Raw genomic sequence first — 55405 nt, forward strand, 5'->3', positions numbered from 1 at the left:
CTACCGCCTCCCCGGCGACTGGCCAGGCGGCGAGGTCGGGGGTCACGGCGCGACCACCCTGGCGGAGAAGGGACGTGGCATCGCGATGGTGATGATGTCGCCGACTCGGAACGGGGCCTGCGGTGTCATCTGCAGCAGGTCGGCTTCGAGCGACCGATAGAAGTTCAGCCTCCGCTGAATAGCCGCGACTTCCTCCACGACGAGCCACTCGTGCAAAGCCAGGGCCGGCTTCGCCGGCAGGAAGATGCGCCTCGCCCCGGGCACCCAGAGCAGGCGGTCCACGTCCAGCGTCGACGTCACCGCAGCGCCGAGCGCGCCACCCACGAGCATCTCGAGGAAGCGGCGGCGGTCCATCAGTCGTCCCCCCACGCCTCGCCGGCCAGAAAGTGCTCGTCTTTCACGCGCTCCTCATCCAGCACACGGCACGCCAACTCGGGTTGGAGGACGCTGTAGCCGAAAAGCACGTCGAAGCGCACAACCGAGACGCGCGCCACGTCCCACTGCCGCACGAAACGCATCGACAGGCCCATCGGCGCAGGCGACGGCTTCCACGGCACGAGCGCCGCAGCCGCGAGACCGACGAGCGACGCGAGGAAGCCGCGGCGGTTCACACCCGCCTCCCGACCGCCGCGAACCCCTCGATGATTACGTCGTGGATGGCCTTCACGACAGCTCGCTCGACGAGTTCGGGTGTGATGACGGCCTCGACCTCGGCCTTGTGGTCGGAGACCACGCGCTCGACGATGCCGGCGATCGTGCGCTCTGCCGCTTCGCGCGCCGTGCCGTACATCAGGTCCACGTCATGCCTGGAAACGGAAACGGCGTAGTCGCGGCAGCCGGTAGCCGTGTTGTCGCCCAAGTCCTTGATGTTCACGCCTCGCCCCTCGCCTTCCGCGCCAGCGCGACGATCGCCTCGAGGTCCTTGGTGTCGAGTCGCGCGGCCTGCTCCGGCGTGAGCGGCACGAGGCCGATCGCGCCCTCGAGCTTCGTGCGGTCGGGGAACATGCCTTCCTGCTTCCCGAGCAGCTCAAGCGCCTTCACGATCACCGCCGCGGGCTTCGGGTCCTCGACGACGTCCACGGGCCGGAAGGCGATGGTGCGCAGCTTCTCGGAGATCCGTTCGGTCTCGTGCTCCGTGCGCTTCGCGAGCCGCGCCTTGCCCTCTTCGATCGCCTGGAGGACGCCTGGGTTCTGCAGGAGTTTGTACCCGTGCTGCTTCGCGCCGCGCGGCGAGTAGCCCGCCCGGATCGAGGCGGCGGCGGCGTTGAAGTCCTTGAGGTACTCCCGCGAGAAGGCCAACATGCGAGCGTCGTCGCCGGCGCCGCCTCGGCGAGACAGGCCGAGTCGCTTTGCGCGTGCCGGCTTCTTCGGTTTCCGCCCGGGTCGTTTCTTCGCCATCGTGTCACCCTCGGGGGATAAGCCCCTCCGCATCGCAGCGCGTCACAATCTGGCGCGCGATGCTGTCGACGACGCTCGCCAGTTGCTCCTCGTGCGGCTTGCCGTCGTCCGTCAGAGGGAGCATCTTTACGCCCCGCCTGAGCATCCACGCGAGCCCGGCATGAACCGACTCGTGCGTGATGATGCCCATGCGCAGACCCGGGCGCGCGAGGTAGATCAGGGCGAACTCGCCGGATAGGATGCGGCCGTCGGCGTCCGCGTGCGTGACGCGCGTCACCTGGCCGCCGAGTCGTCGACGGTCAACCGTGCGCCACCGCCGGCCGGCCGGTAGCGCCTGGTCGATGTGCCGGATGGCGTCGCGCATCGCTCGAAACGTGTCGAACACGTAGACCTTCGCGAACAGCCCCGATGCGGAAGACGGGTACACCCGGAACTTGAAGCGGTAGTCGGGGATGGTGAACCTCGGCATCCTCACCCTCGGTTCGGCCGGCCGTCGTGCGGGCAGAACGGCCAGGAGCCCACCGTCACCGGGACGCCACAGTCCGGGCACGGCGTCGGCGCCGGCGGCGGCTCGTGCGAGCGCCCCGCGAGCCGCGGCAGCATGTAGACCGTCCGCGGCGGCGTGCCGGTGTTGACCACGTGCTCGACGGTGCACGAGTGCCCGTCGGCATTGCGAACCCGTTTCTGTTCAGTGATGAGCGCCATCGACACGCACGGCGGGACGGTCGTGGGGAGAGGGACCTGCCGAAGGACAATAGAGGAACTCAGCGGGAAAGTCTAGTGGCCATCAGCTCCCGGCCGCGCCGTAAGCGCGGTCAATGGCGCACGCTGCCGTCTGGGGTGAACAGCATCACCGCCAGAATCCGGCGCAGGACAGCTTCGTTGGTCTTGATCGTCTCGTCGAGGCCATCTACGACCAGCTTCGCGGTCCGAGCCACGAGTTCCGGATCGGTACTGCGGTCCACTCGGACCGCAGCCCATGACTTGCCACGTTTCACGTACACGTTGGCGACCACTTCACCAGCGACCACCAGGATGAGGTCGACGGCAGGGTCTGCCGCCTGCGCCATTCGGACCGCTCCGGTCATGTCTGTGCAGTGGTCCCAAGGCAGGTAGTAACACGCGACGTGCCCTTCACAATCGACGAAGGACCTCACAAGCTCACATTGCAGCGTCTCGTTGAATGGCATGGTCGGTTGCCTCTCCGCCCCTCTTGCGGCCTCGGCGTGGGCTTCAACGCCGTCCCGGGCGCGTGCCCTCGCTCCTCTCCCCGAGGCGCCGAGGCCGCTCGATGGGGGTCTCCTACGCTGGCGCTGGCGACCCGAGATAGCGGTCGCTGAGTTCTCGCTCTGCCGCAACAGTGAGGTCCCTGTTCCGCCCACCGTTCCCATTCAGCGCCGGATTGAGATGCTTGATGAAGAACGCCTCCACGGTGTCCAGTTCGGATTCTGGGATGGGGATGAAGTAGGCTCGGTCGAATCTCTTACCACCAGCGCGATGGGTGACAACGCGCGACACCACCGACACCGACTGACCGACGTAGACAACTTCTTGGCCAGAGCACAGGAAATAGACACCCGGCGGCAGATACACAGCGGGGACCTCGATCAGGTTGAGCAGCGCGGCGATCGCGACTGGAGGGTCGGTCGTAATCCGCGCGTCAAGCGCGATCACGTGACACTCGACCGGCAGCGTCTTTCCCTCTACCTGTTGGAGAAGATTCCGGGCCGCCCACTGCTTCGATTCCTTCATCCGAAAGCGCGGAGCACCACCTTCGCACCGAAAGTGGGGCCAGTACCCCGCGTCGGCCAACTCGGTGATTCGGCTCGCCGAGATACCGAGCGCGCCTGCCAACTGCTCGGCGTCAACCAGCCCGCTTGGCCAGTCCTGGCAGAAGTGCGTCACCTTCAACTTCTGGAGTGGTCCATCGACCTGTGACATCTGGGTCTCCTACGCCTGGCTGTGATGCGAACAGGGTTTCAGCTTTCCCTTGACCGTGCTTTTCCACTCGCAGGGCTGGCAGCGGTAGTGCACGCCGATCGCCGTGTTGCGCCCGATGCGCTTCTTGTGGCCGCACGCCAGAATCGCGTAGGGCGGCTCGAGGCGCACGACGGGACGGGAGACCAGGTCGATCATCGGGGCTACCTCGCCGACAGGGCCGGGCGCACGGCTCCCACCTCGGAACACCCGAGGCTCCTTGCGGGGTCAGCCAGACCGCGCGAGCCATGCGCCCGGCCAACTCGTTACGTCCCGGCCTCCCCGCGCTGCTTCAGGACCGCTTTCACGTCCGCGATGGCCTCGCGGTAGCCGGCCATCGAAAGCCCGCACAGGAACCGAGTGGGCTTCAGGCCCGCCACGATGTCGAGGGTTTCCCTCGCCCCCTCTAGGCGGGCGGCGTCCAGCGCGGAGCGGATGAGGGCGATCTGTTCGTCCCATGACAGCGAGAAATCGCCAGTCATCCGCTGCGCGGTCACATCGGCCAGCAGCCGTGCCGCCGCGTCGTGCCCCGGTTGGTCAGGCATGGATGCCCCCTTTCCGCGTGGGGCTGAGCGGCTTCGCGCCGCGCACCTCGCGCGTCTTAACGAGCCGGTACTCGACGCCATCGACGCGCGGCTCTTGCCAGAGACGCTCCGCGACGAGCTCCATGAGCCGTGACGGGCGCGGCTCTACGTCCGAGGCGTGCTGGACCTCGACCGTGAAGGTGGTGATCGTCATTTTGCTTCCTCCCCGCCCGGTTCCAGGGCGGCGTCCCCGAGGAATATCGACCCTTCATCCGGGTAGTCGCTGTCGAAGACGTAGAGCCCGGCCCCGCTGTGGTGCTCCAGGCCGCCCTTCACAACAGTCACGGTGTCATCAGGCTCCATGTCGTGGGTGTCGATGAAGACCTTGGCCGCTTCGTGAAGCCGCTCGACCTCGGCCAGCGTGAACTCGATCTCCGTGCGGCCCGGCGGCTTCGTCTCCCGCTCCCCCTCGGGCGCGGGCGATAGGGCGGCTTTGGCGATGGCCTGTAGCGTGTAAACCGGATCGTTGTCCGGCGTGCGTCCCCCGTATGCGATGGCCCTCAGCGCCTCCCGCAGCGCCCGGCTCTCCTCCCGCGCCGCGTCACGCTCGGATTCGGCCTTCTCCATGCGCTTGACCAGGGCGCGTGCCGACGTGATCATCGCCGTGCCGCTGGCGGTACACCGCAGCACGTCAGCCAACTCGTGCGACTCGCAGTCCATCTCGGCCAGATCCTCGCGCAAGCGGGCAAGGTCGGCCCTCAGCCCTTCGTTCTCGGCGTAGAGCGTGGCGACCGCGCCCAACCCGGCATCGGCTACCTTCATCGCACTACTGCCGACCTTCGCGTTCTCAGCCAACTGCCGCTCCAACGCCTCGGCGCGGGCCAGCGCGGCGTCACGCTCTGCCGCTGTCTTGGCGTGCTCGCCGTATTCCACCGAGAGGGTGTCCTTCGCGGTTTGGAGCGAGGCCAGCGCGGCGGCGAGCGCGGCTTCCAACCGCTCGACTTCGCGGTATTGACACCCGCTGATGGCGCAGGGCGCGGCCACGCACTCGCCGTCTGGGGTCGTCACCATCGTCATCTTGCAGCCACGCAAGGCCAAGTCCCGCTCCCGCTGAAGCGATGACAGGGCCGAGGCGGCGTGCTCGCAGTCGAGGATGACGGCGGCAACCGCCTTCGCTAATGAGTTGTCATACGCTGGGTCTAGCGGCGCGTAGGCCCACAGCCCAAGCGTCTGCCGCACGCGCTGAAGCTTGGCGACGACAGCCGCGATCTCCCCCGTCTCGCCCGGCGGGGCGGCCGACAGCGCGGAGGCGGCGAGGCGGAGGTCGGCGGCTTGCGCCTCGGTGATGGCCGCGCGCTCACGGTCCAGCAGATAGCCACGCTGCCAGTCGGCCATCTGCTGACGGTCATCGGCTATCGCGTTGAGCCTCTGGCACAGCGCGGCCCGGTCAGCGGGGGACAGCGGGTTGTCGACTGCTTTGGTCATTGTTCGTCACCAGCCCGGCTAGGCCGTGCGGTCCAGGTCCGCGTCCGTCACGTCGTCATTTGCGGACTCAATCGGTTTGAATCCCCGGTGCTTGCGCTTCACCCGCTCCGAGTCGATGGCCTTGTTCACGCTCTCGCGGTCGTAGGGCACCTGGTAGTTGGCGCACCAGCTCTTGACCTCCTCGACGATGTCGCCCTCGTCGTGGCCGTCGAAGACGTCGACCCGGATGCCCTCACGCCGGATGACGGCGGCGATGGTGCGGACCTTCGGCCGCTCTCGCGTCCGCCGCCTGGTCGGAGCCTCCGGAATCTCCGGAATCTCCGGACCGGAGGCTCCGGGTTCCTCCGGTTCGCCCGGGGACTTTTCCACAGGCTGTGGAAATCGTGGCGCGCCAGCGCCACCGTTCTTGTCTCTTACGTGGTCGGGCCGGGCCGGGCCGGGTACGGTACTCGCGCCCGCGGGCGCGCGGAACTCAGGACTCCGCTCGGACTCCGCAATGTGTCCTTGTGGACTCCGCTCGGACTCTGTGCGGACTCTGCGCGGAACACCGACCCGAGGTTTCAGCCCAAGTCGTTCTCTCCGTTCGGTTTCCTTGCGCGCACGGTCCTTCTCGCGACGGGCCTGAACCTCGTCTGAGGCCGGGTTGTAGTCGTGGAAGTCGTGAATCTGAAATCCGCCGTCAGCCCGGTCCCAGAGGCCGACCGAGACCAGCGCGGAGGCCAGCGTGCCGGCTCGCTTCGACCATGTCTCGACGACGTCGAGGGGCAAGTAGCCGTCCGTGAGGTGCCGATTGGAGAAGCACACGCCGGACACGAAGAAGCCAAACGCGAGGAGCCGGCCGTCCGGACCGAGCCGCTTGCCGGCCTGGATGAACTTGAAGTGGTCGGGTGCCGAGTCGTCAATCTTCGCCCACATGATGAGGAGTCCCTGGTGGCCCTGGACTACTTTCAGCCGAGGCCGCGAAAATTAGTCCACCTGCTGCTGCCGCCTGAACCGCCGCCACGCTCGACGGGTGCGCTGCTCGCGCCACACCATCCAGCCGACCACCACGACGAGGTAGACCACGGCCGTCACGACGTAGCCGACGGTGACCGTGACCATCGCGTCGGGGGTCACCATCGGAACGCCTCCGCGGGGCCCCGCGCGGCCGCGGCCTTCCCGCCGCGGCGCCCGCCCCAGAACGCCGCCTTCCGCTTCCGCTTGTCGTCCTGGCCGAAGGAGACGTTGGTGAGCTGCCGGTCGCCCGAGAAGACCGCCCACAGGTCGTGCTTCTTGCCGGTGCGCTCGAGGCTCAGGCGCTCGATCGGCCCGAATTGCGTCGAGAGCCCGACCAGGTCCAGGACGACCGCAGAGACCTTGTCCGGCGCCGGCCGGATGGCGCGCCCGACCTGCTGGTAGTAGACCGCCAGGGACAGCGACGGCCGCGCCAGGACGACCGTGTCGAGCGCCGGGAAGTCGAACCCGGTCGAGAGCACGTTGACGTTCGCGACGACCTGGAACCCCCCGTGACGGAACGCCTCGACGAGCCCGGCCCGCTCACGGTCAGGGGTGTCGGCTGTCACAACCGCCGACGAGACGCCGGCGGCGAAGAGTCGCCGCGTGATCTCCTCGGCCTCGGCCTGGAATCGCGTGAACACCAGAATGTGCCGCCGGCCTTCCTGGGCGAGCGACAGCACCTCGGCCTCGAGCTTCCCCGCAAAGCCGCTGCGCTCGAACTCGTCTCGGATGGACTCGTCCGTGAAATCGCCGCCCGTGGTGTTGTACTTGAGTCGCGTCCGCTCGATCGCGGGCTTGACCCGGTAATCGACGGGCGCGAGGTAGCCGTCCCGCGAGAGGTCGCCGATCTGGGTGACGTGCACGACGTCGGTGAACAGGCGCGGCCGCGTGCGCGTCTGGAACCGCAGACAGGCGCCGAAGGAGTTGCTGGCGAGCCGGTAGGGCGTGGCCGTGAGCCCGAGGCAGCGCGCGTGCGCCATCAGCCGGATGAAGTCGTGGTACATCCCGCCCTTGGCGTTGACCAGGTGGCACTCGTCGACGAGGATGAACTCGACGTCGTGGAAGGCCTCGATATGCCGCACGACGCTGCCGATGGTGGCGAGCGTGACGCGCCCGCGCTCCCGGCAGCCCATCGAGTCGGACCAGACCGCCGGCTCGTAGCCGTAGGCGCGGAGCTTGCCGGCGTTCTGCTCGATCAGTTCCTTGGACGGCTGGAACACGACGCACGGCCCGGGCAGGGCAAGGGCGATGTTGGCCGCCAGGAGGCTCTTGCCCGAGCCCGTGGGCGCCACGATGAGGCCGTGGCGCCCCTTCAGCGCCGGGTCGGTCAGGTACGAGACGCCGGCGGCAATCGCCGACGCTTGGTAGGGACGAGGGTGGTAGATCATCGTGCCGCACTCCTCTTCGCTCGCAGCCTCCGGATGATGCCCGCGAGGCGCCGGTTCTTCAGCTTCACGTCGGCCACCTGGGCGGCCCAGAGCTGCGCCTTGCCCTTCCAGAACGCCACGTCGGCCCGAAGCCGCTCGAGCTCGGCGTGGCTGATGTTCGATGTTGGTGCGGCGGTAGTCATGGTTCCAGTTTGTCGGTCGGGGGCCGCCCGACGTCGATGAAGGCACGCAGGCCTCGGCTCCTCGAAGGGTGACGGAGTCGCCGCAAGGCGCGGTGTTCCACTTGCCGTATGTACTCGGGCGTCACTTTGAGCAACAGGCCGACCTCCCGAAGCGTTTTGGGGCTCTCTCCATTCAGTCCGTACCGCCACTCAACGACTTGGCGCTCGCGTGGCGGGATGGAGTCAAGGGCTCCCGCCAGCGCGGCCAACAACTCCTCCTCGGCAAGCGACGCCTCAGCCGTCGGCGCAACCAGCAATCTCTGGCGCGGTGCGGCAGCTAGAGGCAGGAAACGGTCAGAAGGGAATTCCAGCGCCACATGCACCGGCATCGCGTGCCGGTACAATTCTGGTGGGAACAGGTCTTCGGGGGAGTAAGCGCCAAGTTCGCAGAGCCGAACCGCCGTCCTTCGCAACAGGGGCCCGCGCCTCTTTTTCTTAGAATCCCGCCGTTCGTAGTAGGGGCTCTTCTTGAACGCAAGCAGAGCGCCAATTTGCGTGCACGAGAATCCCCGCGCCCGGCAGAAGGCTGCCACGCTGACGAACTCATCGAAGATGAGGTGATAGAGCCGAGCGTTCTTCAACTTCAGCTCTATCCGAATGTCGTTGTCGTCCATTGGTGTCCGGGCCGCTCCTACGCCGCCTTGCCGTCCTTCTTCTCGTCGAGCGGCAGCGCCTGCTGCGGCGACTGCCGCAGCGCGACCGCGAAGGTCTCGAGGTCCCGCTTCCAACACCCGTGCCGGCGCGCGATCTCGGCGAACTCCTCGAGGTCGTGCCGCCGGAGGCGGTACATCTGCCGGCCGCGCTCGTCCACCTCGGGCTCGCCGGTCGTCTTGTCGTACTTCATCGCGCCGTGGCAGAGCTCGTGGTCGATGAGCGCCTTGCGCTGCGCGTCGCTGACGCCGGCGTCCTCGATGAACTGGCGGTTGAGCAGGAGCACGAAGTCGTAGGCGGCGAACTCGCGGTCGAGGTCACTCGCCCTCTTCAGGCGGCCGAGCGTGACGCGGCCGTCGACGTCGGGCTTCCAGCCGGTCGCCCACGCGAGCGCGACGCGCGCCTTCGCGAGGTCCTCGTGGAAGGCGTCGCGCAGCTCCTTGAGGAAGCCGTAGAGGCGGACGCCCGCGTCACTCTTCGGGTCGATGATCCGGTAGTTGACCTTCTTCGGGCCCTTCGGCTTGCGCGTTCTCATCGTCGTTGTCCTCCTTGCCAGGGTTGCGTTTCAGGATGCCGTCGACATCTTCGGGGCAGGCGACGCTGTCGGCGACGGCCACGGCCAGCGCCAGGGCGGACCAGGCGTGCCCGTGCACACCGTAGAACGCGCCCGGTTTCTTCTTCGTGCCCGGCGCGCCAAAGCGGTCGAGCAGGGTCTGCCGGATGTAGGACTCTTTCGCGTGGCGGGAGTGGCAGAAGTAGCGGGAGACGTCCCCGAACTCGACGAGGAACGGGTCCCGCCCGCCGGCCAGGCGCCAGTACTCCGCGACCTGGCCCGAGAAGAACACGGTGTCGAGCAGCGCCCGGCCGGCCGGCCGGCCGAGGGCTTGGGCCCGCTCGATCGCGAGGATGACCAGCGCGTGCTGCTGCTGCAGGCGCAGCGACCGCGGCAGGATGGCGCGGAGCAGGACGTCGTTCTTGATGGCCGTGCCGGACTCGAGGACCTTCGGCTCGGCGTGGTCCCACACGACGTAGCCGCTGGTCTCGGGGCCCGGGTCGACCCCCACAATCACCATGACGCCACCTCCCGTAGCGCGAGCTGTAGATTGCTTGTGCGCTCGCGTGCCAGTTCGTCCAAGTACTTCGGGTTGATGTCCGCGCCGAGAAACCGGCGCCCGTGTCTCAGCGCCACGCGCCCGACTGTCGCCGTGCCGCAGAACGGGTCCAGCACGGTGTCACCGGGCCGGCTGCCGGCGAGGATGCACGGCTCGACCAGCGCCTCGGGCATCACCGCGAAGTGTGAGCCGCGGTAGGAGCAGGTCGGGATCGTCCAGACGGTGCGAGCGTTCCGGCCACGCTTCACGCTCTCGGCGTCCAACGGTTCGCCGTTGAACCGATACGTCTTATGGCCGTCCGCTGCGACTTGTCGGATGCTGCGCCCGCGCTTCAGCGTGGCCGCGTGGTAGGGCTCGCAGATCGCGGCTTTGTCGTAGTAGTACCGTTCCGACTTCGCCAGGAGGAACAGGTGTTCGTGCGCCTTCGTCGGCCGGTCTGTTACCGACTCAGGCATCGGGTTGGGCTTCGACCAGATCACATCCGAGCGCAGATACCAGCCGTCCGCTTGCAGCGCGAAGGCCACGCGCCACGGGATGCCGATGAGGTCCTTTGGCTTGAGACCTGGCAGGGGCATCCGGTTCGGCGGCGTCATCAACCCACGCAACCGCCAAGACTCGCCTTGCTTGCCGCCGCCCGGGCGCTCGCCTACCGAACCGCCGCCTGTCGCGTAACTGTCCCCCAGATTCAGCCACAGCGTCCCGTCATCCTTCAGCACGCGCCGCACTTCGCGGAAGCACTCCACCAGCGTGGCAACGTATTCCTCGGGCGTGCGCTCAAGGCCGATCTGGCGATCGATGCGAACAGCCCCGCACTTGGCGCACAATTCGCGGTACGGTAGGCCAAGCGCCGGCTCAACGGCTGGAGAGTCGTGGAACGTCCCGCCGCTCGCGGCCCTGTCGCGTCCTCTGCCCCTGGTTCTGATTTGCTCCTGCCGGTGATCGCACTTGGGATCGCCGCCTTCCCATGTCGCCGTGCCGTAGTCCCGCAGTCCGTAGTACGGCGGCGATGTAATGCATGTCTGCGCTGAAGCGTCAGGGAATGGCAAGCGCCGAGCGTCCGCGACGACGAGCTGAATCACGCGGCCTCTCCGTCTGCCACGCTCGAGCGGGTTTCGAAGAATCCGGCCAACTCCGGGTAGTCCCGCATGAGCAGGCGCGCGTAGAACGCGCGGTAGTTGTTGTTCAACTTGAAGGGGTCGGTGCCGTCGGTCTCAAACCGACTCCACCAACGGAGGCGCTCGAAGAGCGCGCCGATGCCGAAGTGGCCGCGGCCTGTCGCCTTGGCGGCCACCGCGAGCTCGGCGAGCTTGCGGTACACGTGCGGGTTCGCCTCGTGGAACGCCAGGAACTCACGCTCGAGGCGTTCTTCGAAGAGCGGCAGGTGGCTCACGCGGACATCTCCCATCGCAGTTTTCCCTGCAGCGGGTGCTTGTCTACGCGGGGCCGCGACTCGCACGACCATGAGCGCCCGCGCACCTGGCCGACCAACTTCCAACCGGCCGCCCTGAGACTTGTACCCGGCTCGGTGTCGAGGATGTAGGTGACGACCTTCCGGTATCCCATCGCCCTTGCCGCTCGCCAAGCTGCCGCGTAGAGGCAACTGCAAGCGTGCGGCGTGCCGTCCGTCGCTACCCGCGTCACTTCCAATGTCCAGCCGTCATCGAGCATCCGCGCGACGGGCCGCCCCACCATCGCCACTCCGACCACGGTCTCGCCGGCCGCGCACGCGATAGAGAACTTCACGCGCACGGGCGGCTGGTGGTGCCGGTGGTGTTGACGGACGAACGCGCACGCCTCGTCGAACGACACCGGAACCACGGATAGCCTCACGCCGTCACCGCCACGCGCCGCGTCTGCGCCTCGGCGATGGACGCCCGCTGGACGGCCCGGGCGTAGGCGTCGGCCTGCGCGCGGGTGCTCTTGACCATCTGAGAGAGCCCGACGTTGCCCGGCGCGTGGAACCGGCCGGCCTCTTCGAGCGGGTGCGGGCGCGACGCTCGCCCGAAGTTGCAGGCGTAGACGTCGTCGCCGATGAGCGTGCGCGGGTCGGACTTGTCGCCACGCCAGATCGGGGCGCGGAGCACGTAGCCGTCAGCCTGGACGAGTGCTTCGGTCGTCATTGGAGCCTCCACCGGAATCGCCCCGCGGCGTCCTCCAACCACTTCGACCCAATCAGAAGCGCGACGAAGACCGGCACGCCGACGAGCAGCCAGAGCGAGCGGAGGCGCGTCACCGCCCCGCCCTCCGCCGCAGCACCTTGGGCCAGTCGATGATGATCACCGCCAGCGCGCAGGCGGCCAGCACGCCCCAAACGCCGACCGTGAAGAGGTCGGCGAGGTTCACAGCAGCCTCGCGTCCGGCGCGGCGCTGGTGTCCGGAGGGGGCGGGGGCAGCACGCTATTCGGACAGGCCGGGTCCGGTCCGGCGACGGCCGCTGTCAACGTGGGCGCCGACTCGCGGCACACGTGCCGCGCGTAGGGCCGGCCGTCCTTCGTGACGGCGACGGGACGCCCGCACTTCGAGCAGGGCATCATCCGGCGGCCGCCTTGCGTCGTCATCAGCGCCTCGAGGTCCTTGTGCGCGGCGGCCAGGTCGTACTTGGTCTGAGCCAGTTCAAGCTTGGCCTGGTCCAGGAGCCGACCGAACGCCACGCTGGCCCGCTGATGCGCGTCCACCATCTCGAAGTAGGCCGTGGTCTGCGCCTTCACCCACCCGCGCAGTCGCTTGATGTCCGTGTGTTGCGCACGCACGCACAGCAGCAGAAGCGTTGCCCCGATGGCTGCCAGCCAAAATAGGAAGGTCATCGTCATTCTCCTGAGCCGAGCCGGGCGGTTACACACCGCCGCGCCTGTCAGGCCCCGGCGCCGCTCTCCCGGTCGGCGCTGGATCTACGCCCCGCTGTGGCAGCGGGCGGGTCGGCCGCTAGTCCTCGTAGAGTCGTCGCTCCGGAGGCGGCTCCGGGGCGGGTTTCGGCCGCTTGAAGTCGTCGCGTTTCTCGCAGGTCCGCCAATGCACGAGGTCCGCCGAGACCACCTCGACATCGCCGTCGTGCTCGAGCACTTCCGGCGCCTCGTCGAACGGGATCGGCCGTCCCGCCTCGGTGGCGCACCACCAGATCGCGCGCTGGCAGCCACGGCACTCGCTCGCGCCGCGGCGTCTCGAGCCGCGTGCGCCGTTCACGAGGATGCGGACAGTTTTCGAGGGCATGGGGGCCTCAGTCCGCGTAGGGCGGCAGCGCGACCGTCACGCGGCCGTCCTCGAACCGCAGTTGCGCGTCGGCCATCGCCGCCGCGTCGGCGTTGTGGCTGATGAAGTAGATCCGCTCGAACCCGCCCACCTCGAGCACGCGGCGGAGCATCGGCACGTAGCGCGAAGCGTTCTCCGGGTCGAGCGGGCCCGTCGTCTCGTCGCGCCAGCAGGTCCGGATCGGGTTGCCGTTCCGCGTGTTGATGTAGAGGCTGATGGCGTTCTTGAGGGCTTCGTCCACGACGATCTGTTCGCCGCCGGAGAGGTCGCCGAGGTCCCGCGCGTCGCCGCCCCGCTCGTTGTCGAGCACCTTGACTTCGAAACTCTCCTTGACGCCCTTGCCTGACGCCTTGGCCTCCTGGGTGACGAGCTCCACCGAGAACCTCGGCCCGTAGCAGGACGTGAGCAGGTCGTTGGCAAAGGCCGTGACCGTCGGGCCGGCCGCGTCGATTTCGAGGACCGGCAGGCCGTCCCGCCCGAGCGCCTTGGCGAGCGTCTGCCACTCCAGTAGTTCGGTGTCGATGGCCGTGAGGCGCGTGGAGACGTCGGCGAGGTCCGCCCGGCGTGCGGTCAGGTCGGCTCGGTGCTGCGCCAGCGCCCGCTCGGCGGCGTCGACGTCGGCCAGGGCGCGGGTGGTCTCGTCCCACCGGGCGCGGAGGCCGGTCAGGGTCGCTTGGAGCGTCGCCGCCTGCTGGTTCCCGGCGGCCGTGGCGGCGAGCGCATCCTTGGCCGCGACGTACTGGCCGGCCGCGACAACGAGTGCCGCCTCGGCCGCCGCGACCTCGGCGTCCAGCTTGGCCCGTGCGCTGGCGGCTCGATCATTGACGTTGCCGAGTTCCTCTTCGTAGCGGTCCTGGGCACCGATCCGATCGGCGCCGATGTCCTCGGCGCGGTCGGCGGCGCGCATCTCGGCGGCCTTGATATCAGCCTCGGCCGTCGCCGTCGTCTCGATGCGCTGCTGCTGCAGCTCGTGGATGCGCGCTTCGGCCGCGGCGAGTTTCGGCTCGAGCTTCACGGTCTCGAGCAGGTCGTTGCGCTCGAGCGCGAGCTTCGCCTGCGCCGCGATGGAGATGTCGAGCTTGCCCCTGAGGTCGGCCCGCTCTGCCGCCACGCGCCGCCGCTCGGCCTCTGCCGTCGGGACGGCGGCCGCCGCGGTCTTGAGGTCTGGGATCTTGGCCTCGGCCGCCTTGGCGTTGACCAAGAACTGACACGCGGCGAACTCGCCCGCTCCGCCGCACGGCACCTTTCCGAGCAGCGCGCAGTCGGCCTCGGCCCGCTGGCAGTCCTGCTGTGCCCGCTGGCCCTTGGCGAGGTTGGGCACGAGCACGTCCCGGTCTCTGGTGTCGATCGCCGTGATGGCGTCTCGTAAGTTCTGCTGGACCCGGGCCTCATCGGCGAGGATGACCGCAAGGTCGGCCGCCCGCTTTACGGCGGCGCGGATCGTGTCGGCCATCGCGACGAGGTCCCGGTTGTTCTTGAGGCGCCCGTCGAGCTCCTGCAGCGCGGCCGTGAGCTTCGCGTCGATGGCCGCGCGCTCGTCCTCGAGCGTCCGGCCGCTCTTGGCCTGGCGCGCGTCGAGGTCGACGATGGCGCGGTTGCGGGTGACTTCGATCCGTCGCCGCTCGAGCGTGAGCGCGCCGTCGAGCGCCGAACGGGAGGTGGACAGCCGATCGACCGTGGCCAGGGCGCCCAAGTGCTCGCGTTCGACGACCTGCACCCGCTGGTTGGCGAGGGCGTAGGCGGCGGCCTGGTCGGCGACCGTGGCGAGCTGCGCCTCGGCGTCGGCGATGGCCGCCCTCAGCTCGGTCTGTCGACCGACCGCCGCGACGCCGCAGGCGGTGATTCTCGTCATCTCATCGGCGAGAGCCTGGCCCTGTTCCGGCCCCGTCTGCCCCTGCAGGAAGTCCCGCAGCACGACCAGCTTGTTCCGGCTCGTCTCGGCGAGGCTGGCCGCCTTGCGCGCGATGTCGGCCATCGCCTCGTAGTGGTCGAGGCCGAGCAGCGTGGCGAAAAGCTGCTTCCGGCCCTTGCGGTCCAGCGTGACGAACGAGCCGGCCCGGTTCTGGCTGGCGAAGGCCGAGGCGAGAAGGACGTCGAGCCGCGGGAAGGCTTCGGCAACCGCGATGTCGTAGGTGCTCACTTTCCCGTCATTGACCGGGTCCATTGCGCCGTCGACCGTCTCGCGCGACAGGACGGCTTCGGACAGCCGCCGGACTCCGTCCACGTTGAGGCGGGCGTGATAGCGGGCGCCGTCATCGAACGAGAAGACAGCCTCAACGAACGAGTCGCGGTCGTGCGCGTAGTCCACAATCTCGCCGTCGCGCGACGCGAACCGGCGGTAGAGCGCGGCCAGGGGCGCCTCGAGTAGCGTGCTCTTGCCGGCGCCGTTCGGCCCGACGAGCGCCACGAGGCCGGTCGGGAGTGCGCGGAAGTCGATCACAACCTCGTCGGCGAAGCGGAGGATGCCCTTGACGGTGAGAGCTTCAAGCCGCATGGGACACCTCCTGCCGGGCCAGCGTCTCGAGCGCGGACAGCCGGCTCGTCACGTCGGCGATGATCTGCGCCGGGTCCTGGTGCTCGAGCGCGCCGAGCTTGGCCAGGACGCCGTCGGTGATGGCCGCGTTGGAGACGTTGCCCCACGCCTTGAGCTTGTCCGGCAGGGTGTGCGCCGCGGCGACTTCCGGCGCGCGCAGCGCGCGGTCGGGCACGGCGACCGGCTCGACCTCGAGGCGGAGCGCGTCGGCGAAGCGGGCGCGCACGCTGGCGTGGTCGAGAACTTCGCGCTCGGAGGCCGCGAACGTGTACGTCACCTTGACTTCACAGCCGGCCCACGACTCTGGATAGTCGGCGCTCGGTTCGAGTGTGAAGCCTTCGCGGCTCAGGACGCCGCGCGCCCGGAAGAGGCGCGGTGTGTCGACCGGACGAGACTCGAGTTCATGTTCCCAGGCTCCCCGATCATCGGTGTATCGAATTACTACGGTCCTCTTTGCCTCGTGCTCGCCGAAGTCCATCGGGCAGATCGACCCCGCGTACCACGCGCCGCCGATCTCTTGAGGAGCGTGGATGTGCCCCAGAACCTTCGGCACGTCGCCGAGCAGATCGAGCGCCGCGACGTCGAGTTCTAACTCGCGCCCGATATTCGGTTGGCCGGACGAGACGACGGCCCCGCCGATGTTGATGTGTCCGGCGAACAGAGGCAGGGCCGCGCCCGCGAGGCCAACCCCGAAGCTCCGCAGGATGTCGCGGAGGTACTCGTCGCCGACTTGTAGCGTCTGATCCGCGGTTGTGCCGGCGGCAATCAATCCCCCGCGCGACGGGTACGGCAGGCAGGCGACGGTCAGGATTGCGCTGGTCGGAGTTGGAAGTTGGATGACGATGGGCTGGTCGGCGACGGCAATCGGCCACGCGGCCGAGAGCTTCGAGAAGATCGTGGTGTCCCCGGTCTGTTCGTGATTCCCGACCAGCGCGCAGACGGGTGCTGCGGTAGCCATCCGCTGCAACCGTTCAGCAAGGGCGGCGCGGTCGGCCGGCGAAGAGCGTCCGTGGAACAGGTCGCCAAGGAGCACCCACGCCGCGAGGGCTGGCAGCGCAAGCCCATCATTGATGACCGCGTCGAGCGCGTCGAGCCGCGCCTGATTGCGCGGATGCGTGCTCTGGAGGTGTAAGTCTCCGATCGCGACTATTTCGTGCGTCATGCGCTCCTCCTCGCCGATGGACGCCGACCACCGCGCGACCGCCCGCGCTCGACGCGGTCACGAGTGTTATCCGCCTGGGTCCCGAGATAGAGATGGTCCGGGCGCACACAGGGCGGATTGTCGCAGTGGTGGTTGATTTGCAGACCGGGCGGTATTGGCCCGTTGGCGAGTTCCCATGAGAAGCGATGCGCCAGGACGCGGCGACCGGATACGTTCAGGTGCCCATGACCGAAGTGCCGAGTTGAGCCGGTCCATTCCCAGCAAGCGTCCGTCTTCCTGACCCTGGCCCAGAACCGCTTGACGATGTTCTCGCGGACGAGAACCGCCGAAGGATTGTGCCCGTGAACGTAAATCGCCTGATGTGAGCGGTACTTGGCGAGCGGCAAGACCTGTCCACAGCCGCAGGCGCACAGCGGGGCCTCGGTCAGAGCCGGCCTCGTCTGAGGTCCGTGACCGAGAACGTAGGGCTTCGGCTCGCCCTTGATGTAGCCGAGGCGAGTGCTGCTCTGTGCGGCGATCGTGGTCTTCTGTCCGCACCCGCACTGGCAGAGGCCGCGAGGGATGGTCGTTTCCATCGTCGGCTCCTAGTACTGGCCCGCGATGTCGGCGTCCGTCGGCCCGTCTTCGTCGAGCGGGAGCGACGGCTGTGCGCGGCGCAGTTCGACGATGTCGACCCCCCACTTGCTGTCTGTCGTCGTCACGTCGACCGGCGCCTTCGCCTCCATCAGTTCTTTGGCGAGCTTGCCGACGTTGGTGTCAAAGGTGTGCACCTCGCGGCCGTCCGAGAGGGTGATGAAGTGGCGCGTGTAGGGCTTGCCGCCCTTGCTCGTGATGTTGCCCTGCGCGTCCTTCTTTTCGGCCGTGACGTCCGACTTCAACCTGATGTTGGTGATCGTCGGCCCGGTCGGCTCCGCCGGCTTCGGTGCATCAGCCGGGGCCGCCGACGCCGCCGCGTGGCCGTTGCCGTTCGAGGGCTGCGCCTGGCCCACGAGTTCGCCCGTCGCTGTATCGACCTTCCCGGATGGCGTGTTGACCGTCTCGACGCGCTTCGCCTCCACGACGATGTCGTCCGCCCGACCCGCGCCGACCTGGCGCGCGTTCGGGTAGAGGGCGCTGGACCCGGCGAGGCCGCGCTCGGCGACCATGCGCCGCTGCTCGGGGTCGTTCGGGTCGGCCTGGAACGCCACCCGGATGACGACAAAGGGCTTCTGCAGGTCCTTGATGGTGTACTTCTGTCGGATCCCCAACTCGCGGATCGCGGCGTTCTTGGCCTTGCTCTCGCAGACCCGAGCGCCGTTCTTGCGCGCCTGGATGATCTGTCGTTCGTCGAATCCCTTGAGCGCCGGGCTCCCGTCGCGGAGGTCCAACTCGAAACTCGCGTCGACGTTCTGCCTGGACCCGTCGGATGCGACATACCACCCGACCGCCCTGAAGGACCAGAGGTAGCGTTCCTTTCTGTCGTCGGTTTGCCCGACGCTCGTGTCCCATGTGATTCCGGCCGCCTGGGAAATTCGGCGCAGCCCCACCTTGCCGATCGCGGCCTCGCCAGCCGACAGCCAGGGCACCCCGCGGCCATCCCGAGGGTCCGGGGGGGCGCTGTAGATTTCGCCGCCGATGCCCTTCTTGTCGACGGTCGTGTCGAGCACGACGAGCGTCGCCCGTGCGGCGTACTGCGGCGGGAGTGCCGACAAATCGACCGGGCTCAGAACGTGCGCGTACTGCTGCCACTCGCGGATCTTTGCCGACAGGACGGCCATGTCGGTGATGACTCCGCGCGTCGACTCTTCGAGCCGCGCCAACGCCGTCGTGTTGTCGCCGGCGCGGGGATCTTTCGGTTGGTCTGCCATGACTACTTCTCCTGAATTTCGATTTCACGAACGCGGGCGGGCACGACGTCTTCGAACTCGGCGTCGAGGACGTGTCCGTAGTAGGCATCGACGATCTCGCGCTCTGGTTGTGGGCGGTCCGGGTCGTTCTGCAGCTTGAGGACGGCCAGGATCAACCGCTTGGCTGTCAGCCGGTCGAGTCCCGGGTAGTGGTGGGCTACGACCTTGCGCGCCCGCAGCATCTCCGGGGGCTCCGGTGGCGGGTCGAACGCCCGCATGAACGACTCGATCGCCACGAGTGGACCCATGTAGGGTGCGTGCGGTAACCTGTTGTTGTCGGGCACGGGCACCTCCTTTGCTCTGCCTGATGGGCCGCGCTGTCACGCGGCCTTTGCTGTCTCCAAGGCGGGGCGGGCGGAACCGCGCCGGACCATCCGGCGCTTCATTCGGGGACTTGTCGGGGCCGACGCAGCCGCCCAGTGTCCCGCCCACCCCTGTCAGCCGTTCCCAGTCGGCTGCATCTCGTCTACCCGACGCGGCGGCGGCTCGTCGCGGCGCCGCCCAACTCTGCCTTCACCATCGCGCGCTGGCCGACCGCCTCGAAGATGAGGCGGAGCCACTGAATCGCGCTTTCTGGCACCACCGGCACGCCGAACCGCGCCACGAAGCGCGCGGCGAACGCGCGCCCGACGGGCGGATCCAGCAGGAGCAAGCGATCGGCGAAGACGTGCGCGTCGCCGTGGACCATGCGGCTGATTGCCGCTTCGTCGCACTTCAGGGCGGCAGCCACTTCCTGCGGCGTGGTCCCGACGTCGCGCATCGCGCCCTGGAACATCTCGCCGATTTCGCGTGATTGCTCGTTCAACATGGCTGCCCTCGCTCACTCGCAATTTCCTTGCGAGCATTCCGCCCGGTCGCAAGACGTTTGTGAGCACACGTGTTCCGAATGTCCTACCGTGGAACCGTGCGACGCACGACCAGCCCGACGACGACGCGGCGATCCGAGCGCGGTGCGGTGCATCGCCTCGCGGACGCGCGCGGGTTCGAACCGATTGGTGGTGCCGGCGATGGGCGGGACCATCGGGGTCCCCGCGTCGGCTCGACGCTTGAACGTGCGTTTCGATACGCCAAGGACCGCACAGACCTGCGCGAGGTCCATCGCCGGCTCGATGGGATGCAGGGGGGCCATCATGCCGCCTCCGTCGAGCGCAACAGGTAGCGGCGGACGGAGTAGCCGAGTGCGTCAGCCAGGACCTTCGCCGTCTGGGCCGTCTGGCGCTCTCCCGAAAGGAATCGAATGACGGTCATGTCGGCAACTCCGGCCCGCTGCGCGAAGGTCGATTTATTCCAGCCCTTCAGCGCCATGTCCTCGGCCATCAGTTGCGCGTTGAATCTCACAAGCGGGGTGCGTGTTCGCATTGCAAACAGGAGATTACGCTCTGGCGCTCGCAATGTCAACAACTATTTCCAACCGCTGTCAACAATGCAAACAGGGGAAGTGGTACCATCGCCGCACATGCCAGAGCGCCCTGTCTTCCATGCTGCCTTTGGCCAATTCCTCAAGGAATTGCGCGAGAAGCACGGGCTGACGCAGAGCAAGGCGGCGGGGATTGCCAAGCGGCGGGGGACCCCTGCGATCACTAGACAGGTCCTAATCCAGCTTGAGGATGGGCGGGTCAAGAGCCTAAAGCCCGAAGTGCTGAAGGGGCTCGCGGCGCTCTATGAAGAGGAATACGAGCACCTGGTCCGCCGATGGGTCACCGCTCAGTACGGCGTGGACATCGCAACCGAGGCCCCGCTGCCGGCCGGAGCCAGGGTGCTCTCAGTGAACGAGGCTGAGTGGTTGAAGCGCCTCGAGGCGTTGTCCGAGCCGGACAGGGAAATGGTGAGGGGCTTCATCGACAGGATGCTCGGCCGAGGCGTATCGAACGGCGCCGAGTTTCCCGTCGGCCAGAACATCGAGCGTCGCTCCGGCAAGGATCGTCGTGCTAGCTGAGTGGCGGACGAGGCGGAGCCTTTAGGGGCAACGCGGGGGTACTTATGATGTGGATAGCCTGGTGCGCGCTGGTTGGCCAGTTGTCTGTTCCACAGACCCCGGTTCGGGTGGTGTGGAGCGGAACCGATGTAGTTGGAGGCCAGGTGGCTTCTGCCGTCCGCGACGCGATCGCCGTGTCGCCTCGATACCGATCGGTCGACACCTTCCCGCCGGGAACCATAACGATCATGGTGGCTACGCTGGACACCAACGAACGAGGCGTCTCCGGCGTCAAGTCAGCGGTGTCAGTCGCCTTTGTCGGCATCACGGAGCCGCGCAACTACTTCGGCGGGCATCTCTACGTGAGCGGCATTGACCGTGTTGGCGACCTGGGGCGCGGCATCCTCTCCGATCTCGACAATGACGTCTCAAACAGGCGGCGCGAGATCGCCACAAAGTGAGCCCGCGTACCGGCCCGCGCGTCCGCATTGGCAAGTGCCTCTACCGTGACGCCACGGGCCTATCCGCCGTCGTCAACGTCGGCGACCTGACCCGCGAGCGACGGTTTCCGCTCGAGACGCCGCGCGACCGGGTCAAGCTGTGGCAGGACGAGACCCGCGTCGCGCTGAGAAAGACGGTGTCGTCGCCGACGCGCGGGACCTTCGCGGCCGACGCCGCGCGCTACCTCCGGGCCGTGAAAGCGATGGCCGGCATCGACGAGCGGACGAAACAGATCGAGGCCTGGGTCGGCGAGATCGGCCATCGTTACCGTGACCGAATCGCGTCGAGCGAGATTCGCGCGGTCCTCGAGCGGTGGAAGGAAGAGAAGGGTTGGTCGAGCTCGACGCTGAATCACTACCGGACGGCCGTTCAGCACTTGTGGAACGTGCTCGACGGCAAGGGCGAGAAGAACCCGGTCCGCGGCGTGCCGCGCTACCGTGAACCGGACGCGGCGCCGCGGGGTCTGCCGTGGCCCGCCGTTCTGTCGATCCTCCGCGCCATGCCGCCGAGCGTCACGCGCCTGCGCCTGGCGATCATGGCAACGACCGGGCTTCCTCATAGCACGCTCGGCCGGCTGGCGCACGCCGACGTTGACCTCGAGGCGCGGGTCTACCGTCGGCCTGGCCGTCAGAAGGGAGCGGGCGCGGTCGGCGCGCTGATGCCGCTCTCGAGGAGGGCTGCCGCCTACTTCCGATTGCTCGATCGCGCGGGTGGGTGGGGACCGTTCTCACGGGGCTCGCTGCGGCTGTCGTTCCTCCGGGCGTGCCGGGCGGCCGAGGCCGCCGCGGCGAAGGCTGGCGACAGGCTCGACCTGGCGGGCGTTCGCCCCTACGACCTCCGGCACTCGTTCGGCACGGCGGTCCTTCAGGCGACGGGGGATCTCCAGGCGACCAAGGAGCTGTTGGGGCACGCCGCGTTGAGCACGACCCTACGATACACGCGGGCGTCGGTCGCGCCGTCCGTCCTCGAGGCGCAGGCGAAAGTCGACCGCATTACGGCACCGAATCGTGGCACCGGAAAGCGTAAGAGAGAGCGCGTCCAGCAAGTCGTTTAGCACTAACACGTTACGTCACGTGCGCCCGTAGCTCAGATGGATAGAGCACCGGCCTTCTAAGCGAAATCTGGCCGTCCAGCCTTCGGCCACTTCCACGATTATCACGACAACGTGCGGCGTCGGCTGGCCCTGGCTGGCCACTACTGGCCACGCTCGGACGGCTAATTGTGGCACCGCATCGTGGCACGACGCGAGATCGTGGCACCGACGAGGATGAACAGGGGGACGGCTGCGCTGGCGGCCCTGCCACGAGCCGGACGCTGGACGGTGTCTAGGGGGTCCGGCGGTCCGCGTCGATTCTAGGGCCGCCTGCGCGGTCGGGTGGCCCGCTAGTCGACGAGGGTAGCCACTGGCAGTTCGAACGCCGACCGGTACGGTTCGGGATATTTCACCGTGACCCGATCGCCGGCTTGAACGCTGAGCGGGCCGTGAACGTTGAACAAGGAGCACGCGCCGTTGGCGGCCGGCCGAAAGCTGACGGTGATCGGCCTGGGCTCCTCCCGCGTACCGTCATCGTGGATGCACGTCACGGTCGCCGCTGGCGGGTCGCAGCTGGTGATGGTGATCTGGTACGTCACAAGTTCTCCCCGTTAGCCGAGATGCCGCCGAGCCGCGCAAGAAGCGTCTGCGCCATGGCCGGCTCACACCCGCGCTGAACGAGCCAGCCCTGCGCCTTCTCCTTTGAGACGACGGCAGATTCTTCCCCCGCCCACAGTTGAACCGAAAGAACGCGCACGCATCCAAAGGCGCGGTAGCCTGAGCGCACGCAAAAACGGGCGTCAGGCGTTTCGGCCGTGAGCGGGCCAGGGACGAACGTGCCGGCGGGAAGGTTTTGCCTCATTGGCATAAGTATGCGCCTGTCCATAATGAGTGGCGAATCCTGGCCAGCCGCAGGGCCACTTCTGGGCTGCCCGCTAATCGACAAGGGTGATGACCGGCAGTTCGAACGCCGACCGGTACGGTTCGGGATATTTCACCGTGAACCGATCGCCGGCCTGAATCGGGTAGCCGCGGAAGTCCAGCAGCGGCAACCATGCGTCCTCGGGATAGTCCGAACATGCCGAGAAGTCGGCCTTGAACGCCAGCGGCTCCGCCGGCTCCCGCGTGCCGTCGTCGTGGATGCGCGTCACGGTCGCCACGGGCGGGTCGTAGCTGGTGATGGTGATCTCGTGCAGCACGGCAGGAGTATACACCCGGCCGCCGAGGGGGCCGGCGGCGGCCGGGTGGTCGGCTAGGCTCCGGCCGGCGGTTCGGTCGGCGGCGGCAAGAGCGCGAGCAACGTCGCGTTGGCCATCCGTTCGTAGGCCCCGGTTTCGGCGAGCCGGGCGTCCATCATGTCGCGCGTGATGAGCGTCGGCTCGTTCGCCTTCGCAATCTCCTGTTCGATGATGGGCAGCAGGATGTTCTTCACGCCGGCCGCGAGAATCTTGGCGAGTTCCCCCATGTCACCCTCCCAACTTGTCGAGCGCCCCATCAACCGCGCCCGCGAGTACGGACCAACCGCCCGCCCGAGTCAGCGCGGGCACCTTCAGTTTGGCCACGCGCCACGCCGAGCGGGCGCCTTCCTGCCACGTCGACGGCATCGGCCCGAGTTCGGGGACGATCTTCACCGCCGCTTCCCACGCGGCGGTTGAGGCCACGTCGCGCCAGCCCCCGCCGGCCTTCTCGAGCGCGGCATCGGCCACGTCGATCATCTGGATCGTGACGCGGACCTCGGACACGCTGAGGATGCGCTGCCCGTAGAGGTCCCACGCGAAGTCTCGGATCTTCCCCAAGTCCTTCATCGCGTCGTTCGCCCGGTACATCGTCTCCGTGGTCGGCGCATCAAAGACGACACCCTTCGGCGCGCATGAGGCAAGCGGCAGGACGACGGCGAGCAGGATGATCGGCGCCGTCGGGATTCGCCCGGGCGTCGGGATCGTCTCAGGGGGCGGCGACCCCTTCGGCAGACGCATCCAGGCCGCGAGGGTCGTGAAGAGGAAGAGACCGGCCTGTATCCAGTCCTTGTACTTCCAAGCGTTCGGCGGATCGCTCACGCCGAGGTAGGTCAGAATCAGCAGCACGACCGCCAGCGTCCAGCCCCAATGCGTTCGATCCCATTTCATACTCAGTCCTCCGGTTGTCGAGTTACTTCTTGATCTGCGCGAGCACCCACTCGAGCAGCGCGATGAGCCGCTGCCGGTCCCCTACTTCGCTGTCGCTGGTTTCCCACCAGCCTGGGGCGGACCTTGTACGCCGAAAGGGTCGCTGGCGACGCTGACGCCCTCCTTGAGCGTCGGCGTGTTGATGGCCGCGACCTTGATCACCAGCTTCACGTTCGGGGTCAGTCCGAGGAACCACGCCGCGTTCACGACCGTGATCGTGTTCCCGACCGGCGTCGGCTTCCCGAGGTCCAGCGCGACGAGCAGCAGGCCCAGGTCGCCCTGCGAGTACACCCGCGCTTCGTAGCGAGACACCAGCGGCGTGCCGTCGAGGCCCGTCGCGTTGTGGTCAGGGCTTGGCGTAAACGACAGCATCGTCGGATTGAGCATCACCGCCTGCGCATGGGCGACGGGCGCCGCGCCGATCAGGAGGCCCGTGAGGACGAGGACGACCCAGAGGCTTTTCCGCATAACACCGCACTCCCTTCCTGTGAACGAAACCGTTTCAGAACCAGCAGCTCTTGCCGCTGCCGCACGAGGCGCTCGAGGCGGGTCCGCACGAACACCAAGCGCCCTTCGATCGACCGTCGATGGAGCCACGAATCCGCCTCCGCATCCGTGGTCAGTTGCTCTAGGGCACCGACGAGATGGTCGAGCTCGAGCCAGGCGTCTCGTAGGGCCGTCGAATCCTCGCGCCGCACGCCGCTACACCTTCACCAGGTTCCGCACCACGAACTCGACTTCAGCCTTGCCGTACTTCGTCTCTCCGCCTTCGGTCCAGGTGTACTCGATGAGCGCCACGTGGCTCTCGCTCTCGCCACCGGTCAGCACCACCATGTCCGCGACGCCAAGCGTGATCTGGACGTTGTAGACGTTGCCGGCGCCATCCGTCTGCGCCGCCGCGTAGAGCACGCCGCCGTTCGCGTTCTTGACGCTGCGGCGCAAGCACCCGTTGATGACGCGCTCGGTGGTCTCCTCGTAGTGCGTAATCGTGATGGTATCGAGCGCCGTCGCGTCGAGCCCCGTCGCACCATCGAGGCCCGTCAGGAGCAGCTTGAGCGGCGTCGTGACTCGCTCATCGAGGATCTCGTCAAGGGTGACGCGGCTCATATCAGACCTGCCTCTCGAGCGTCGAGGGTGTCATCGCCGCGGCGCTGGCCGACGGCTGAGTAGCCACGACGGCCGCCACCACGATCACATCGGGCAGCGCCGTGTAGCGCGTAAGCGGGGCGAGTGTCACGGCGAGCGATCCCGTCACGGCGACGGTCCCGCTTCCGGTCACGGTCAGGGGCTGGAGCGTCTCATCGAGCGCGCCGTGCGGGTTGTTCGTCACGAGGGCAGACGCGACGAGCGTCGCCGCGCCTAGCGTGTCCCCACAGACGGCGTGCACAGCGACGGCTCCGCTCGCCGCCACGGTCGCCTCGCCGAGCGTGATAGCGGCGGATGCGGACGCCTGCACGGCCCCTGCGCCGGCGAGCGTCAGCGCCTCAAGCGTGGCGGTTAGTGAAGCCGAGACCTCGCTGACGACGGCCTTCTTGAACGAGACGCCGATGATCGACCACTTCCCCGACCCGGCCGCGGCCATGTCGCCCGCGTGCGTCGAGCCGGAGGGCACCTGGTAGGTCTCGGTGCCCGCCTCAAACGTGCCCTCCACGCTCTGCCGGAGCGTGAAGTCCGAGCCGGCCGCGAGTGGACCGGCGCCGCTGTCGTTGATGGTCGCCGCACAGCAGAGCAAGTCGCCCGCCGCGACCGTCACGGCGCTTGAGGTCGCCGGGGACGCGCTCGTGCCCTGCCCGGTCTGGACGTTGCGAACCGGGTTGCCGAACGTGCAGATCCCCGTGAACACGTGGATCGCGAACACGCAGGCGCCAGCGCCCGAGGTCGTGCCCGTGACGGTCAACGAACCGTCAGCCGAGGCTCGGCCCCAGAAGGCCGACGTCCGGCCCGCCCCGGCTGGATTCGTCACGGTGGCGATGGAGGTGTAGGCGTTCTCTTGCGAGTCGGTCGGAGCGTTGTGCGTGAACGATCCGGTCGTGACCTGGTGGTAGGAGACCAGGATCAAGTCGCCGGCCTTGACGGTGACGGTGCGGCTCCACGCGGACGACGACGAGACGTGACTGCTCGAGAGGTAGGTGCCCCATCCGGCGACGACGGCGAGATCGGCGCCGTAGCTCGTGCCGACGGCGTTGGTCGCGTAGGCGCGGACGTGGTAGCCCGTGCCTCCCGACAAGCCGGTGGCGGTCGCCTCGAACGCGCCGGTCGTGCCGTCGGCCGTCGCCTTGCTGTCGGCGACGGTCGGATTCAGCGACGTGGACCAGCAGATCCCGCGTTCGATGATCGCGCCGCCGCCGTCGTCCACCACGTCACCGTTGACGCTGAGGACGGTCGGCGAGGGGATGTTGGCAAGACCGACCGTCTGGACCGACGGCGCGACGGCATCGCTGACGGTGCCTGTTCCCGCCAGGGTGAGGGCGCCGAAGGTGACGTCGGCCGAGCCGGCGACAGCCACGGCCGCCGCCAGCGTCATCGCGTCCAGGGTGGCGGAGAGTGATCCCTGGACCTCCGTGGCTTCCTGCGGCCCCATGAAGGTGAGGAAGGACACTCAGTACCTCCACACCGGAGCGGCGAACCGCTGCACGTCGATGGCCCCAGACGCCGCGATCCGTCGATTCCCCGCCTGATTCGGGTGCCAGCCGTCCGTCGAGAACGGGGCGCCGGTCCCCACGTACCAATGGCCGCTGTCGCGGGCGGTCTGAATCGTGTCCGCGATTTCGTGATACCCCGCGAGTCCCGTGCCGGTCAGGTCGCCGCGGAGGCGATTGTTGAGCGCGGCGACATAGGTCTGATACCCGGATTGCGCCCCGTCCCCCGTCGAGGCGTTCGTCTGATCGTCGGGCGCCACGAAGCCGTTGGCGCTGTTCGAGATGGACGGCACCGTGTCGGCATAGACCCGCTTCCCCATCGCGGCGAAGTAGCCCCAGATCGTGATCATGTTGGCCCACGCTTGCGTGTCATTGCTGGTGCCGTAGATCACGTCGCCGCCGCCGAAGGTGCTGATCACGTGTGAGCAGTAGGCCGCAACCGCGAGGTCGATCGCGTGATTCTGGGCGACGAACTGAGCGGCCTGACGCCCACTACAGCCCGCGTTGCAGTAGGCAAACGCCGGCCCGATAATCCGCGACCCGTACCCCGCATCACCCGCGTTGGCATCCACGATGTCTTGCACGCCCTGTTGGCGGGAGTCTCCGGCCAGATAGAACGAGGGGCGCGTCGTCGGGCCGACCAGCGCCACGGGGCCGATGTGGATGCCGTAGGTGTTGTCGGTGACGCTCCCGCTCACGGTCAGGTCGCCCACGTCGAACTGGCAGGCGTCCCCGTTGGCCGTGTCCATCGGCGTGAAGGCCTGCACGTTCGAGTCGGTGTAGACGTAGCCGGTCGCCGAAGCGTAGTACATCCGCCAGTAGGCTTTCGCTCCTCGTGGGATCGGGACGGAGAGGTAGTCCGAAGTCAACAGCGTGCCACTGGCCACGTTGGTGGGCTTCTGCACGCCGCCGAAAAAGAACGGGTAGAACGTCCCGGCCGGGTATTCAATCGAGGCCGCAATGGTCGCCGTGGCCCCGCTGGCGGTGTTCCCGGTCGCGGGGGTCGAATAGCCGTTGTACCAGATAAAGCGGAGGCGTCGGATGTCATCTCTCGCGTAGAAATACCCACGCGACATCAGGTTGCCGGGGAGGTCCGCCGTGATGAGATTCGTGGCGAACCGTCCCCGGGTGCCCACATACCCGACGTAGGACGGCATGACCAGCGGGCGGCGCGCAAGAATGACGCCCATGATCTCAGTCCTGCGCGACGTGCAACACCAGCGTGTAGGTCTGCGACGCAATCGGCGTGTGCGCCGTCAGCGCCTTCAGGGTCCAGTAGATCACGCTCACGCCGGCCGCCAGCGCGGCGGCGATGTACGGTTGCCCCTGCACTTGCAGCGGCGTCGAGAGGCCATCGGTCCCGATGATGTTGGTGCCGGAGATCAGCGTGCCGAGGTGGTTCGCCATGCCCGAGGAGATCGCCCACGCCGCGTTGTCCACGGCGACCCCTGGCGCGGCGGACCACAAGTCCACCTGGAACTGCGCGGTCGCTCGGCTGGCGTCGGTGCCGTTGCTGCGGAGCAACCCACCGAGAATCACCGCCGACGCTGCCGCCGCCCTCGTGATCGTGATCGATGGCACCGTCGGGCTCGTGGTACTCGACGCGACCATGTCGTTGATCGAGTAGGCCGTCGTTGGAGTCGACGGCCGCGTGAGCGTGGAGGTCGGGACAGCCGTGTGACCGACCGGCAGCCCATCGACGACCGACACCACGCGCTGGGGATCGCCATCGACCCCCGTGCCGCCGTAGTCGACCCCAACTGCCTGGATCTTGATCGGCGTGCCGGTGTCGTCGCCACGGCCGGCCAGCGGCAGCGACGCCGGGGGCTTGCCGTCCGCACCGAAGGTGATAGGTGTTCTCGCCATGAGCGTTCTCCTTGGCTCCAGAGCCCGCTTTAGGCGTTGCCGTCGGTCAGGGTGAACCCGGTGATCGTGACCGTCTGCCCGTCCGCCACGACGGTGTTGTCGAGCTGCATGTCGCCGGTCCCGATGCCGCACGTCCCCTGTATCTTGCAGGTCGTGCCATCGCTGGCGTAGATCCGGAAGTGGCCGATCGTGCCGCCTCCGCCCGAGGCCGTCCCCGACCAGGTGCCGGACTTGGCCTTCGCCCCGCTCGACGCGGCGGCCAGATAGTCCGCCGGCAGCGACATGGAGCAGAGTACGGTGCCGGAGTCGGCGGCGGCGCAGTTGGCCGGCGCGGCGCCGCTCCGAAGTTTCAGAACGGCCGACGCGCCGATCTCGGTCTCGATCGCGTCGAGCCGAGCGTTGCGGGTGAGAACTGCGAGCTGGATGCCCATGACGTGCTCCTGTGAATGCCAGGGCGGCATCAGGAGCACGCGCGGCCTACGAAAGGCGGGGCGTGCTGGCGGGCCTGGAAGTAGTGACGCCGGTTCGGTCTACCTACACCGTCGCGTGATCGCGACGGGCAACGTCCGTCGGTCGGTCTCCAATCTGCGCGCGGTCACAGCGCGGCGCCAGGCGGGGGTCACTGGCCTCCTGCGCGAGCCAGCGTTCCCACGCCACGATCGCCATCTTCGCGGCTCGGATCAACATGCGGTGCAATTCTACGCTCGCCGTGGTCACGACGCACGCTCCGGTGTGGCCGACGAGTCCCATCCGGTTTCGTAGGCCCGGACGATCTTGGCCACGTAATCGAGCGGTACGCAGGTATCGCGCCACGAGCCGCTGTTGTAGGCGTCGGCGGCGTTCTCGAGCGTGCCGCCCTGGCTACGCACCAGAAAGCGGCAGACCAGCGGCGCGAGCACGGCATCATCCTTGAGCGCCTCGGGCGGCCCGTTGAACCCGAGCTCGCGTGCGGTCGGGAACATCATCTGCCACGTGCCGTAGCTGCACGCCGCGCCGGGCCCAAAGCGCGCGTAGAGGTCGCGCACTGCAGCCGACTGCCGGTACATCACGCCGCCCGGCGCGTAGGCCCGCTCGTGGCGCGGGACGCCGCGGTCACGGCCGTAACTGGACTCGACGGCCGCGAAGGCCCACAGCACCAGCGCGCCGTCGCAGGGGACGCCGTTGTGCGAGAGCGGCGGCACCTGGGCACCAAACTGGCAGCACGTCTCTCGGAGGGTCATCGCTTATCACTCCTCGGCCGGGCCAATGCGCATCGCCCGCTCGATGTTGGCGAGGCGCGTGTCGATCCCCTGCAGGGTCGCTTCGATGGTGTCCTTGCGCGCGAAGCTCGCCAGGTCCGCGTTCAGCCGGGAGAGTTCACGGTCGCACTGCGCCCGGCACGAGTCCATCCGTTGACTGAGTGCCGCCGGCGTCGAGTCGGTGCGCTGCCTCCACATCCCGATCGCGATGATGAGGCCCAGGATGAGCATGGCCGCCTGCACCACCTGAATGACGTCTGCCACCGCCGCCCAATTCATCGCCGCCGCCTTTCGTGGTGGGTCGGCCGACGGCCGGACCCGCGTTGCCGGCCTACACCACCCCGTGACTCGCCAGAATCGACCACGCCGAGACCCCATCTGACACCAAGAGAATCGAGGGGCACACGCCGTCCGCCGCCACGGGAATCGTGTAGGCCCCTTCCACGCCGTCGATCGTGTCCGACCCGACCGGGTAGAGCGCGATCGGTTGCGTGCCGACGTTCTTCACGATGAGCGGCTTGCCGCGGCCGGCCGCCGGCGGCATCGTCACGTGGCACGGGTTCGGCCCGCCGCTCGAGGCCACGGTTACGAGCACGTCGGTCGAGACGATCGCGTAGAAGTCCGTGACCGACTTCGTGCCGGCCGCGAGTTCGAGCCCGAACCGCTCCAGCCATGTGAGACCGACATCCTCCGCGCCGTCGTGCGGAGGCCCGACCTGGTCGCCGTTCGCGTCCTTGAGGACGAATTGGTAGCCGCCCGCGCCGAGGAACACCGAGGCCGACGGGCGGCCGTCCGACCCAAGGACCAGCGGGTTGTCGTGTTCGACGGTCCGGCCCGCGTCGGTGTAGACCGCCTTGTGCACGGTCGTCGAGCCGGCCTCGAAGCACTCGAGCGTCCCGCCCGCGAGCGGCGCGCCGATCGCGTCGTGGAACTGCAGGTCGATCCAGGACAGCAGCGAACCAGGCAGAGACATCGTCGGTCCCTCAGTGAATCGTCGGTTTCCCAAGCCCCTGGCGCACGACATTCAACATTCGTGCGTAGAGCGCGTTCAGCTTCGCGCGCCGGTCGTCCGGCGAGAGCCGCGGGTCCTCGAACGCCTTGTTGACCTGCTGGCTCAGGGTCCTCAGTCGGGTCTCGGCGAACGCGATCCGGGCGGCCGTCAACCGCGCGTCGCCGCCGTACTCGGCGTCCAGTTCCCGCGTCCGCGCCTTCGCCTTGGCGGTGTCCCCGCTCGCGCGATACTCGTCCACGCTCCGCAGCGCGCCCCGCAGCGCGTCCCGCGTCTCGTAGAACTCCTGGAACGACTGCGCGTCGGCCCGCGGGGTCTCCCGGTAGAAGGCACTCACGAACGGGGCTCGGGCCAGGCCGCCAGACGGCCGCTTGTCCTTCGCGATCCCGGTCGCGGAGAGCCCGGCATCGGTCGCGCCTTCGATCCCGCGCCCGAGGCCGGCGGTGTAGCCGTAGACCAGGTGGTCGAACTTCGCGGGCGCCATCCTAAGCTTCGGCGCGATGAGCTTCGCGGCCTCGCTCGTCCAGCGCCCCGCCTGCAGCTCCGGGTCGAGGGTTGTATCGTAGGGGTTGACGATGCTCCGGCCGCGGAACGTGTCGTAGTTCACCGCCGCTTCTAACGCCGGGACGATGGCGGTCGGCGTGATCGACAGGATCACGTTCCACGCGCTCGACGCGCCGCCCGGGAAGAGGCGGTCGGCCACCTTCTTGTCCTTCCCGCTCATGTAGTCCATCGCGGCTTCGAAGAACGAGCCGAAGATCATCCCGATCTCGAACGGCTTGGGGATGCGGGCCCAATCGTGCCCGTGCGCACGGCCAAGCGGCACGTGCCAATACGTGTTCCGCTCCCACGCCGGCAGCTCGTGGTAGTCCGGATCGGTGTGGTTGAGATACCAGAGCGCCAGCGACTGGAGCGTGATCCCGATGGTCGCCCGCCAGACGGCCCCGAGTGCTCGACGCCGGCGCGGAGACCAATGACCCTTTGGCCCTTCCTTCATCGGAATGGGCGGTTGGCCGTCCCCGCCAAGTGCCTTCCCGCCCGGTCCTGGCGTGCCGCCTCCGGCCGCGGCATCCATCCCGCCGAACACCTCAGCGAGCCGTGCCCACCCCTGCACCCGCGCGTTGAAGAACGCCGTGTAGCGGTTGGCTTCCTTGCTATACCGGCCGCCCCGGGCGAAGTCGAGCGTGACGTCACGGGCCGCGAGCGCCGCGCGGGCGTAACCCTCGGCCGTCCGGCCCTCCTTCTCAACGGCCCCCATGAACTCGCCGAGCCGCGTGGCGACCTCCGTCGCTTCCGAGATCGCCCGCAGCAGTTCGATCGGGTTCCGGACGATGCTCGCGAGGAAGGCCCGGCGCTGGCTCTTCCCCATCCGCCGGAGTTCCTCCCGGATGCGGTTGCGGTCGGCCGAGACGAGCGCGGCGTTGCCGGCGCCGCTGTTCATGAACTGCTGGTAGAGTTCCCCGTTGCCCACGAACTCGAACAGCCCGCGCATTGAGTCGTAGCCGAGACGGAAGCCGTACCGCGAGTTGATGTAGGCCGTCCAGGTGTCGCGGATGGGGTTCCGGGCTGCGAACGACACCGTCAGCGTGGCGCCGGCGCGCAGCAACCGGGCCGGGCGCATCAGGAGGTTGATGACGAGGTCGGAGTGCTTCGGCCCGATCGCGGTGATGGCGTCGTAGAGGGCCTGGTCGTTGGCGGCGTACCACTGCCGTTTACCGTCCTGGATGACCGTCACCAGGCCGCCCTTGCCGGTCGGCATGTAGAGCGGGGTGAAGACCACGGCCGATTCGTCCAGCGCCTCATCGAGGTTGTCCGGCAACTCCACGCCCGCATCCTCCAGCGCCTCACGGATCTGCGGCGTCAGGCGGGCAAGGTTGAACTTCGTGGCGGCCACGGGCGCGGGCACCTTCTCGAGGAACCGCCCGCCGCCCTCGGTCGATTCGGCCTGCGCGACCAGGGCCTGCATCGCCCGGTTCGCCTCGACCATGTTCACGAGCGTGTGTGTGTTCCGAATGATGCTCTCGAGCGGGTTGACGATGTCCCGCGTCGAGCCCTTGATCCGCTTGATGGGCACACTCCGGTTCGCGATCTTGCTCCCGGGGCCCCCACCGAACGCGCCCGAGACGGTGTCCTGCACGCGCTGGTAGGGGACGTAGTGCGGATTCAGCGCCCGCATCTGGACCGCCTGCTCCGGGGAGACCGCGCCGGCCTGCACCGCATAGTCGATGACGGCGTCCTGGAAGTCGTAGACCGCCTGGCGCGCCTCGTCGAACTCGGGCGACTGGAATGCGTCGAGGATCGCCTGGGCTTCGTCCGTCGTCATGCCGGCCTTCATCCCGCGCGCCGTCAGGTCGGCCACGCGGGACGCGACGAGGTAGGCGGCGAACTCGCGCGCCTGGTGCGCGACCGGCTTCAGGGCCGGCTCCAGTCCCTCGGAGAGCTTGGACCCGTCCGGCAGGCGCACGCCGTTCCGGAGGAAGCCGTCCGCCTTCATCGCCGCGCCCCGGGCGAGACGCGCGAGCGCGTAGCCGTTGCGGAGGATCTGTTCTGGCGTGCCGAGTTCCTTCACCATCCGACGGATCGGCGCGAGGTCGTCCACCCATGCGGTCTCAAACCGCAGCATCCAGTCGGCCTTCGGGTCAGGCTCCTGGCCGGTGAAGTCGATACGGGCCAGCCCCCTGGCGATCGAGTCCGCGCCGAGGAATCCGGTGATGAGCGTCCGAGCCTGCTCGATCGAGGCTTTCAACTCGGGCTCGACTTGCAGCGCGTCCTCGAAGGCGGCCAGGTAGAGCGGCGCCCGATTCTGGGCGGACGCCGGGTCGGACAAGTAGAGCCGCAGGAACTCGGCCTCGCCTTCCTTGCGCTTCTCGCCGGGGTCGGCGTCCAGTTCCAGGATGTCGGCGCCGAGCGCCTCAAGTTCTTCGGAGTAGGGCCGCCGCCCGCGCCGGAGGTTCAGGATCGTCGCGACGTGGTGCCCGAGCTCGTGGCCGATGACCTCGAGGTCGTTCGCCAGCTTCGTCCGCACCACCCGCGCCTTGTGCTTGTAGACCCCGAGGGCACGCTGGCTGAAATGTCCGGTCTTGATGGGGAGGCCGCCGAACGCCTCCGACAACCGGGCGACGATCTGATGTGGCGACAGGGGCTCCGTCGACGTCGGTGCCCCGGCGGCCGGCGCCGGGCGCTGGCGCATCGTGGAGACGTCATCGTCAGCCTCAACGTCTTCGCCCTGAGCCTTCGCCTTCCGCCGTTCCTCGGCGGCCCTGGTGCGCTCCAGCCGCTTGGATTCGGCCGCCTTGTCCTTTTCTTTCCCCTCCTCGCGGAGCTCGGCCTCGAGCTCGGCGATCCGGGCTTCTGCGGCCTTGGCGCGGCCCACCGTTTCAGGCGGCGAGGCGAGCACCTTGTCTGCCCGCTCGACCTTCCGCTGGACCTCCTGCCGGTCACGCTTGGCGTCCTCGAGCAGGGCCGGCAGCCCTTCGTAGGCGTCTACGAGTGAGGCGACGAGGTTCCGGCCGGCGCCGAACTCCTTACGGTCCTCGGCGCCGGCGAACACCTCGGCGACCTTGCGCCACTGGTCCTCGATCGGCGACTTCATGAACAGGACGACGTTGTCTTCCCGATACCCGCGGACGTGGCTCGCGCTCAGCTCCAGGCCGCGGACGTTGCCGATCGTCGTGTAGGTGACGTGGCGGCCGGCGTAGCCGACGTCCGTCTTGGTCACGGGCCACAAGGCATCGAAGATGGCGGCGTTGGCGTCTTTGCGGTCGGTGTAGGTCTTCCCGCCGACCGTCACCTCGAACGCCTCGCCGCGCAGCGACCGGAACTGTCCGGTCACCCACTCCCGGAGGCGCCCGATCTCGTCCTCGAGTGCCGCGTCTTCCCTCTGCCCGCTCGCCTTGTCGGCCTTCGCCCTGGCGATGGCGCGCTCGGCGGCCTGCGCCTGCGCCGAGAGCCGGGCGAACTTCGACCGCAGGTCGATCAACTCGATGGTGCGCGGGTCGTTCGTGGCGAGGGCCTGCGCTTCCTCGATCGAGAGCGTGGCTGGATCGTCGTCGCGGAACACCGTGGCGTCACCGCGCATGAAGTCGGTGATGTTCTTCTGTTTCCGGCCGAGCAGCCCATACAGCCACTCGTCGGTGGTGCCGTTGGTGACGTATCGGATGATTTCGACTTCCTTGTAGACGCCGTTCCCCTGCCGGATGATGCGGCCGTGCCGCTGCCGGATGTCACCCGGGCGCATCGCCCGTGGGGCGTCGAATTCCACCTCGAGGCCGAGTCGGGCCTGGATGTTCATGCCCGTGCCGCCCTTGTCCGTCGAGGCCATCAGCACGCGCACGTCGCCACGCCGGGCCGCCTCGAAGAGCGCCAGGCGCTCGGCCGCGTTGCGGGCCTGGTGGATGAATGCGATCTCGCGGGCCGGAACGCCCTTCTTCACGAGGGCTGCCTTGATAGCCTCGTAGAGGTTGAACGCGCCGGTCTCCTGAGTCGCCCACTCGTCTTCGTCGCCTTCGATGACTTCGTCCTCGACCCCGAGCGAATCCCCCTCGGTCGAATCCTCCGCCTTGACGTCCCGGAGGAAGTCGAGCGGGCCCGGGTCCTTCGGCGTGCCGACGTCGCAGAAGACGAGGGCGACGCCCTTGTTCTTCTTCTCCGCCCGCCAGAACTTCGCGATCCGGTCGGTGGCGTCCTGGAGCCGTGAGCCCTTGTAGTCGGTCGCACGGTTCCCGAGCACCAGGCGGGGGTCGACCGCCGCCAGGCGCGCGTCGTTCATGATGGTCAGGATGTTGTCGAGCTTCCCGGTCGGCTCGCCCGTGAGCGGGTCCGGCCGCGCCGGCGCGATGTACTCGCGCGTCTGCCGGTCGACGTGCGGAGGCATGGCCTTCACGTTGGCCAGGCGGTCGGAGAACCAGCGTTTCAACTGCGGGTAGAGTGGGTGCGCCGGCGTCTTGGCGACGTCGATCTTCCCGCCCTTCATCGTCGGGAGCTGGAGGTACGGCATGTCCTCCCACCCGACGTAGTCCATGACCTGCGAGACCATCCGATAGAGCAGGTTCAGGTTCCGGTAGTCGCGGAGGCGGAGGACTTCCTGGTAGCTGCCGTCGGGCCGCTGCTCGGTCGTCGGCAGCGCCGAAGCGAACATGGTGTACCAGTTGTCGAAGTTCTCGACCCCGTAGTCCCTGAGCGCCTGCGGCTGGAGATACCGCTGCATCGTGAAGATTTCCGCGATGCTGTTCATGATTGGCGTCGCGGTCGCCAGCACGAGGTTGCGGTGGCTCGACTGCTCGTTGATGTCCTGCACCTTCACGAAGAGGTCGAGCGCCCGGTCGGATTCGGATCGGCTGAGGCCCCGGATGTTGTCCATCTTCGAGAAGTAATAGAGGTTCTTGAAGGCGTGGGCCTCGTCGACGAACAGAGCATCGACGCCCAACTGTTCCCACGTCAGCGCGTCGTCCTTCTTCTTCTCGAGCGATCCCTTCTTCTTGGCGATCTTGTCTTTGATGCGGTCGACGGCCGCGGCGAGTTGCTTTGTGCTCACCGATTTGCCGTCCTCGGCCTTCGCCTTCAGGTAGGCATCGGTGAGCTCCCGCTCCCACTGCTCGAGCGTCTCGACCAGGCGGGCCGTCGACACCCGGAGCAAGCCGAACGACGAGTGCGGCACGAGGACCATGTCCCAATCGCCGAACGCGATCCGGGCCATCGCCTCCTGGCGCTTGTCGGCGCCGAGGTCCTTCTCGTCGAACGCCAGCACCTTGGCCGCGGGGTAGGCCCGCATGATGTCTTCCCGCCACTGGCCGAGCAGGTGCGTGGGGACCGTGATGAGCGGCTTCCGGGCCCGCCCGGTGCGCCGCATCTCCATCGCCGTCGCGATCATCGCGAACGTCTTGCCGGCGCCGACCTCGTGCGCGAAGAGCGTGTTCCCCGTGGCGAGCGTGCGCCAGATCACCGCCCGCTGGTGCGGGTGCAGGGCGAACGGCAGCGCCAGGCCGGGCAGTGTCAGGTGTGACCCGTCGAAGATCCGGGCCACCGTGCGGTTGAAGCGGGTGTTGAACGTCGACAGGAGCCGTTGCTGGACGTCCTCGTGCTCCATCACCCACTGCATCCACTGGGATCGGATCTCGTCGAGGTTGCCGCGGGCCGCCAACGTCGCCTTCTCGTCGCGGACGTAGTGCCGGTTGTCCTTGTCGCCCTCCATCGTGCCGAGGTCCGGCGTCTTCAGGTTCAGCGCGTCGTTGAGCAGGTCGAGGAACCCGTAGGTCTTCTCCTTGGCCGGACCGTAGGTGACGGCGAGCGCGTGCTGAGTGGAGGCGCGCGTCGCGGTGTGGCTGTTGCCGGACCCGACGGTGACCGACCAGGTCACGTAACTCTCGGCGCCCTGGAGCTTCGCGGTGACGGCGTCGTCGCCGAGGCCGAGGGCCTGCGCGACGAAGGCGGCCAGGTCATCCTCGGGCACCCAATGCGAGCCGAGGGTGATCGAGACGGCGCCGCCGTAAAGGTCGTCGGCGGTCTTGTCGGCCGGCTGCACCGCCCGGAGCGCGTCGACGTTCACCTGGAACTTGGGGTCGTCTTTGGCCGCGGCCTCGGCGTCGGCCAGCTTCGTCTTGACGTCCCCGCTCAGGTACTCGTCGGCCAGGACGGTGGACCCGTCGGGCTGCTCGAAGATCCGGCCGAGGTGGGCGAGCTCCGCTTTCAGGGTGTCGATCGGCTGGCCAGAGATCCGCGCCATGTAGGGCCAGTCGATCCGCGTCTTCGTGCCGACCGAAGCCATCAGGGCGTCCACCGCGGAGTCGGCGTGGTCAATCTCGCGCTCAGCCCGGATGGTTCGCTTCGTGAAGATGTCGTGCTTGGCGACGAACTCGTGCGTCACGCGCAGCCGTTGCTCGCCGTTCTTCAGCGTCACGACCGCGGCCGTCGGCTTCAGGATCTCGAGCCCGCGGAGGTTGTGAGACTCGGGATCGATGTCGAACAGGCGCCGGTTGATCTTGTCGTTCAGTCGCCCGTGGGCCTTGACGAAGCCGTCGTAGGCTTTGCCGAGGGCCCGCTGTGCCTTCGCGATCTCGGCGTCGGTCGACTCCGTGTTCTCCATCGCGGCCACGGTCGCGCGCAGCGCGTCGCGGACCCCGATCATGCCGGCCACGCGCTTGACCGCGGCCGAGTCGACGACCTCCGACTTCGTCTTCTGGTTCTTCCGGGTCGGGGTGTGGTCGACGATCTGGCCGTCGCTCGTGACACGGTCGATGCGGCCCTTGGCCGGGCTTACGCGCAGCTCGTTGACCTTGTAGCTGTCCTTGTCGGCCATGCGCGGCGCCGGCGCCGGTGCCGTGGCGCTCGTCGTCGCGGGCACGTAGGACCCGGGGGGCAGGAGTGTGGCGAGGGCCGTGCGCAAGTCTCCGGTGACGTCGTCGCTCTTGGCGGTGACGGTATATTCCCCGGACCCGTACATCGTGCCTTCGGTGCTCTCCTTCCCGAGGACCAGGTCGGGATGCGCCGTGTACCACGCGGAGCGGTAGACGTTGTTCTCGCGAGACTTCCGATTGCGGCCCCACCCGCTCGAGGATGTCGTCGAGAGGTCCTCGGCCTTCGGCGCCTCGATGAAGAGGTCCGCGTTGCGCGCGACCTTCTCATCCGGCATGAACCGCTGGAGCACAACCAGGTCGGTGACGACCTCCGTCTTCGCGCTCTTGTCGAACGCGCTGTTCGGCAGGCGGACGGCGCCGACAAAGTGCGCCCGCTCCATCAGGTAGCGCCGGAAGCCCGTCGCCTCGGCTCCGTCCATGGTGTAGCGGGACGTCAGGAAGACGATGAGCCCGCCCGGGCGCACGTGCTGCATCGCCTTCGCGAAGAAGTAATTGTGCAGGGGCTTCGTGAGGAACTTCTGCGCGCCGGCAAACTCCGGGTCCTCGACGCCCGTGTCCGCGAAGGGCACGTTGGAGATGACGAGGTCCTGTGTGCCCCGTGCGACTCGGGCGTCCTGGTAGCCGACCGCGTGCACGCGAGCCCTTGGGTAGAGCGCCTGTGCGATGGCGGCCGTCATCGGCTCGAGCTCGACGGCGGAGAGCGTGGAGGCGGCGCGCACATCGCCGGGCATGAGGCCGAAGGCGTGACCCGTGCCGACGGCCGGCTCGAGCACGCGCCCGCCCGTGAATCCGGCCGCCGCGAGCACGTCCCACACGGGCCGATATAGGTCGTAGGTGAAATGGGCGTTGCGCGTCGAGTGGAACGCGGAGTCGCGCTCGGCCTCCGACAGCAGCGACCGGAGGTCCTGCCACACGGCGGTCTGGTTCGCGCTCCAGCCGTAGTCGGGCGTGGTCGTCCGCGGGTCGACGTACTCGGCGAGGTCGGACGCGCCCCATCCGACGTAGCGGGCGAGCACGTCCTGCTCGTCGGGCGTCGCGTACCGCTTCTCGGTCTGGAGAGTCTTGACGAGGCGGATCGCCTCGACGTTGCCGCGCGCCCGCTCGAGTGGGCCGCGCTTGATGATGGCCTGAACGCGCTCAGGAGTGAGTTGGTAGTCGGGAGCCTTTACGCCTGGGTCGTGGGTGTCTCCGGCGGGGGATAGAGCCACTCGTTCCGGTAGCGCGTCCACGCTTCCGCGTCGGTCAGCTTCGGATCCCTCGCCTGCGCCAGCAGGCTGCTGTACTCCGTTCGGTGCCACGCGGCCCGAATCGCTCGGTCGAGTGCCAACGGCCCCTGGCTCTCCAGTTGCTTCGACAGGTTCGGCAGGAACCGCTGCCAATACGCCTTCGCGTCTAGCTCCCGCGGGCCGAGGGGTTCCGCCTCCACGCTCGGCGGGTTGTCCGGGTCGTACACGCCCACTATCTCTGACATTGGCGGCCTCCCCTTCTGAGGATACCGTAGGGCCACCTTCCGCCGGAGTCAAGGCCGGCGCGGCGGTCGCAAGAGAATTGCCCTCGAGGAGGTCGTTCGCCCAATCCATTTCGCCGAGGTACCACGGACTCCCCATCTCCGAACCGACCCTGTGTGAGTAGTCGATGACCGATGAGATGTAGGCCCGCAGGGTATCCTCGGTGATCGTCTTCGGACGAGCCGGCCGCACCAGCGCCGTTTTGCCCTCGAGGGCGTCGGCCGCCTTCGTGAGCGCGGCGGCGGCGTCTTTCAAGGCGGAGGCGGCCGGATGAGCAGCCGCCGGCGCCGTCGGCTCGCCGGCTCTCTCTTTTTCCCGGCGTTCCCGTTCCGAGGTGATGTCGGCCTGGATCGCCTCGATGCGGCTCTTCTCTTCCGCCGTGAGGGTCGGGTCCTCAAGACCGTCGGTGACGTTGCGCGCCAACGTGTCGAACGCTTTGTCGTCCAACTGGCCGAGGCCGTTCACGCCCCAATACGGGGCCTTGGTGCGATGCACTCGGTCTGCGATGTTGATCGCGGTGTCGGCCGCTTCCCGCCGCTTGGCCTTTTCCTTGTCCGACAACTCGGGTGCGGGGGCCGGCTTGTCCTCCGCCGCGATCTTGGCGGTCGCCATCTCCAGCCAACCCCGCCAGTTTTCGGCCTCGTGAGCGTTGAGCCTCGGGAGCGCCTCCGACAGGTCATCCCGAAATTGGCGCAGCTCCTTGCCCGACAAGTGCTCCACGCCGTTGCCGGCGTGCTCGTTGATGACGGCCTCCGCGCGTGCGCGGGCCGATAGTTCCGCGGTGCTCTGCGGTCCGGTCGCTTGCGAGTGGGGAACTTCACCGACCGGTCTCTTCTGTCCCCCACCGACATACTCGCCTTCGGGCGTCACCTGGTTGGTCGCGGCCGGCGCCTGCCAACCCTTCGCGGGTTCGGCCGGCTGCGCCCGCCGAGCCTCGATGCGCTTGACGGCCGCCAGCGTCTCGGTCTTGTCAGGCGCGGTCGAGTGGCTGCGCGGACGTGCGCCGGTAAGCGGGTTGCCTTCCTTGTCGCTCTCGACGACCTCGACGCTCCAGTCGTGGTCAGCGGTCGCGGGGTGGTAGGCGAGGACCTTGTCCCACTTGCCCCAATAGTCGCTGTAGACGACCGCCCCTGGCCGATACACCTCGGCGCGGAGATCAGCGGGCGTGACCTTCTTCGGCTTCTTCGGGGCCTTCACAGTGGCTTTCAGGCTCGCCGCCACCGCGGGGGACTTCGCCGAGGCTTCTTCCTCGGCCTCGAGCTTCGCCAGGTGCTGCGGGTAGTCGTCGGCCAGCTTCGCCATCTTCTCCATGAAGGTGTGCGAGCCGACCTGGTCCGGCGTGTATTTCTTCGACTCGTTCCATGCCTGGCGGTACTGCCGGGAGAACTCGTCGTAAGTCAGCGTCGGTGCCGCTGGCGCGCCTGTGACTGCGAGCTCGGGCACGGCCTCTTTCGGCCGCGGTTTCGACACGCCGCGTTCCTTCTTCCGCTTTCCGGCCTCGGCGTCGGCCTCGGCCTCGGTCGCCCCGAATCCGACAGAGGCGCCAATCTCCCGGTCGCCGACCTGGCCGAGGCCGGCCGTCTTGAGTGCCGTGCTCACCGCGGCCTCGACCCGATCGCGCAGGCCCGTCAGGTCGCCACCGGTTCCCGGCTGCAGGGCGACGTTGAGCGCGAACTCATCGCCGCCGACGCGCGCGACGACGTCGCCAGGACGAAGGGTCTGCCGTAGCGCGTCAGCGACGACCTGCAGCGCCCGGTCGCCTTCGGAGTGGCCGAGGGTGTCGTTGACCGCCTTGAAGTTGTCGAGGTCGATGCGGGCCCACGCCCGGCCCGGTTCCTGTTTCTTCGCCCTGCGGTTGAGCCCGTTCATGTTGAACAGGTTGGTCAGCGGGTCACGCTCGGCATCGTCGAAGAAGCCCTTGCCGACGTCGGCCTGTCCCTCGGCGACCGTGGCCTGCAGGCGCGCCAGAGCGTCGATCCCTCTCTGCACCCTGGCAGGGACCGGTGCGGTCTCCTGCGGCATCGTGACCGCGCCCGGAGCCGCAGCCGGCGCGGGTACCGGCGCGGCCGTCGCTTCAGCAGAAGCGGGTGTCGTCACGGTCGGGGCCGGCGGCGCGGGCGCGACCTGTTGGGCCACCGCCGGCGCTGAGCCGACGACCGATACGCGCACATCGGGCGACGGCTGCGCGGGCCGCTTGACGCTGAACTGGTCGGTCGTCGGGTTGTACTCGACCGGCGACGGGCCTTCCGTTGGCAACTCGGGCGCGGGTGTCTTGACCGGCGCCGCCTGAATCTCGACCGCCCGGCGCTGCGCGGCCACCTTCGCGGTGATGTCGGCCTCGCTCAGCCCGCGGGCTTTCAACTCGCCGAGCGCAACTTGGGCCTCCGTCGACGTCGCCAGCTTCCTCGAGGGTGTGTTCGCGATCTCGCGTACGAGCATGTCGATCGTCGGCGGGGCTTGCGGGTTCCCGATGTCGAGCACGGCGCCAGGCGTCGAGGGCTTTGGCACCGGGGCCTGCCACTGAATCGTCTGAGGCGTGCGGGTGGTGTCCAACTCGCCGAACGGAATCGTCTTCGCGCCGGGAATCTCGCCGGGACCGTAGAGCCGCGAGAGAATCGTGCCGACCTGAATCGCCTTCTTGGTTCCCGCCGCCACCTGAGCGACGCGCTTCGCGCCGCCGGCCGCGGCGATCGTGGCCGCGAGGTTGGAGACGAACCGTTGCTCCTCGGGCGACGCACCGGACAACTCGGCGGCCTTGCCCGCGCCCGCGCCCGCGAGATAACTCGTGCCGAGCGCCAGCAGGGTTTCCGGTAGGGCGAGCACGAGGCCCGCAGCCACGGCCGGAGTCGCAGCCTTGCCGGTGCCCTCCATCATGTCGGACCAGGCGTTGAGCGCCTTCTTGTCGACCTCGGGCCGACGGTCCTGGACGTACAACTGCCCCGTCCGGCTCCTGGCCATGACCGTTCCGGGCGTGCCCGGCGCCGGCGTGGGAGCCATCGCGATTTCTCCCGACACCTTCGCGCCTTGCACGAACTGCTGCACGCCTCTCGCGGGGGTCGAAATAATGTCGTCGATGGTCTGAGAGGGCGGCCCCTGCACGTACAGTTGACCCGTGCGGCTTCGCGCCATGACCGTACCGGGCGGGAGCGCAGGCGGCGCCAGCGGAACGCCGCCACTGGACGGCGCGTGCATCACCGCGAGCCTTTCCGGCAGGGGCGTGTCGTTGCTGAAGAGCGTCCGCGCTTCGGCGATGGGGTCCGACTTGCCAAACAGGGTCCGCGCCTCCGCGAGCGGATCGCCGGCAGGCTCGGGCGCCAACCGCCCCTCGATCTTCTCGACGTAGTCCTGTGTCTCCGTGAAGGGCGGAACGCCGCCATGCCGCTCGACGGCCTCGGGGCCGGCGTTGTACGCCGCGAGGGCCAGGCGCCGGTTGCCGCCGAACCGGTCCAGCATCTGCCGCAGGTAGAGCACGCCGCCCTTGATGTTGTCGTCCGGGTCGTTGGGGTCGACTCCCAGGTCACGCGCCGTACCTGGCATCAACTGCATGGACCCGACCGCGCCCTTCGGCGACCGGGCACGGGGGTTCCCACCGGACTCGGTCTGAATCACCGCCCGCACGAGATCCACGGGCACACCGTAGGCCGCCGCGTATCGGTCGGCGGGGTCGGTCGGCGCCCCAAGAGTCGCGCGGGCGTCACGAACGGGATCGGCGGTCTCGGGTTCCATTAGCTACCTCAGCGCGTCGTACTGAGCGAGCAACTGCTGTCCCTGAACCTTGAGCGCCGCCTGTTTCGCGGGGTCCCGCTCACCCTTGACCTGGTCCGCCAGCGCGCGAATCTGTTGCTCGAGGCGCGCCTTCTGCGGGCTGGCCGTCGTGGTCGACGTGTTCGCGGCTGCTGGCATCGATGCCGTCGGCTTGGCGCCAGCGTTCTGCGACGGAGGCTCCCACGCCGGCGTGTTCACGCCCTTGACCTTCCAGCCGGCCTCAGCGAGCGACCCGACGGTCTCCTGGTTGGTCTGTGCCCGATAGCTGTTCTCGATCTCGAGCAGGCGGCCCTGGAACTCGTCGTCGTCGATCTCTTCACCCTTCCCGACCCACTTCCTCGAGTCGCCGTCCCACTTGTAGGCGGCCTTCAGCTTGTCGATGCGCGCGTCGCGGAAGCGGAGCGCCGCGCCCTTCTGGGCCTCGGAGAGTCCAGCCTGACCGCCGAGCCGGTCGTTGCGTTCCTGACTCTGCCGCTCGAGTTCGAGGTTGTGCCGCTTCTGCTCGGCCCTGGACTCCGCCGTGTCAGCCAGGCGGCGCCGCTCTTCCGGCGTCATGGCGAGCGTGGCCATCCGGTCGGGCGCCTTCTCGTCGTACTGCTCGGGCACCAGCGCCAACACCGTCTGTGGCGCCCCCTGCGCTCTCAGGATGCCTCGGTAGGTGCTCCACAACTCCGGCGTCTTCGCGCCGGACATGATCTGACCGGACAACGCCAGCCAGTCCTGTTCGGTCTTCGGCCGCTTTTCGAGATGCGTCAGCATCTCGTTCTGCCAGGTGGTGTACTCCGACGCCTTCATGCCGATGCCACGGAGGAAGTCCACGGCCTGCCGCGCTTTCGACTGACCGCTCGCGTCGGGCTCGTCCCACACGTCAGGAAGCATGGCGGCCAGGCGCGGCTCGTACTTCTGGAGGTAGCCCTTCGCCGCGGTGAGCGTGCCCTGGTCCTTGACGCCCTGAACCACCTGCAGGCCCTGCTCGAGCTGCTGCCGGTAGACGTCGTTCTCGGCCTTGAGCGTGTCGAGGTGCGTCTTGCGCTGCGCGGCGATGGCAGACTCGAAGCGGAGTGCGGCCGCGCCGTGACCCGATTGCTGCAGCGTGTTCGACACGGCTTCCGGGTCGTCCGGGTGCTGCGCCATCGCCTCGCGGAGCGCCGCGTCGTCGCCAGCGGCCTGCACGCGAGCCTGTGTCTCGAGCTGACGGTCCTTCAACGCCATCACGTCCCCGAGTTTCTGGAGGACGTTCGGCGCCTGCGGCGCCCGAGCCGCAAGCGGAATGTTGGGGTCGATGCCCATAACTGGCTCCTGGCGCGATCAGCGGCCGAAGATCCGACTCTCGACGTTGTTGACGTCGTTCCGAACGTAGCTGCTGCCCGTGTTCGGCGCGAGGCCCTGGTTCTGCCAGTACTTCATCAGCGCGGCGTCGGCGATGCTCATGCCCGCGCCAGCGAGGCCGCTCCCCCAGGCGTTCCCGGCCCCGACCACGCCGGCCGCCCCCGCGTTGCCCGCGCCCGTGATGAGGTCCGATCCGTCGTTGCCGAAGTCTCCCGCGGCCGCCGCCTGCCCCGCCGCGGCCGACTGGCCCTGGCCCGATAGCGCCATCAGGCGCTGGAACTGTTTGTTCTGGTTGTTCTCGAATGTGCTGAAGGCGGTCCCGTACTGGTCCTTCGCGCGGCCGTAGACCTCGTTGTACTTCGTGTCGGCGTAGTCCTGCGCCCACTTCGTCAGGTCCTTCATCGCGCCGCCGGTCAGCAGCGTGCCGCCGGCCGCGGCGGACCGCTGCAGCGCCTTGATGCCTTCGTCGAAGCTGAACTGGAATCCCGGGTCCTTCCGGGCCTGTTCAGCCGTCGGCGCCACGAAGGGCGTCGTCCACGGCTGCATCAGGCCGCTGGCCATCACCGACGCGAGCGGGAACTGCCCGCCGCCCGTGAAGGTGCCTGGAACGAAGTCGCCGCCCGTGTCGATGGCCGGCGGCGTCGTCGGCGTCTCGGTCAGGGTCGGGGGCTGGCCGCCCACGGTGTACTGCGGCCCGTTCACTCCGACCGGCGCGTTGTCATCGAACCACGACATAAGGCCCCCTACTGAACGAGCGTCGCGCCCTTGGCGACGTAGTGGCTCGCGACGCGCCGCGGCACGGCCTGCTGGCTGCCGTCAGGCGCCCGCAACAGGACCATCTCGATGTCGGCCGGCTCTCCGCCGTTCTGCCTGGCGACGGTACGCGTCGACCGCATGGTGTCCATGAACGGGCCGGGTCTCGGGGCCCGCGTCGTCGACGTGCCACCGTCCGTGATCTGCTTCGCCGCCGGCGCCGGCCGGAAGCCCATGAGCGCCGAGAGCGTCTGATTCGCCTGGTTCCCAGACGTCACCCACGGCTGGAGGTCGGCCCGGCGCGTGGTGAACATCTCGCGCTGGAGCGCCAGCGCGTCACTCGCGGATTTCTGCTGAATGTCAGCCGCCTCGCCGGCGGAGTGCGCCGCGATGGCCGCTCCGCCGACGGACCCGGCGGGACCGATGATGGCTGGCAGGAAGGGGGCAACCGGCATAGCTACCTCACGATCGGAAGCACGAACGATTCCGCAGCGATGGGAACGCCGCCGCACCGAATCAGCAATTCTCGGATCTTCAAGTTGTCGGCGCCGGTCCACACGCGCTCGTACCCGAACGCCTTGACCGCTCTGCGCATCGCCAACCAGAGGCGAACCGGCACAACCGGGTCCGCCTGGAACTCCGGATCGACCTCGATCCCCTCCGCGTGCAGTTGCAGGACCGCAGCCCACTGCGCCACGATTCGCCCATCGACCTCGACCACCGGCAGACGCACGCGCTCGGGATGCGTCCTGAGCGCGTCGAGCAAGGGACCGATCGAGGACCCCGCGAGGCGGTCCCACTCGTCCACGGGCAATTCGCGGCTGGTCAGCGCCACCTCAGTACCCCGGAATCCCTGGCATCGCGTCGATGAACGCCCCGAGCAGCGTGATCGCCCGCGGCCCTTCGAACGTGAACCGGAACACCCACTCGCGCGCGCGACCGAGCGCGCGCCACATCGGCTGACGTAGGAAGTCGTCGCTGTCGGCCATCGTGACAATCAGCGGCGCGCCCCACGTCTTCCCGTGGTCCTTCGAGACTTCCAGCGTGAACACCGGCGTGGGGTCTTCGCGCCCTGGCGCCGTCGGTCCGAGTTCGAGGTGGACCTGCAGCCAGTTCACGAAGATCCACGTCTGATCGGCCGAGAAGTACGTGGTCTGCCGCACGCACCGGATCGGCCGGGTGAAGTAGCGGTAGTGCACGCCGGTCGGCACAACCCCGGGCGTCGCCGCGATGACGGGCGTCAGCGTGCGGAGCACCACGCGCGTGAGCGCCACGGCCGCCGACTCTCCCGATCCGGTCAGGCTGCGCAGACTGACTCTCGTGACGCCGACGGGCGCAGTGATCCCGTCGCCCGTGAGGGTCCGCACCGCAACGCGCGTGAGGTCAATCGCCTGCGAGGCCATGACTTAGTACGTCTTCACCGCGCCCGCTTCCATCGCGTTGAACTCGGCCTCGGTCCATGCGAGATCCGTCGCCGGGTTCACAGTGAACCGCGGCCGGAATCGCTGGATGCTGGTGCTGAGTCCCTGGGCGGACGAGTCGAAATGATCGTCGGCCACCTGCACCGAGGCGGCGACCGAGCCCCACCCGGCCGCCTCGATACGGGCGTCCAGCACGGCCATGACATCCACGATCGGCGCGCCCGCGTTCTTCAATACGTCGTGGCCGTAGGTTTCCCGGTCGCCAACACCGGACAGGACCACGTAGGTGGTCAGGTCGTCTGGTTCCGGCGACTCGTTGACCCGGGTGTAGTGGTCCGTGCCCGAGCCCCCGACGGGCGTCCCGAAGTTGTTGTCGAGAGAATCCCCGGTCGGGAAGTGGCTATCCACGCGGTAGTCCCCGACGACGTCCGAGGCCAGAATCAGATCATCGAAGTAGACGGCCGTCGCGGCGGGCCCGCAGTACCCGCAGCCGTAGACCAGGTGCGTGATGCTTGCCGTCGCGCCGTTCTGGGTGTTGAGGCCGGTGAGCTGCAGGACGTTCGTGTCGTTCACGTAGACGTCGATCGTCCCGGCTGTCGCATGAATCGTGACCACGGCCTGCAGCGACACGGCGGTCGCACCAACGACCCCCGCCTCTGACGTGCCAAGCACGGTCGCGCCGACACCACCCTGCGAGAAGTCGTATCCGGACGCCGCGGCGTCACGGAGGGCCGAGAGCGAGCCGTCCGGGTTGAGGCGAATTGAGACGTGGCCGCCGTCCCCGTTCTGGAAGTCGAAGAGGTAGATCGCGCGAGCCAGTTGGTTCGTCACCTGGACGACGCACCTCGCGGCGAGCGTGGGTGTCCCGCCCGACCGCGCGAAGCGCGAGACGTAGTCGCCCATCGCGGTGGCGGCCTGGCACAGCAGGCGCCGGCCGCCAAAGCGGCCACCGGTGACGGTCGTCGGCGTGCCGATGACACGCGCGTGTTCGCGCGCCGGGCTCGTGTAGTCGTCGAAGCCGTCGTAATCGTAAATGGTGGTGGACATCGTTCGCCTCTACTCGGCGTACCCCTGCACGATTTCCGAGAACCAGACGCCGAGCGCCTCGCAGTAGGTCATCCGGACGAGGTCGCACTTGCCGGGGGTCAGCGTGACCGTCGGCGCGACCCCGCCAGGCCAGGCCACGGACGCCGGCCAGGTCACCGCGAATCCCCCGCTGCCGGACCGGACGGCGAGCAGATACTGCCCCCCGTCCTCACCATTCCGAATGGCGACGGCGCAGGACGCGGTCAGCGTGACGATCTGTTTGCGCCCTCGCGACCAGTCCACGACCGCCGCCGATCCCACCGGCCCGCGGTCTATCCACTCGATCGGTTCTGGCTGAAAGAAGTCCGACCACGGGCCACGCATCACGAAGCGTCGATCGTCGACCAGCGGCGCGGAGAGCGGAGGGATTCTCGCCATTACGCCGCCTCCACGAGCGTGTCCTCGGCCACCTCGAGGTCCACCGCGTAGATCGCGCCCGTTGACGGATCGCCCACCAGGTGCTGCCCGTTGAAGCAGGTGTGGCAGCGCGCCGGGAACGGCCGCCAGTTCGCCCGGTCGGGGTCCCACACGCCCCACTCCATCCAGGCGTTTGTCGAGACATCGAAGAGCCAGGTGGTCGGCAGGTCGGGGACGTAGAGCGCGTACCAGAGGTGCTTTTCGTACTCCATCGCCCACGCCACGGCCTCGGCGAGGCGAGCAGACTTGCCGAGTTGGTGCTGGACCGCGTGGGTCGAGACGACAACGGGCGTGTAGCCGTTCATCCGCCAGACCTGGCCGCGTCCGTGGGCGTCTTGCCCGATGTAGTAGATCGTGTTGTCGAGCACCACCGCCGACCACGGGGCGAGGATGCCGTGCTCGATCTGGGCGCCGCCGTAGGGCGCGAACGGGAAATTCGACGCGCCGTTGTTGTACCAGACGGTCGTGTTCTTCGAGCCCATCAACCAGAGTTGGCGCTGAAGGACCACCATCGCCCGAAGGTTGTCCGACGACGTCGAGACCTCGCCGAGGTCGAGGCCGTCCCACGAGGTTCCGTTCTCGAGCGAGGAAATCTTGAACTGGCGCGTATTGCCCCGCAGCCCGACGAAGTACCCGTCGACGAACGCCGCCATCGTGAGCGGCCTGGGCAAGTCCGGGTCGGTGATCTGCGCGAACCGGTTGTGCCGCAGGTCAAAGCGGTAGCCCCTTCCGCCTGACGTCGTGAGGACCTGATAGCCGGCGGTGCCGTTGCTGCTGATGGTCGCCGGGTTGGCGTCTGGCGCCATGACGCCGCGGGCGATGCTCGTGCGGTTCGCCAGCACCTCGTAGAAGCGGTCGCCGCCGACCCCGAAGCACCGGCCGTCCTCGCTCCACAGCGCCCGCACCGGCCCGCCCGGTAGGCACGTGTAGGGCGTCACGGCAGGTCGGCCGCGCATGATGGGCTCGCTCGGTCCGCTCCCTCCGTCCACAACCTCCGGGTAGAGGTTGATCGTCCGCTCGAGGCTGACGTGCCCTGAGCGGGACGGATTCGAGGGGCCGATGAAGCCAGGCAGGCGCATCGGTCAGTCTCCCGTGAAGATGTCGAACCGGTCGGGTCGATTCAGCAGCGCGACGTCGACGCGGACCGGCTCGCTGTGAATGTTCGACCGCTTGATGTCGGCCAGCGCATCGGCTGCGTCCTGTTTCAGTTGCCCGTCGACCGGCCGGCCGAAGGGGCGGCAGCACTCGACGGCGAGGTTCAACCGAATAGCCTTCTCGTACCCGGGTGGCAGGGTCAGCTCGGTCACCAGCGAGGGCACGCTGCCAAGCGGAGCCGGCAGGTACAACACCGGCCGGATCGTCACGTCGGTTGGTACGGGCCAGAAGTAGAGCGTGCCGACCGCCGCGTCAGCGTTGTAGTAGAACCGTCGGGGGAACGTGTTGGGCAGGAGTTTCATGCGCTCTTCCTGCCACTGCGCCTTCGTGTAGGGGTCGAGTTCTCGCTCGAACGGCGTCACCGTGCCGGGGAACTGGACCGCGACCTTGTCGATGAACACCGGCCGTGTCGGCGTCACGAAGTTGGGCGCGGGCGTGACCGAGGACGGTCCGACCGTGTAGCCGTCCTGGTTCGCCACGAACGTGAAGAGCGTCCGGGTGTAGTTGTAGATGGTCAACTCCTGGGTGCGCCAGGCGTCGAGCATCGAGTTGAACCGGCGGAGAACCTTGTAGGCGTCCGAATCGCTCACCTGTTGTCCGCCGCCGTGGCAACCGATCTCATCGAGCGTGTCGGTGATGAGCTCGAGGGCTTTCACTTCTTGCCGCCTCTCCCGCCGCGGCGGCCGGTGGCCACCTCGGGCTGATCGGACGGTTCAAGGTCGAGGGCTTCGGCCGGCTCGCTGGCGAGGGACGCCTCCGGCGCCGGACCGGGTTCGACGACCCCGCCGGGCTTGTTGGACCATCCCGGTCCGAGTCGCTTCTCGTCCTCGGCCGTGTTGACCAACCGCTCGCCGTGCTCGGCGTGGTAGCGGACGCACGGGTACGGGGCGCCCTGGACCTGGCGAGGCTTCTGGTCGTCCTTCTTGATGCCCCAGACCGAGCCGGCGCGCTGCACCATCAGGCGCTGACCGAGCCGGGTGAGCCAGTCGACGAAGCCCATGACCGCCTGTTCGACCTCGGGGAAGTTGATGTCATGGCCGGCGAGCGTGCCGCCGACCTTGACCTTCGGCCACCAGGCGCGCAGTTCGGCCGCGACATGCGGACCGGAGTGGTCGTCATCCAGGAAGACGAAGTCGAGGCTCGAGTCCGCGTAGGTCGCCGACATCGCGAGGCTGGAGCCGACGCGGATGTGGACTTCGCCGGCGACGGGCCGCAAGAAGTACTCGGCCGCCTCCTTGACGCCGCCGCGCTCGGCGACCGTCCGGTCGTACCAATGCAGGTCCGCCGCGTCGATGAGGTCGCGCCGCAGACCCGCGAACGTGTCGATCGTGTCGAACCAGATCGCCTTGTGCGCGTTGTGGATCTCGACGCCCATGCAGGCGGCCGACTTGCCGAACAGCGTGCCGACCTCCACGAAGCGCGCGCCGTCCTGCGCGGCGGCCACGTGCGCGGCGTAGACGGCCTCGAAATCGAACCAGCCAGGGATCTCCTCGTGAAAGTGCTTCACTTCGCGTCCTCCCTGAACGTGGCGAACACCTCCGGCCCGCGGGCCAGAGCCGTCAACCACTCGTCTCCGTGCACGGTCGGCCACACGGCCAGATTGGTGATGTGGCCGAATCGAATGGTGGGGTCTCCGTAGAGCGGGATGCCGGCCTCGTAGAGCTTCCGGCAGAAATCGAGGTCGTCGCACCACTCGTCTTCCCGGCCTTTGAACTGGCCGAGCGTCCACCAAGGAGAGTCGATACGACGGAAGACGTCGGTTCTGACCAGGAGCCCGCCCGACGTCGCGGCGGCGAGTTGCACGAGGCTGCCGTCGGTCGGGATGTCAGCGAGCCGCATCATGCACTCGAGCCGAGGCTGATTCGCGTGGAACCAGATCGGCTTGAACTCCGGCATCCGGCGCAGACTCAGCCCGACAACGGCATCGAACTGCCCGCCACGCTCCAGCATCTTCGTGAGCACGTCCGGCTGAAAGACCAAGTCGTCGTCGAGGAAGAAGATGTGCTCGGCGCCGAGCTCGAGCGCGCGCCGGACGATGAGGTTGCGATTCTGCGAGACAGACGAGCCGCGGCCCGGAACGACCCGCCAACCGGCAGGCCGTTCCAGGTCGCAGAGACAGCCCCAGAACGCGGACCATCGTCCTTGTTCCGCGCACGGGACGCCGATGACACCAACCGCCGTCTCAGGCATCAGGGACCTGAGCGTCAGCCGAGGGTGACGTTCTTCGAACCGAGCACCACCCACCGACCGTCGATCGCCTCGAGGTCCACGAAGTTGCCGATGGCCGCGCCGAAGGTCGCGACATCGCTCGAGGTGGATTCGGTGTTGAAGCCGTCGGTGGTGATCGTGTGCGCTGCGGCCGTCGCGCTCACGATGTGGAGCTGCGTCCCGTTCTCGCCGACCGACGGGTTGGCCAGTGTGAGGCCCGCAGCCGTGGCCTTCCGGATGATGTGCGTGCCGGGCTTCGGCGTGACGGCGCCATCCTGCCCGTAGCTGTACTGCCTCGGCGCGACGGCCGACGGCCCGAAGTTGATGTCCTTCCAGTCGTCCACGGTGCCGTAGACGAACGGAGCGAGAACATCGTGCGCGACCGCCATCTTGCCCTGCTGTCCGCGGGCCAGTTCGACCCGCGTGCCCGACACCTTCGTGACCTTGACAGCCTCGTCGTCGATGCGCGCGAGCATTCCGACCGCGACCGTCCCCGCCGTGGTGACGGAGGCGGCGCCATCCGTCGCGCCGATCGCCCCCGCGATCGTGGTTTTGGTGAGAGCCATGATTCTGTTCCCTTCTCAAAGGGGCGGCGGCCCGGTCTCCCGAGCCGCCCCCACATCCGTTGCAGCGAACCGATCGGCCCCGCTCAGGGCCGCGTGACGCTAGACGTCACGAGTGGACACGGCTGGCCAGTTCCGCACGGAGCGTGGTCCAGTCGCAGAGCACGTCGAAGCGCGTGATCATCTCGTCCGACCGGATGTCGTAGGCCGTCACCATCCGGACGCCCACGCCGGTCTGGTCGTCTCCGGCATAGGCGGCTTCGTGAACACCCTTCGGCAGCTTCAGCTTGGCGGTGACGAACGTGAAGGCATCGCGGTGGAAGCCGAGCCCGACACGGCCGATCTTCGCGGACGCGCTGTTGAAGGTCAGAACCGCGTCCGCCGGAGCGGCCTTGTTGACTGTCTGGTAGGCGCCGGAGGTGATGATGGACGGCGAGATCGGGATCGTCACCGTGCCGTCAGCCGCAGCCGTGCAGGGCGCCGTGCACACGAAGTCCTGCAGGTAGCCGGTCGCTTCGAGCGATTCCGGATTGACCGACTGCACACCCGTGCCGGCGGCCAGCGTGCCGATCGTGAAGACGTCGCCCTGGTTGATGGTGTCGCCCGACGTGAAGCCCTTGCAGAGCAGGCTGGCGCCGGTCTGCGCACCGCTGATCTGCCAGGTCGTGCCGTTGGTCCCCGTCCGCGTGCCCTCGGTGTGGGTCGCACAGTTCTGGTCCATGTGCCAGCCGGACCATCCGAGGACCGCGCCGGCGTACTGCCCGTTGCGGAACGACTCGGAGATCAGGTTGGCCGGGTTGAGCAGCGCGAAGTTGCTGCCCACGTGCTCGGCCTGCATGTCCGGCGTGACCACCATCGACCGCAGGGCGTCCTGCGGGGCGGCCATGTTGGCGAGCTTCACGCCCGCCTTCAGGTAGGTCATGTTGGCGGTCGGTGTCGTGGACCCGCTCGGTACGGTGCCGAGGGTGCCGACCGCGTTGTAGATGTTCTTGTACTGCTTCAGCCCCTCGAGGTCGATCTTGTTGCCGATCTTCGCCAGGATGGGCCGCAGGATGTTGTCGCTGTAGTTGTTCAGCGAGAGCAGGCGGTCGGTCTCGGAGAAGCTGATGTCGATCCCGAACTTGCGCGTCAGCTTGATCGGGACCCGGTCCTCGGTGGTCGCCTGGAGCTGGATGGCGTCGCCCTCGCGGACGATGTACTTCGGGGGAACGCGCGCGTAGACGATGGACCCGACCTTGGCGCCTTCCTGCCCGAACATGCTGTCGTACTGGCGGTTCACGAGTCCCGTGAACACCAGGTTGTTCGTCAGCACCCGGAGTGCTTCCAGGGTGACGATCTCGAGTGTGAGTAGTTTGTTCATCGCTGCAACCTCGTGAAAAAGCCGTTCAGTGAACGTCTCTGTCGTGGTCTCAGCGATGACGCAGACGGCGAGCTCGGGAGGTCCCGGTACGCGGGGCCCGAAGGCCCCGCAGGTGCTGCCGTCAGCAGGAAGACGCCTGTTGACCTGTGTGCCTTACCGTCGTGCCAGCCGGTCCCGTTCCTCCTTGTTGCGGTCGTGCATCCACTGGACCGCCTCGGGCGATCCGGGCGTAATCCGCTGCGCTCGTTCTTCGAACGTCTCGCTCGGCGCCGCGCTCGAGCCCCGCACCGGCGTGGGCGGCTGTGGTGCCTTCGGCACCGGCGCAGCGGAAGTGGCGGCGCCCGGGGCGGCCGGTTTCCCGGCCGGTGCGGCGCTGCCCTTGAGCTGCTGAGACAGCATGACCAACGCTTCGTGCGCTTCGAACGGCGGCAGCGCGGCGATGCGCGCGGCCTCGTCCAGGTGCGATCCGAGGTGGTAGAGGACGGCCGGTCCCATCGCGTTCCGCGGGTGCGAGATCCACGCGCCCATCGGTTCCGTGATCTGCTTCATGAGGTCGGGGTTGTTGACCGTGACCTCGTCGTAGTCCGGGTGTGCCGTCGCGAACGTCTTGATGGTCTCCTGCCGGACGCGGCCGGCTTCGGCGGCGGCCGTCTCGGTGGACCGCTTCGCTTCGATCGCCTTCAGGCGTTCGTCGACCTTGGCGTCGATGCGGCGTTCCATCTGGCGGTCGCGCCACGCATCGTGCGCCTTGTCGTAGTCCTGGTAACTCGTGAACTTCTCGTCGTCGACCTGCGGTTCGGGGTCGTCGGCAGGCACGACCGGCGCCGCCGGCGCGGTCGGAACGGGCGGCGCCGCGGCCGCGGGCTCCGCGGCGCCGGGGGCCGGTGTGCGGCCCTTGAGGATCTCGTCGAGAATCCGCTGCTGCGAGGCGACGGTGCCCTCGAGCGTCGCCACCTTGGACTCGGCCTCTCGGCGCTGTTGGCGGAGGACCTTGATGGTGTGGAGCTTCGACCTCGAGGACCGCGCTTCGCGTTCTGTGCCAGGCTCGGGCTCGCCTCCGCCCTCGTCTTCGTCGCCCTCGTCCCCTTCGTCACCGGCGGCCGGCGCGGCAGGGACAGGCTCGCCGGCGGCCGGAGTCGCCGCGGCGGCGGCAGGGGCCGCAGCCGGAGGATCGGCGGGCTTCGGGAGTTCGTCCGCCTTGCCGCCTCCACCTTCGCCAGGCGCAGGCGGAGTCTCGGGCTTCAGCCCAAGGGCCTCGTCCACGTTCGCCTGAGTCCCGGTTGTCGTCTCGAGCACAATCGCCATGACGTCACACTCCTTGCGCGGGGGGTTCACCCGCGAATGACCCTACAGGCCCGGTAGGTACGGGGGCGGATGGCGGCAGGACCGGCGAGGAAACGGACGCGCCGGGAGACACGGCAGCGGGAGGACGAGTCGCTTGTCCGTCCTCGCCAGTCCCGCCAGGTGAAGCCGGCGCGCCGAGACCGGAGATGGCCTCGATGCGCGCGCGGTCGATGTCGGTCAGGTGCTGGATCTGCTGCAA

At 68.1% G+C, this 55405-nt stretch carries 65 protein-coding genes and 2 pseudogenes (1 of these 67 cut by a window edge); 3 read left to right on the top strand and 64 right to left on the bottom strand.

Going from position 1 to position 55405, the window contains the following annotated elements:
* Window positions 1–42: 42 nt before the first annotated feature.
* The 32 genes from LLG88_13405 to LLG88_13560 form a co-directional block, all read right to left on the bottom strand.
* Window positions 43–354 carry a hypothetical protein gene (locus LLG88_13405; protein MCE5247904.1) on the bottom strand — a complete coding sequence of 104 codons (312 nt, stop codon included), beginning with the start codon at window positions 352–354 and terminating at the stop codon, window positions 43–45.
* Window positions 354–611, bottom strand: coding sequence for a hypothetical protein (locus LLG88_13410; GenBank protein MCE5247905.1), 258 nt, complete (start codon window positions 609–611; stop codon window positions 354–356). The genes LLG88_13405 and LLG88_13410 overlap by 1 nt, the downstream gene beginning before the upstream one ends.
* A complete protein-coding gene (locus LLG88_13415) occupies window positions 608–874 on the bottom strand; it encodes a hypothetical protein (GenBank protein MCE5247906.1) in 267 nt (88 codons plus the stop codon). Before LLG88_13415 ends, LLG88_13410 begins: the two co-directional genes overlap by 4 nt.
* Window positions 871–1302, bottom strand: coding sequence for a terminase small subunit (locus tag LLG88_13420; protein MCE5247907.1), 432 nt, complete (start codon window positions 1300–1302; stop codon window positions 871–873). Before LLG88_13420 ends, LLG88_13415 begins: the two co-directional genes overlap by 4 nt.
* A 100-nt stretch (window positions 1303–1402) precedes the next feature.
* Window positions 1403–1867: a hypothetical protein gene (locus LLG88_13425; protein MCE5247908.1), complete on the bottom strand. Its 465-nt coding sequence runs from the start codon at window positions 1865–1867 to the stop codon at window positions 1403–1405.
* 2 nt (window positions 1868–1869) lie between these two features.
* Window positions 1870–2103, bottom strand: a complete 234-nt coding sequence (locus LLG88_13430) for a hypothetical protein (protein MCE5247909.1) — start codon at window positions 2101–2103, stop codon at window positions 1870–1872.
* Between the two features lie 110 nt (window positions 2104–2213).
* Window positions 2214–2588, bottom strand: coding sequence for a hypothetical protein (locus LLG88_13435; GenBank protein MCE5247910.1), 375 nt, complete (start codon window positions 2586–2588; stop codon window positions 2214–2216).
* Between the two features lie 112 nt (window positions 2589–2700).
* Window positions 2701–3339, bottom strand: a complete 639-nt coding sequence (locus tag LLG88_13440; protein MCE5247911.1) for a hypothetical protein — start codon at window positions 3337–3339, stop codon at window positions 2701–2703.
* A gap of 9 nt (window positions 3340–3348) precedes the next feature.
* Window positions 3349–3534 (bottom strand): hypothetical protein, encoded by a 186-nt coding sequence (locus tag LLG88_13445; protein ID MCE5247912.1) that lies wholly within the window; start codon window positions 3532–3534, stop codon window positions 3349–3351.
* A gap of 107 nt (window positions 3535–3641) precedes the next feature.
* Window positions 3642–3920 (bottom strand): hypothetical protein, encoded by a 279-nt coding sequence (locus tag LLG88_13450; GenBank protein MCE5247913.1) that lies wholly within the window; start codon window positions 3918–3920, stop codon window positions 3642–3644.
* Window positions 3913–4113, bottom strand: a complete 201-nt coding sequence (locus LLG88_13455) for a hypothetical protein (GenBank protein MCE5247914.1) — start codon at window positions 4111–4113, stop codon at window positions 3913–3915. The genes LLG88_13450 and LLG88_13455 overlap by 8 nt, the downstream gene beginning before the upstream one ends.
* On the bottom strand, window positions 4110–5384 hold the full coding sequence (locus LLG88_13460) for a hypothetical protein (protein MCE5247915.1): 1275 nt from the start codon (window positions 5382–5384) through the stop codon (window positions 4110–4112). The genes LLG88_13455 and LLG88_13460 overlap by 4 nt, the downstream gene beginning before the upstream one ends.
* Window positions 5385–5402: 18 nt before the next feature.
* Complete coding sequence (locus LLG88_13465) at window positions 5403–6299, bottom strand: hypothetical protein (protein ID MCE5247916.1); 897 nt, start codon at window positions 6297–6299, stop codon at window positions 5403–5405.
* 51 nt (window positions 6300–6350) lie between these two features.
* Window positions 6351–6503 (bottom strand): hypothetical protein, encoded by a 153-nt coding sequence (locus tag LLG88_13470; protein ID MCE5247917.1) that lies wholly within the window; start codon window positions 6501–6503, stop codon window positions 6351–6353.
* Window positions 6497–7768, bottom strand: a complete 1272-nt coding sequence (locus tag LLG88_13475; GenBank protein MCE5247918.1) for a DEAD/DEAH box helicase — start codon at window positions 7766–7768, stop codon at window positions 6497–6499. The genes LLG88_13470 and LLG88_13475 overlap by 7 nt, the downstream gene beginning before the upstream one ends.
* Entirely contained in the window at window positions 7765–7950 is a 186-nt protein-coding gene (locus tag LLG88_13480; protein ID MCE5247919.1) for a hypothetical protein, read from the bottom strand. The genes LLG88_13475 and LLG88_13480 overlap by 4 nt, the downstream gene beginning before the upstream one ends.
* Window positions 7947–8603 carry a hypothetical protein gene (locus tag LLG88_13485; GenBank protein ID MCE5247920.1) on the bottom strand — a complete coding sequence of 219 codons (657 nt, stop codon included), beginning with the start codon at window positions 8601–8603 and terminating at the stop codon, window positions 7947–7949. Before LLG88_13485 ends, LLG88_13480 begins: the two co-directional genes overlap by 4 nt.
* 17 nt (window positions 8604–8620) lie before the next feature.
* Window positions 8621–9175: a hypothetical protein gene (locus tag LLG88_13490; GenBank protein MCE5247921.1), complete on the bottom strand. Its 555-nt coding sequence runs from the start codon at window positions 9173–9175 to the stop codon at window positions 8621–8623.
* Window positions 9111–9713: a hypothetical protein gene (locus LLG88_13495; GenBank protein ID MCE5247922.1), complete on the bottom strand. Its 603-nt coding sequence runs from the start codon at window positions 9711–9713 to the stop codon at window positions 9111–9113. The genes LLG88_13490 and LLG88_13495 overlap by 65 nt, the downstream gene beginning before the upstream one ends.
* Complete coding sequence (locus tag LLG88_13500; GenBank protein ID MCE5247923.1) at window positions 9707–10831, bottom strand: site-specific DNA-methyltransferase; 1125 nt, start codon at window positions 10829–10831, stop codon at window positions 9707–9709. Before LLG88_13500 ends, LLG88_13495 begins: the two co-directional genes overlap by 7 nt.
* On the bottom strand, window positions 10828–11142 hold the full coding sequence (locus tag LLG88_13505; protein ID MCE5247924.1) for a hypothetical protein: 315 nt from the start codon (window positions 11140–11142) through the stop codon (window positions 10828–10830). Before LLG88_13505 ends, LLG88_13500 begins: the two co-directional genes overlap by 4 nt.
* Window positions 11139–11561 carry a hypothetical protein gene (locus tag LLG88_13510; GenBank protein ID MCE5247925.1) on the bottom strand — a complete coding sequence of 141 codons (423 nt, stop codon included), beginning with the start codon at window positions 11559–11561 and terminating at the stop codon, window positions 11139–11141. Before LLG88_13510 ends, LLG88_13505 begins: the two co-directional genes overlap by 4 nt.
* Window positions 11562–11578: 17 nt before the next feature.
* The gene (locus LLG88_13515; GenBank protein MCE5247926.1) at window positions 11579–11872 is read right to left on the bottom strand and encodes a hypothetical protein; all 294 of its coding nucleotides are present in this window, start codon (window positions 11870–11872) and stop codon (window positions 11579–11581) included.
* A 219-nt stretch (window positions 11873–12091) separates the two neighbouring features.
* On the bottom strand, window positions 12092–12562 hold the full coding sequence (locus tag LLG88_13520) for a hypothetical protein (GenBank protein ID MCE5247927.1): 471 nt from the start codon (window positions 12560–12562) through the stop codon (window positions 12092–12094).
* A gap of 112 nt (window positions 12563–12674) precedes the next feature.
* The gene (locus LLG88_13525; protein ID MCE5247928.1) at window positions 12675–12959 is read right to left on the bottom strand and encodes a hypothetical protein; all 285 of its coding nucleotides are present in this window, start codon (window positions 12957–12959) and stop codon (window positions 12675–12677) included.
* 7 nt (window positions 12960–12966) lie between these two features.
* Window positions 12967–15492, bottom strand: coding sequence for an SMC family ATPase (locus LLG88_13530; GenBank protein ID MCE5247929.1), 2526 nt, complete (start codon window positions 15490–15492; stop codon window positions 12967–12969).
* Complete coding sequence (locus LLG88_13535; GenBank protein MCE5247930.1) at window positions 15482–16693, bottom strand: metallophosphoesterase; 1212 nt, start codon at window positions 16691–16693, stop codon at window positions 15482–15484. The genes LLG88_13530 and LLG88_13535 overlap by 11 nt, the downstream gene beginning before the upstream one ends.
* Window positions 16690–17268, bottom strand: coding sequence for an HNH endonuclease (locus LLG88_13540; protein ID MCE5247931.1), 579 nt, complete (start codon window positions 17266–17268; stop codon window positions 16690–16692). The genes LLG88_13535 and LLG88_13540 overlap by 4 nt, the downstream gene beginning before the upstream one ends.
* A gap of 9 nt (window positions 17269–17277) precedes the next feature.
* Window positions 17278–18540, bottom strand: coding sequence for a hypothetical protein (locus LLG88_13545; protein ID MCE5247932.1), 1263 nt, complete (start codon window positions 18538–18540; stop codon window positions 17278–17280).
* A 2-nt stretch (window positions 18541–18542) separates the two neighbouring features.
* Window positions 18543–18863, bottom strand: coding sequence for a hypothetical protein (locus tag LLG88_13550; protein MCE5247933.1), 321 nt, complete (start codon window positions 18861–18863; stop codon window positions 18543–18545).
* Window positions 18864–19045: 182 nt separating this feature from the next.
* Window positions 19046–19387, bottom strand: a complete 342-nt coding sequence (locus LLG88_13555; protein ID MCE5247934.1) for a hypothetical protein — start codon at window positions 19385–19387, stop codon at window positions 19046–19048.
* Window positions 19388–19707: 320 nt separating this feature from the next.
* Window positions 19708–19896: a helix-turn-helix domain-containing protein gene (locus tag LLG88_13560; GenBank protein ID MCE5247935.1), complete on the bottom strand. Its 189-nt coding sequence runs from the start codon at window positions 19894–19896 to the stop codon at window positions 19708–19710.
* Window positions 19897–20035: 139 nt separating this feature from the next.
* Between LLG88_13560 and LLG88_13565 the strand changes: the two genes are divergently transcribed.
* The 3 genes from LLG88_13565 (at window position 20036) to LLG88_13575 (ending at window position 22049) form a co-directional block, all read left to right on the top strand.
* The gene (locus LLG88_13565; protein MCE5247936.1) at window positions 20036–20515 is read left to right on the top strand and encodes a helix-turn-helix domain-containing protein; all 480 of its coding nucleotides are present in this window, start codon (window positions 20036–20038) and stop codon (window positions 20513–20515) included.
* A 143-nt stretch (window positions 20516–20658) separates the two neighbouring features.
* Window positions 20659–20955 (top strand): hypothetical protein, encoded by a 297-nt coding sequence (locus LLG88_13570; GenBank protein ID MCE5247937.1) that lies wholly within the window; start codon window positions 20659–20661, stop codon window positions 20953–20955.
* On the top strand, window positions 20952–22049 hold the full coding sequence (locus LLG88_13575; GenBank protein MCE5247938.1) for a tyrosine-type recombinase/integrase: 1098 nt from the start codon (window positions 20952–20954) through the stop codon (window positions 22047–22049). The genes LLG88_13570 and LLG88_13575 overlap by 4 nt, the downstream gene beginning before the upstream one ends.
* A 329-nt stretch (window positions 22050–22378) precedes the next feature.
* On the opposite strand, the gene LLG88_13580 is transcribed toward LLG88_13575, so the two are convergent.
* The 32 genes and pseudogenes from LLG88_13580 to LLG88_13735 form a co-directional block, all read right to left on the bottom strand.
* Complete coding sequence (locus LLG88_13580) at window positions 22379–22627, bottom strand: hypothetical protein (GenBank protein ID MCE5247939.1); 249 nt, start codon at window positions 22625–22627, stop codon at window positions 22379–22381.
* Entirely contained in the window at window positions 22624–22890 is a 267-nt protein-coding gene (locus LLG88_13585; GenBank protein MCE5247940.1) for a hypothetical protein, read from the bottom strand. Before LLG88_13585 ends, LLG88_13580 begins: the two co-directional genes overlap by 4 nt.
* Window positions 22891–22963: 73 nt before the next feature.
* Window positions 22964–23227 (bottom strand): hypothetical protein, encoded by a 264-nt coding sequence (locus tag LLG88_13590; GenBank protein ID MCE5247941.1) that lies wholly within the window; start codon window positions 23225–23227, stop codon window positions 22964–22966.
* 53 nt (window positions 23228–23280) lie between these two features.
* Window positions 23281–23493 (bottom strand): hypothetical protein, encoded by a 213-nt coding sequence (locus tag LLG88_13595; GenBank protein ID MCE5247942.1) that lies wholly within the window; start codon window positions 23491–23493, stop codon window positions 23281–23283.
* Between the two features lies 1 nt (window position 23494).
* On the bottom strand, window positions 23495–24112 hold the full coding sequence (locus LLG88_13600; GenBank protein ID MCE5247943.1) for a hypothetical protein: 618 nt from the start codon (window positions 24110–24112) through the stop codon (window positions 23495–23497).
* A gap of 123 nt (window positions 24113–24235) precedes the next feature.
* Window positions 24236–24661, bottom strand: coding sequence for a hypothetical protein (locus LLG88_13605; protein ID MCE5247944.1), 426 nt, complete (start codon window positions 24659–24661; stop codon window positions 24236–24238).
* A 234-nt stretch (window positions 24662–24895) separates the two neighbouring features.
* Complete coding sequence (locus LLG88_13610; GenBank protein MCE5247945.1) at window positions 24896–25300, bottom strand: hypothetical protein; 405 nt, start codon at window positions 25298–25300, stop codon at window positions 24896–24898.
* Window position 25301: 1 nt separating this feature from the next.
* Window positions 25302–26792 (bottom strand): hypothetical protein, encoded by a 1491-nt coding sequence (locus tag LLG88_13615; GenBank protein ID MCE5247946.1) that lies wholly within the window; start codon window positions 26790–26792, stop codon window positions 25302–25304.
* Complete coding sequence (locus LLG88_13620) at window positions 26793–28022, bottom strand: hypothetical protein (GenBank protein MCE5247947.1); 1230 nt, start codon at window positions 28020–28022, stop codon at window positions 26793–26795.
* Window positions 28023–28026: 4 nt separating this feature from the next.
* Entirely contained in the window at window positions 28027–28698 is a 672-nt protein-coding gene (locus LLG88_13625) for a hypothetical protein (GenBank protein MCE5247948.1), read from the bottom strand.
* Window positions 28699–28727: 29 nt separating this feature from the next.
* On the bottom strand, window positions 28728–29129 hold the full coding sequence (locus LLG88_13630; protein ID MCE5247949.1) for a hypothetical protein: 402 nt from the start codon (window positions 29127–29129) through the stop codon (window positions 28728–28730).
* Between the two features lie 282 nt (window positions 29130–29411).
* The gene (locus LLG88_13635; GenBank protein MCE5247950.1) at window positions 29412–29918 is read right to left on the bottom strand and encodes a hypothetical protein; all 507 of its coding nucleotides are present in this window, start codon (window positions 29916–29918) and stop codon (window positions 29412–29414) included.
* Window positions 29919–29924: 6 nt separating this feature from the next.
* A complete protein-coding gene (locus tag LLG88_13640; GenBank protein MCE5247951.1) occupies window positions 29925–30215 on the bottom strand; it encodes a hypothetical protein in 291 nt (96 codons plus the stop codon).
* Window positions 30216–30267: 52 nt separating this feature from the next.
* Entirely contained in the window at window positions 30268–30909 is a 642-nt protein-coding gene (locus LLG88_13645) for a hypothetical protein (protein MCE5247952.1), read from the bottom strand.
* Between the two features lie 10 nt (window positions 30910–30919).
* On the bottom strand, window positions 30920–37030 hold the full coding sequence (locus tag LLG88_13650) for a DEAD/DEAH box helicase family protein (protein MCE5247953.1): 6111 nt from the start codon (window positions 37028–37030) through the stop codon (window positions 30920–30922).
* A 4296-nt stretch (window positions 37031–41326) separates the two neighbouring features.
* Window positions 41327–41827, bottom strand: a pseudogene (locus LLG88_13655) (GGDEF domain-containing protein).
* A gap of 1305 nt (window positions 41828–43132) precedes the next feature.
* Window positions 43133–43444 (bottom strand): annotated as a pseudogene (locus tag LLG88_13660) (lytic transglycosylase domain-containing protein).
* A gap of 90 nt (window positions 43445–43534) precedes the next feature.
* Window positions 43535–44860, bottom strand: coding sequence for a hypothetical protein (locus LLG88_13665; protein ID MCE5247954.1), 1326 nt, complete (start codon window positions 44858–44860; stop codon window positions 43535–43537).
* Between the two features lie 18 nt (window positions 44861–44878).
* On the bottom strand, window positions 44879–45601 hold the full coding sequence (locus tag LLG88_13670) for a hypothetical protein (protein ID MCE5247955.1): 723 nt from the start codon (window positions 45599–45601) through the stop codon (window positions 44879–44881).
* A gap of 41 nt (window positions 45602–45642) precedes the next feature.
* A complete protein-coding gene (locus tag LLG88_13675; protein MCE5247956.1) occupies window positions 45643–46107 on the bottom strand; it encodes a hypothetical protein in 465 nt (154 codons plus the stop codon).
* 2 nt (window positions 46108–46109) lie between these two features.
* Window positions 46110–46487, bottom strand: coding sequence for a hypothetical protein (locus LLG88_13680; protein ID MCE5247957.1), 378 nt, complete (start codon window positions 46485–46487; stop codon window positions 46110–46112).
* Between the two features lies 1 nt (window position 46488).
* A complete protein-coding gene (locus LLG88_13685) occupies window positions 46489–47055 on the bottom strand; it encodes a hypothetical protein (GenBank protein MCE5247958.1) in 567 nt (188 codons plus the stop codon).
* 3 nt (window positions 47056–47058) lie between these two features.
* Window positions 47059–48120, bottom strand: a complete 1062-nt coding sequence (locus LLG88_13690; GenBank protein MCE5247959.1) for a hypothetical protein — start codon at window positions 48118–48120, stop codon at window positions 47059–47061.
* 9 nt (window positions 48121–48129) lie between these two features.
* The gene (locus LLG88_13695; protein MCE5247960.1) at window positions 48130–48537 is read right to left on the bottom strand and encodes a hypothetical protein; all 408 of its coding nucleotides are present in this window, start codon (window positions 48535–48537) and stop codon (window positions 48130–48132) included.
* Window positions 48537–49382, bottom strand: coding sequence for a hypothetical protein (locus tag LLG88_13700; GenBank protein MCE5247961.1), 846 nt, complete (start codon window positions 49380–49382; stop codon window positions 48537–48539). The genes LLG88_13695 and LLG88_13700 overlap by 1 nt, the downstream gene beginning before the upstream one ends.
* A gap of 276 nt (window positions 49383–49658) precedes the next feature.
* Window positions 49659–50387: a hypothetical protein gene (locus tag LLG88_13705; GenBank protein ID MCE5247962.1), complete on the bottom strand. Its 729-nt coding sequence runs from the start codon at window positions 50385–50387 to the stop codon at window positions 49659–49661.
* Complete coding sequence (locus tag LLG88_13710; GenBank protein ID MCE5247963.1) at window positions 50384–51238, bottom strand: class I SAM-dependent methyltransferase; 855 nt, start codon at window positions 51236–51238, stop codon at window positions 50384–50386. Before LLG88_13710 ends, LLG88_13705 begins: the two co-directional genes overlap by 4 nt.
* Complete coding sequence (locus LLG88_13715; protein ID MCE5247964.1) at window positions 51235–51921, bottom strand: hypothetical protein; 687 nt, start codon at window positions 51919–51921, stop codon at window positions 51235–51237. Before LLG88_13715 ends, LLG88_13710 begins: the two co-directional genes overlap by 4 nt.
* A gap of 14 nt (window positions 51922–51935) precedes the next feature.
* Window positions 51936–52505, bottom strand: coding sequence for a hypothetical protein (locus LLG88_13720; protein ID MCE5247965.1), 570 nt, complete (start codon window positions 52503–52505; stop codon window positions 51936–51938).
* A gap of 106 nt (window positions 52506–52611) precedes the next feature.
* A complete protein-coding gene (locus LLG88_13725) occupies window positions 52612–53862 on the bottom strand; it encodes a hypothetical protein (GenBank protein MCE5247966.1) in 1251 nt (416 codons plus the stop codon).
* 153 nt (window positions 53863–54015) lie between these two features.
* The gene (locus LLG88_13730; GenBank protein ID MCE5247967.1) at window positions 54016–55167 is read right to left on the bottom strand and encodes a hypothetical protein; all 1152 of its coding nucleotides are present in this window, start codon (window positions 55165–55167) and stop codon (window positions 54016–54018) included.
* Between the two features lie 4 nt (window positions 55168–55171).
* Window positions 55172–55405, bottom strand: the 3' portion of a protein-coding gene (locus tag LLG88_13735) for a hypothetical protein (protein ID MCE5247968.1). It continues 2142 nt past the right edge of the window; 234 of the gene's 2376 nt are visible here — the last part of the coding sequence; the start codon falls outside the window, past its right edge; its stop codon occupies window positions 55172–55174.

This window comes from bacterium (assembly GCA_021372775.1).
GTDB lineage: Bacteria > Acidobacteriota > Polarisedimenticolia > J045 > J045 > JAJFTU01.

Bases quoted from the DNA above. Each gene is read 5' to 3' on its own strand.
- LLG88_13405 (MCE5247904.1), bottom strand. From the start codon at position 354: ATGGACCGCCGCCGCTTCCTCGAGATGCTCGTGGGTGGCGCGCTCGGC.
- LLG88_13420 (MCE5247907.1), bottom strand. From the start codon at position 1,302: ATGTTGGCCTTCTCGCGGGAGTACCTCAAGGACTTCAACGCCGCCGCC.
- LLG88_13425 (MCE5247908.1), bottom strand. From the start codon at position 1,867: ATGCCGAGGTTCACCATCCCCGACTACCGCTTCAAGTTCCGGGTGTAC.
- LLG88_13430 (MCE5247909.1), bottom strand. From the start codon at position 2,103: ATGGCGCTCATCACTGAACAGAAACGGGTTCGCAATGCCGACGGGCAC.
- LLG88_13435 (MCE5247910.1), bottom strand. From the start codon at position 2,588: ATGCCATTCAACGAGACGCTGCAATGTGAGCTTGTGAGGTCCTTCGTC.
- LLG88_13440 (MCE5247911.1), bottom strand. From the start codon at position 3,339: ATGTCACAGGTCGATGGACCACTCCAGAAGTTGAAGGTGACGCACTTC.
- LLG88_13445 (MCE5247912.1), bottom strand. From the start codon at position 3,534: ATGATCGACCTGGTCTCCCGTCCCGTCGTGCGCCTCGAGCCGCCCTAC.
- LLG88_13450 (MCE5247913.1), bottom strand. From the start codon at position 3,920: ATGCCTGACCAACCGGGGCACGACGCGGCGGCACGGCTGCTGGCCGAT.
- LLG88_13455 (MCE5247914.1), bottom strand. From the start codon at position 4,113: ATGACGATCACCACCTTCACGGTCGAGGTCCAGCACGCCTCGGACGTA.
- LLG88_13460 (MCE5247915.1), bottom strand. From the start codon at position 5,384: ATGACCAAAGCAGTCGACAACCCGCTGTCCCCCGCTGACCGGGCCGCG.
- LLG88_13465 (MCE5247916.1), bottom strand. From the start codon at position 6,299: ATGTGGGCGAAGATTGACGACTCGGCACCCGACCACTTCAAGTTCATC.
- LLG88_13470 (MCE5247917.1), bottom strand. From the start codon at position 6,503: ATGGTGACCCCCGACGCGATGGTCACGGTCACCGTCGGCTACGTCGTG.
- LLG88_13475 (MCE5247918.1), bottom strand. From the start codon at position 7,768: ATGATCTACCACCCTCGTCCCTACCAAGCGTCGGCGATTGCCGCCGGC.
- LLG88_13480 (MCE5247919.1), bottom strand. From the start codon at position 7,950: ATGACTACCGCCGCACCAACATCGAACATCAGCCACGCCGAGCTCGAG.
- LLG88_13485 (MCE5247920.1), bottom strand. From the start codon at position 8,603: ATGGACGACAACGACATTCGGATAGAGCTGAAGTTGAAGAACGCTCGG.
- LLG88_13490 (MCE5247921.1), bottom strand. From the start codon at position 9,175: ATGAGAACGCGCAAGCCGAAGGGCCCGAAGAAGGTCAACTACCGGATC.
- LLG88_13495 (MCE5247922.1), bottom strand. From the start codon at position 9,713: ATGGTGATTGTGGGGGTCGACCCGGGCCCCGAGACCAGCGGCTACGTC.
- LLG88_13515 (MCE5247926.1), bottom strand. From the start codon at position 11,872: ATGACGACCGAAGCACTCGTCCAGGCTGACGGCTACGTGCTCCGCGCC.
- LLG88_13520 (MCE5247927.1), bottom strand. From the start codon at position 12,562: ATGACGATGACCTTCCTATTTTGGCTGGCAGCCATCGGGGCAACGCTT.
- LLG88_13525 (MCE5247928.1), bottom strand. From the start codon at position 12,959: ATGCCCTCGAAAACTGTCCGCATCCTCGTGAACGGCGCACGCGGCTCG.
- LLG88_13530 (MCE5247929.1), bottom strand. From the start codon at position 15,492: ATGCGGCTTGAAGCTCTCACCGTCAAGGGCATCCTCCGCTTCGCCGAC.
- LLG88_13535 (MCE5247930.1), bottom strand. From the start codon at position 16,693: ATGACGCACGAAATAGTCGCGATCGGAGACTTACACCTCCAGAGCACG.
- LLG88_13540 (MCE5247931.1), bottom strand. From the start codon at position 17,268: ATGGAAACGACCATCCCTCGCGGCCTCTGCCAGTGCGGGTGCGGACAG.
- LLG88_13545 (MCE5247932.1), bottom strand. From the start codon at position 18,540: ATGGCAGACCAACCGAAAGATCCCCGCGCCGGCGACAACACGACGGCG.
- LLG88_13555 (MCE5247934.1), bottom strand. From the start codon at position 19,387: ATGTTGAACGAGCAATCACGCGAAATCGGCGAGATGTTCCAGGGCGCG.
- LLG88_13560 (MCE5247935.1), bottom strand. From the start codon at position 19,896: ATGGCCGAGGACATGGCGCTGAAGGGCTGGAATAAATCGACCTTCGCG.
- LLG88_13565 (MCE5247936.1), top strand. From the start codon at position 20,036: ATGCCAGAGCGCCCTGTCTTCCATGCTGCCTTTGGCCAATTCCTCAAG.
- LLG88_13585 (MCE5247940.1), bottom strand. From the start codon at position 22,890: ATGAGGCAAAACCTTCCCGCCGGCACGTTCGTCCCTGGCCCGCTCACG.
- LLG88_13595 (MCE5247942.1), bottom strand. From the start codon at position 23,493: ATGGGGGAACTCGCCAAGATTCTCGCGGCCGGCGTGAAGAACATCCTG.
- LLG88_13605 (MCE5247944.1), bottom strand. From the start codon at position 24,661: ATGCGGAAAAGCCTCTGGGTCGTCCTCGTCCTCACGGGCCTCCTGATC.
- LLG88_13610 (MCE5247945.1), bottom strand. From the start codon at position 25,300: ATGAGCCGCGTCACCCTTGACGAGATCCTCGATGAGCGAGTCACGACG.
- LLG88_13620 (MCE5247947.1), bottom strand. From the start codon at position 28,022: ATGGGCGTCATTCTTGCGCGCCGCCCGCTGGTCATGCCGTCCTACGTC.
- LLG88_13625 (MCE5247948.1), bottom strand. From the start codon at position 28,698: ATGGCGAGAACACCTATCACCTTCGGTGCGGACGGCAAGCCCCCGGCG.
- LLG88_13630 (MCE5247949.1), bottom strand. From the start codon at position 29,129: ATGGGCATCCAGCTCGCAGTTCTCACCCGCAACGCTCGGCTCGACGCG.
- LLG88_13635 (MCE5247950.1), bottom strand. From the start codon at position 29,918: ATGACCCTCCGAGAGACGTGCTGCCAGTTTGGTGCCCAGGTGCCGCCG.
- LLG88_13640 (MCE5247951.1), bottom strand. From the start codon at position 30,215: ATGAATTGGGCGGCGGTGGCAGACGTCATTCAGGTGGTGCAGGCGGCC.
- LLG88_13645 (MCE5247952.1), bottom strand. From the start codon at position 30,909: ATGTCTCTGCCTGGTTCGCTGCTGTCCTGGATCGACCTGCAGTTCCAC.
- LLG88_13650 (MCE5247953.1), bottom strand. From the start codon at position 37,030: ATGGAGCACGAGGACGTCCAGCAACGGCTCCTGTCGACGTTCAACACC.
- LLG88_13665 (MCE5247954.1), bottom strand. From the start codon at position 44,860: ATGGGCATCGACCCCAACATTCCGCTTGCGGCTCGGGCGCCGCAGGCG.
- LLG88_13675 (MCE5247956.1), bottom strand. From the start codon at position 46,107: ATGCCGGTTGCCCCCTTCCTGCCAGCCATCATCGGTCCCGCCGGGTCC.
- LLG88_13685 (MCE5247958.1), bottom strand. From the start codon at position 47,055: ATGGCCTCGCAGGCGATTGACCTCACGCGCGTTGCGGTGCGGACCCTC.
- LLG88_13690 (MCE5247959.1), bottom strand. From the start codon at position 48,120: ATGTCCACCACCATTTACGATTACGACGGCTTCGACGACTACACGAGC.
- LLG88_13695 (MCE5247960.1), bottom strand. From the start codon at position 48,537: ATGGCGAGAATCCCTCCGCTCTCCGCGCCGCTGGTCGACGATCGACGC.
- LLG88_13700 (MCE5247961.1), bottom strand. From the start codon at position 49,382: ATGGCGCCAGACGCCAACCCGGCGACCATCAGCAGCAACGGCACCGCC.
- LLG88_13715 (MCE5247964.1), bottom strand. From the start codon at position 51,921: ATGCCTGAGACGGCGGTTGGTGTCATCGGCGTCCCGTGCGCGGAACAA.
- LLG88_13720 (MCE5247965.1), bottom strand. From the start codon at position 52,505: ATGGCTCTCACCAAAACCACGATCGCGGGGGCGATCGGCGCGACGGAT.
- LLG88_13725 (MCE5247966.1), bottom strand. From the start codon at position 53,862: ATGAACAAACTACTCACACTCGAGATCGTCACCCTGGAAGCACTCCGG.
- LLG88_13730 (MCE5247967.1), bottom strand. From the start codon at position 55,167: ATGGCGATTGTGCTCGAGACGACAACCGGGACTCAGGCGAACGTGGAC.